Source organism: Nocardiopsis valliformis DSM 45023 (genome assembly GCF_000340985.1).
In the GTDB taxonomy this organism is placed as follows: domain Bacteria; phylum Actinomycetota; class Actinomycetes; order Streptosporangiales; family Streptosporangiaceae; genus Nocardiopsis; species Nocardiopsis exhalans.
This window is the reverse complement of the sequence record NZ_ANAZ01000038.1, coordinates 1-52,233: the sequence shown is the minus strand read 5'-3', so window position 1 is coordinate 52,233 and position 52,233 is coordinate 1. Positions and strand designations below refer to the sequence as shown.

Below are 52,233 nucleotides of genomic sequence, written 5' to 3'. Positions count from 1 at the left end.
GGGGCCCCCCGCCGGTGCGGGTCCGTCCTACGCACCGGCGGGTGCCCTCCTCACAGCTTCGCGTCGCACGAAGCAGCACCGCGCGGCGCATCGATCAGCACCGCGTGTCGAACGACCCCGTGCGACAGCCGAGAAACCAAAAAACACACGGGTCGGTCTCCCCCCGCCATCCCCCGAGCAAGAGAAACGAGAGGATTCGGGCCGTGTCCATGAACGAAACCACTTACGACTACGTCATCGTCGGCGGAGGCACCGCGGGATCGGTGATCGCCAACCGGCTCACCGAGGACCCCGGCACCACCGTCTGCGTCATCGAGGGCGGACCCGACGACCGGGACCACGAGAACGTGCTCCGGCTCCGCGACTGGTTGAGCGTCCTCGACAGCGACCTCGACTACGGGTACACCACCACCGAGCAGCCCAACGGCAACTCGCACATCCTGCACTCGCGCGCCCGGGTGCTGGGCGGCTGTTCCTCGCACAACACCCTCATCAGCTTCCGGCCGTTCGCCGAGGACCTGGACGAGTGGGTCGCCGCGGGCGCCGAGGGCTGGGACAACGCCACCGTGCAGTCCTACGCCGACCGCATCAAGTGCAACATCATCCCCATCGCCGAGAAGGACCGGAACGCGATGGTCAAGGACTGGGTGTCCTCGGCCTCCGAAGCCGCCGGCGTCCCGGTCGTCGAGGACTTCAACGCCCTGACCTCGCACGGCGGCGGGTTCGCCGACGGCACGGGCTTCCTGTCCATCGCCTACGACCCCTACACCGGCTACCGCTCCTCCGCCTCGGTGGCCTACCTGCACCCCATCATGGACGTGCGCAAGAACCTCACCGTGCTGCTGGAGACCTGGGTCGGCCAGGTCCTCTTCGACGGGGACCGCGCCACCGGCGTCAGCGCCACGACCTCCGGCGGTGAACAGATCACGGTCAACGCCCGCCAGGAGGTCATCCTGGCCGCGGGCGCCGTCGACAGCCCCCGCCTGCTGATGCTGTCCGGCGTCGGCAACGCCGAGGAGCTGGCCGCGGTCGGCATCGAGGCCCGCCACGACCTGCCGGGCGTGGGCGAGAACCTCCAGGACCACCCCGAGTCGATCATCATGTGGGAGACCAACGAGCGGGTCCCCGAGGAGACCGTGATGGACTCCGACGCGGCCCTGTTCGTGCGGCGCGACAAGAGCGACCCCCGCCCGGACCTGATGTTCCACATCTACCAGATCCCCTTCGACGACAACACGAAGCGGCTGGGCTACGACTCGCCCGAGGACGGTTACGCGGTCTGCATGACCCCGAACATCCCCCGGTCCCGCGGTCGCGGCAAGCTCTCCCTGACCAGCAGCGACCCCGAGGTGCAGCCCGCCCTGGACTTCCGTTACTTCACCGACCCCGAGGGGTACGACGAGAAGACCATCGTGGACGGGCTGAAGATCGCCCGTGAGGTCGCCGCGACCGAGCCTTTCAAGTCGTGGCTCAAGCGCGAGGTCGCCCCCGGTCCGAAGGTCCAGACGGACGAGGAGCTGTCCGAGTACGGCCGCCGCGCCGCGCACACCGTCTACCACCCGGCCGGTACCTGCAAGATGGGCGCCGCCGACGACGGCACCGCCGTGGTCGACCCCCGCCTGAAGGTGCGCGGTCTGCGCGGCCTGCGGATCGCCGACGCCTCGGTGTTCCCGACCCTGCCCACGCCCAACCCGATGGTCATGGTCCTCGCCCTGGGCGAGCGCGCCGCGGACCTGATCCGCCAGGACCGCGCGGCGGAGAAGAAGGAGACCCGATGAGTACCCAGGCCACCGAGACGGCCCCGGCCGCGGGCCCGTCCGACGTGACCTTCTCCGTCCGCAACCTGTGGAAGATCTTCGGCAAGAACGCCGACAGCGTCATCGGCACCGACCTGGAGCGGGCCGACCGGGACGTCATCAAGGAGCAGACCGGCTGCACCGTCGCGGTGCGCGACGTCTCCTTCGACGTCCGCCCCGGTGAGATCTTCGTGGTCATGGGCCTGTCCGGGTCCGGCAAGTCCACGCTGATCCGGTGCCTGACCCGGCTGATCGAACCGACCTCCGGTTCGGTGCTGCTCGACGGCGAGGACATCGAGGAGGCCAGCGACCAGCGGCTGCGCGAGCTGCGCAGGCACAAGATGGCCATGGTCTTCCAGCACTTCGGGCTGCTGCCCAACCGCAAGATCATCGACAACGTCGCCTACGGCCTGGAGGTGCGCGGGATGCCGCGCGCTGAACGCTACGCGCGGGCCCGCGAGATGATCGACATGGTCGGCCTGACCGGCTATGAGAACGCCCGCCCCGGCGAACTCTCCGGCGGTATGCAGCAGCGCGTGGGCCTGGCCCGCGCGCTGGCGGTGGACCCGCAGGTCCTGCTGTTCGACGAACCGTTCAGCGCCCTGGACCCGCTGATCCGCCGGGACATGCAGAACGAGGTCGTCCGGCTCCAGCGCGAGCTGAACAAGACCTCGGTGTTCATCACCCACGACCTCCAGGAAGCGCTCAAGCTGGGCGATCGCATCGCCATCATGCGCGACGGCGAGCTCGTCCAGGTCGGCACCCCGGAGGAGGTCGTGGGCCGACCGGCCAACGCCTACGTCGCCGACTTCACCTCCGATGTCGCCCGCACCACCGTGCTCACCGCGCGGTGGCTGGTCCGCGACGCCTTCCCCGACGAGCGCACGGACGGCCCGACCACCGAGCCGGGCACCGTCCTGGCCCATATCCTGCCGATGCTCGCCGCGAGCACCGCCCCGGTCCGGGTCGTGGAGGGCGACACCCTTCTCGGCTACGTGGGCCGCGACGACGTGCTGCGCGCCATCGCGGAGGACCAGCTGGAGGGGGCCGAACAGGTCGCCGCGATCGAGGAGGAGACGGTGGAGGAGATCTCCGACGAGGCCACCGACCACGCTGGCCCCGCGCCGACCGGGAACGGTGGGTGACATGGCCGCGATGACCGAACCCGTCAGGGCCACCGGCTCCGGCGCGGGAGGCCCGGGGAACCGGGGCGGCTCCGGCGGCCTGCTGCGCAACACCTGGCTGCAGGCGCTGATCGCGGTCGTGGTGCTGGTCGCGGGCTACTGGGTGACCAGGGCGCTGGGCAACCCGGCCTGGGCCGGAAGCTTCCCGACCGGCGTCGGCGACAGCTTCATGGCCTGGCTGGACGGGGTCTACGCGTGGGTCGTCGCCAACCGCAACGACAGCCCGCTGTTCCTCTACTTCTTCAACTACATCTCGGTGGGTCTGGGATCGGCCGTCGTGCTGATCAACTACTTCCTGGACTTCCTCACCTGGGCCGGGGTGACCGTGCTCGGCGTGTTCGCCGCCTGGCGGATCGCCGGGTGGCGGGTGGCGCTGCTGGTGCTGGCCACCTTCGGCGTGTTCGCGCTGACCGGGCTGTGGAACGAGTCGATGACGACGCTGTCGCTCATCATCACCGCGGTCTTCATGGCGCTGCTGTTCGGCATCCCGCTCGGCATCCTGGCCGGGCGCAGCGACCGGTTCTACCGGGGCCTGCGCCCGGTGCTGGACTTCATGCAGATCATGCCCGCCTTCGCCTACCTGCTGCCGTTCGTGCTGCTGTTCGGCATCGGCAACCCGGCGTCGGCCGTGGTGACCGCGGTCTACGCGCTCCCGCCGGTCGTGCGGATCACCGCGCTGGGCATCCGCGAGGTGAACAAGGGCGCGGTCGAGGCCACCACCTCGCTCGGCTCGACCCCCTGGCAGATCCTCACCAAGGTGCAGCTGCCGCTGGCCAAGCGCACCATCCTGCTGGGCGTCAACCAGACGATCATGCTCGCGGTCTCCATGGTCGTCATCGCGTCGGTGATCGGCGCGGGCGGTCTGGGTGACGCCATCTACCAGGCGTTGGCCAAGATCAACGTGGGCCAGGCCTTCCAGGCCGGTCTGGCGATCGTCATGCTGGCGATCGCGATGGACCGGGTCACGGGCGCGGTCGGCCACGGCGCGCACACCCCGAAGATCCCCGAGCACCAGCGAATGCCGCTGCTGGGCGGCGGGCTCGCGCTGGTCATCCTGGTCACCGCCGTCGGCCGCCTGCTCGACCTGGGCGGCTGGCCGCGCGACCTGTCCATCCGGATCGACACCCCGATCAACGCGGTCAACGACGCCGTCCAGGCGGCCATCGGCCCCGCGGCCGCGGCCTTCGGCGGGTGGACGCAGACCACCGTCCTGGGCCCGCTAAACAACCTGCTCACCGGTTCGCCCTGGTGGCTGGTGGTGCTGGTCGCCGCGGCGCTCGGCTGGATCTTCTCCGGCTGGCGCATCGGCCTGGTCTCCGGCGGCTCCTTCGTCGCGATCGGCCTGCTGGGCGTGTGGTCCAACGCCATGGACACGCTGTCCCAGGTGCTGGTGGCCACCGTGGTCACCATCGCGCTGGGCGTGGTGGTCGGCGTGCTGATGTCGCGCAGCGACGTCTTCGCCGCGATCCTGCGGCCCGTCCTGGACTTCATGCAGACCCTGCCGCCGTTCGTGTACCTGATCCCGGCGGTCGCGCTGCTGGGCCTGGGGCCCGTACCGGCTCTGGCCGCGGCGGTGATCTTCGCGTTGCCCCCGGTGATCAGGCTGGTCAACGACGGTATCCGCGGGGTTCCGGCGGGCACCATCGAGGCCGCCACGTCCCAGGGGTCCACCAAGTGGCAACTGCTCACCAAGGTGGAACTTCCGATGGCCGTGGGATCGCTGCGACTGGCGATCAACCAGGGCATCATCCTCGTGCTGTCCATGGTGGTCATGGGCGCGCTGGTCGGCGCGGGCGCACTCGGCAACGACGTGGTGCTCGGCCTGGCCCAGAACGAGCTGGGCCTGGGTATCGCCTCCGGCCTGGCGATCGTCTTCCTCGGCCTGTTCCTGGACCGTGTGACGCAGGGAAGGAGGGCACCCCGTGCCTAGTTTTCTGAGAAGGGGCACCCTGCTTCGGCTGCTCTCCGTGGGCCTGGCCCTGGTGATGGTGAGCTCCTGCGCGGTGCGCACCGACCAGATCACCCGCGACCCCAACTCCGTGCGGATCGCGGTCAACAACTGGGTGGGCTACGAAGCCAGCGCCGAGGTACTGGCGTACATCCTCCGCGAGGAGATGGACTACGAGGTCCAGCTGGTCCGGGTGGACGAACAGCCCTCGTGGCAGGCCCTGGACCAGGGCGTCATGGACGTGATCCTGGAGAACTGGGGCCACGACGACCTGTTCGAGCTGTACGGGCCCGAGGGCAACGGCACCGCCGTGGACGGCGGCCCGAACGGCAACGAGGGCGTGATCGGCTGGTACGTCCCCGCCTACCTGGCGGAGGAGTACCCGGAGATCACCACCGTGGAAGGGCTGAAGGAGAACACCGATCTCTTCCAGACCGCCCAGACCGGTGACAGCGGCGAGTTCCTCGCGGGCGCGCCCGGCTTCGTCAGCCAGGACCAGGGGATGATCAACGCCTTCGACCTGGACCTGCAGATGGTCTACGCGGGTTCGGAGGCGGCGCAGATCACCGAGGTCCGCCGCAGGGCCGCCAACGAGGAGCCGGTGCTCTTCTACTTCTACGACCCGCAGTGGTTCCAGGAGGAGATCGACCTGGTCAAGGTCGAGTTCCCCGAGTACTACGACGGCTGTGACGCCGACCCGGAGTTCGTGGACTGCGACTACCCGGTCTACGACCTGAACAAGATCTTCCGGGCCGGGTTCGTGGAGCACGACGACCACGCCTACCGGTTCCTCGACAACTGGACGTGGACCAACTCCGACCAGAACGCCGTCGCGCGGATGATCGCCGACCAGGATCTTTCGCCCCCGGAGGCGGCGGAGATCTGGGTGAACGAGAACCGCGACATCTGGGAGGAGTGGCTCCCGGAGGGCTACGAGGATCGCCGCTGACCCGGCGGTCCGGTTGATCCGCTGAGGGCGCGCGGCGAGGTGAGGGGCGGGAGCCGAGGAGGCCCCGCCCCTCACCGCGACCCGGTGCTCCGCCGGTCAGTTCGGCGGGCCTACCTGGAGTTCCGGTGTCGAGAGGGGCACGGTCAGTGGCGCCGCCCAGTCGAACACGACCGGGCAGTCGGGCTGTGGCTCACCGTCGAGGAACCGGTTCACCTCCTCGTAGTAGGCGGGCGTGGTCGGCAGATAGGCGTGTGGTGTTCGCATCGGACAGGTGTTGCGGTCCACGGCCATGCGCCACCCCGAGGGCTTCAGCGGCAGGTCGCTGGACGAGGTCACACTGAGCGCCCGCGTCTCCTCGGGCAGCGGCAGGGAGAAGATCTCGGCCGGTGTGTCCGTGGTCCCCAGGAGTTCGTAGGCGGCGGGGGCGTCGGCGTCGAAGGTGAAGTCCACTTCCCCGGCCAGGGGGACGAGCAGGTGCAGCAGGTCCGAGGCCGGGCGGCCCGGGCCCGGCTCGCCCCGCGGACGGTACCCGCCCGTGCTCTCCGGGAAGGGGCCGACCAGGACCAGGGCGTCGACCTCGGGCGCCTGGCCGGTGGCCACGGCCTTCCACGCGATCCAGGCGCCGTGCGAGTGCCCCGCCACGACCAGCGGTCGCGGCAGGTCCCGCACCTGCTCGGCGAACACCTCCACCTGCTCGCTGACGGGGCGCTGGGTGTGCGCGCTCTGGTAGGGGGCTCCGGTCCGCATCGGACAACGCGCCTGACGCTGGGGCTGGCCGTCTCCGGGCCCCGCGTAGGAGAAGTAGAAGGTCTGGTCGCAGTCGTAACCGAGCATGTCGGTGCGTGAGCTGAACATGTCCCCGACCCCGGATCGCGAGTCGATACCCGACATCAGCATGATCGAGCCCTCGCGCGGTGGGGCCGGCCGGGGCATGTCGGTGCCGCGTGTGGTGATCCACCCGGCGGCGATCAGTGCCAAGACGGCAGCGGTCGCGGTCAGACGCACCAGGGGTCGTGCGGGCGCCGGGCGGGACAGCGCGGTCAGGGCCAAGGCGGTCAGCGCCGCCGACAGCGGCACCAGGGCGATGGTGAGGGCCGGGAACAGGTGGGCGAGGACGCCGACACCCGCCACCGCCGCGGCGTAGGGCAGGGTCACCTCCAGCCGCAGGCCACCGCGCCAGGTGCGGGCGAACGCCGTGCGCAGCCGCGCTCCGCCCTCGTACGCGGCCACGCTCCAGGGCACGGGGGCGAGCAGCAGGAAGAGGAGCACCACCACCACGAGGCCCGCCCAGAACAGCCGGGAGTACATCAGCGTGTTGGAGATGTAGACGACCTGGGCGGCGAGCAGCAGCGGAACGACGAGCGCCACGTAGAACACGGCGGCCAGCGTGATCCGGTCCCGGGTGAGCCCGCCCATCAGCAGGGCCAGGACGAGGGTCCGGGCGACGAGCGCCGCCGCGCCCAGCAGTACGAAGGAAACGGGACCGGAGGTCGCTGTCAGGAGCACTCTGAGGTCGGCGTGGAGATCGAGTGGAGGCAGCGCCACCAGGTGCACCAAGCCGGGCCAGACCGGCAGCACACCCGTCGCCGCGAGCAGCACGACCGCACCGGAGACCGCGCCCAGCACGAGCCACCGCTGCCCCGTGCCCCGAGCCGCCACGGGGGCGGCGCGCCGGATGCTCCTATGGATGTCAGTCCGCACCACCGGCACCTCCCTCAGGAACAGCCGCTGCACTTTCCGGGGCCCGTGCTCCGCGTACTACCCGTCCAAGGCTTTCGGATATCGCCCTGTGGGAAACGTCGGTGGATCGGAAGCCTCGTAGTTGACTTGGGTCCATGCCCACTGAGGTGTCGGCTTTCCTTGAACCCGATACCGTCGCCCGCGCCCGACGCGCGGCGGATCGCCACGGCATCCCGCTCAATGAGTGGTTGGCCAGAGCCATCCGACAGGCGGCAGACCTGAGCGAAGCCAGAGCAGCCTTGGAGGAGCACTTCGCCGGACACGGAGAACCCACGGCCGAGGCTGAGGCCGAGGCCGAACGGATGATCACGGAAGCGGGCGTCGGGCGCCCGGTCTCGCCGGTGAGGACTCAAAAGAACCAGGAGGCGCTCGCTCACCTCGACCGACTCGATGGAGCAGGCGGCGAGTGAGGTTGTGCGATCCGTGAGGTCCGGTGCTGGACGCGGTAGCCCTGCGTGAGGCTGAAAGTACGCACCACCCTTGTTCCTGGGGCTGAAAAAGGTGAGAATCCTTCATATCTCTGACCCCCACAGAGCGGAGCGCCATGCATCAGGGACGTCTGGTCACGATGCTCGGAACGGTCCTCCTACTGGACGTGCTCCGGGTGTTCCTGCCCTCGCTGATCACCCTGTTCGGGCAGGCGGGCTCGACCAGCCCCGAACTCATGGGGGCCTACGCCCTCGCCTGGTTCCTGGTGCCCTTCGTGTTCGTCGGGCTGTCCCGTCGGGTGGCGCCCCTGGCGCTCGCCCTGGGCGCTGGTGCGCTGCTCGCGGTCGGGCGGGTGGGGCTCCAGTTCACCCAGGGCGGTGACCCCCAGATGTACCTGTCCTCCGCGCTGGTGGGCGTGGGTGCCGTGTGGCTGGTGTGCACTGCCGTGGCCACGGCAGCGGACGGGCGCCTGACCGCGCACGGGGTGATGGTCGGGGTGGTCGCCGGGACGGCGGCCTCGGCCGCGATCCACGCGGCGCTCGGCACGGTGGACCTGGTCTGGCGCGAGGGTGTCCTGGCCTGGAGTGCGGCGCTCGTGGTTCCGGTGGCGTTCCTGTTACTGGCGGCCCGGACCTGGCGGACGGCCCCCGGGGACGCGGCCCCGACCCGGGCCCGGGCCTGGCTGGCGTTGGGGCCGCTGCTCTTCCTGGCCGGGCTCTACACCGCCAATCCCGCCGTCGCCGAGACCGTCGGCGGAACCTCTTACGCGGCGGCCGCGCTCAGCGTGGTGGCGGTGCTGTCCGTCGCCCTGGCCGTGTCTCCCCGGCGCTTCACCCCGAACCCCCTGCTGCCGCTGGCCGTGCTGCTCGCCGCCTTCACCACGCTGTGGCTGGCGCCCCAACTGCCGCACGACGTCCCCGGGACCCTGCCCGCGTGGACACTCGCGGCGCTGCTGCTGGGCCAGCTCGCCCTGGCCTCCTGCGCCGGGTGGGCGACCGTGGGCACCCCTGAGTCGGACGCCCCGGACGCCCCGGTCTCCCCGATCCGGACCGGACTGCTCGCCTCAGCGGGGCTGCTGCTGTTCGTGGTGCTGGTGTTCGCCTTCTACGCCGCCTACGACCTGCACATGCCCAACGAGTACGTGCCGTTCGCCGCGCTGGCCCTGCTCACCACCGCGGTCCTTCCCCGAACCCGGGGTGCGGCCGCGGGCCCGAACCAGCGGTGGACACACCAGGTCATCGCCGTGGCAGCCGCCGTCACCCTGGTCGCCACGGTCACCGCCCCGCTGCTGCGCACCGGGGGCCCGCCCCTGGACCCGACTCCGCACCCGGCTCCGACGGGCTCCGGGTGGCCGCCTACAACGTGCGCATGGGGTTCGGGATGGACGGCCGCCTCTCGGTCTCCGAACAGGCCGAGGTCCTGCGCGAACTCGACGCCGACGTCATCGCCCTGAGCGAGGTCGACCGGGGTTGGCTGCTCAACGGCGGCCACGACGGATTGTCACTGCTCGCCGAACACCTGGGCATGAACGCCTACTGGGGACCCGCCGACGGCCCGTTCTGGGGAGACGCCCTGCTCACCAACCTGCCGGTCACCGCGGTCCGCGGTCATCCGCTGCCCGACAGCGGTCCGACCGGAGCCCAGGCGCTGGTGGTCACCATGGAGTGGGCGGAGGCCGAGGTCACCGTGATCTCGACCCACCTCCAGCCCGAGGGCTACGACCTGGGGAACCCGAGCGCGAGGGGACAACTGGACGAACTCCTGCTCCTGGCCGCCCAGGCCCGCGAGCGCACGTCGGCCCCGGTGGTGGTCGCCGGTGACCTCAACTTCGAACCGGACGAGCTTCCCCTGGCGGAGCGGGGCCTCCTTGACGCCTTCGCCGAGGTGCGCCCGTTCCCCACGATGGTCTCAGGCACCCGCTCGGACCAGCAGATCGACCACGTCCTCATCAGCGAGGACCTGGAGCCGAGCGAACCGGCCAACCCGGACGTCCCGCACTCGGACCACCGCCCGATCGCCGTCACCCTCACCCCGGCCGGACAAGGGCACACAGGGGAGGAGTAAACCCCGGGCCGGGGGCAGGACTACCGACCCGGGGCTGATCGACCACCCAGTACTACGGATGATCACTGAGCGTTACCTTAGCCGTGTTCGCGGCGGCAAGGGGCACGTTTCCAGGATTCTCTTCGGTTTCTTCCATCGGAGAGCTCCAGGCGGCCGCCGCCCGACCGAGAGTGCACTGTTCAGTGCCGGGGCCGCTCGTAGTGGAGACGGCGGCTCACCCAGTACACGTTCACGCAGGCGGCCACGAAACCGACCCCCAGGACGATGATCAGCCAGGTCTCGTCGGTCCAGAGCATGGCCGCAGCGGTACCCAACAGGAGTACCAGCGCCCCGAACAGGGCCAGGATCACCCGGAAAGCCAGTGCGCTCGCCGGACGGTCGTGACTCCCGAGCGCGCCCTTCAACCTGCCGCGTCTGGCACGTTCCATGTGCTCACACCTCCCTGACTCCCAGTCCTACCCCAGCTCTCGCCAACCTACGGATCGGGGGGCGAGGAAAGCGCATCCGCTTGCCTCGCACCATCGTTTGGCGGCCCCGGTACCCTGAACCACCGGGCACGCGAGAGGGGACGCCCCCGCCGGGAGCGTCCCCTCTTCGAACAGCTGTCAGGCCTACACGCCTTCCATCAGCGCGGGCAGGGCCGCCTCGTAGGAGGTGCGCAGCTCGTCCAGACCGATCTCCACCACGCCGCTGGGGTGGGTCACGGACAGGCTCTCGCCGCCCACGGTGCCGATCTGGGTGACGGGGACGCCGTGCTGGGCGGCCAGCGCGACGAACGCCTCCTCCTGGCCCGGCTCGACCGCGACGATCGCGCGGGCGCCGGACTCGCTGAACAGCGCCGTGAAGGCGTCGCCGTCCACCTCCACGCGCAGGCCCTTGCCGCCGCGCAGCGCGGACTCGGCCAGGGCCACGCCCAGGCCGCCGTCCGACAGGTCGTGCGCGGCCGCGGCCAGACCCTGCTCGGCGGAACCGGCCAGGACCTCGCCGAGGGCGGCCTCGGCGGTCAGGTCCACCTGCGGCGGCAGCCCGCCCAGGTGACCGTGGATGACGTCGGCCCAGGCGGAGCCGCCGAACTCGGGGCGGGTCTCGCCCAGCAGGAACACGCGCGCGCCGTCGGTGTTGAAGCCGGAGCGCAGACGGGTGTTGACGTCGTCGATCACGCCGAGCACACCGATGACCGGGGTCGGGTTGATCGGCACGTCGCCGGTCTGGTTGTAGAAGCTGACGTTGCCGCCGGTCACCGGGGTGCCGAGCTGCTGGCAGGCGTCGGCCAGGCCGCGGGTGGTCTCCGCGAACTGCCACATGACCCCGGGGTCCTCCGGTGAGCCGAAGTTGAGGCAGTTGGTGACCGCCAGCGGACGCGCGCCGGTGGCCGAGACGTTGCGGAAGGCCTCGGCGAAGGCCAGCTGGGTGCCCGTGTACGGGTCCAGGAGGGTGAAGCGGCCGTTGCCGTCGGTGGACAGGGCCACGCCGCGGTCGGAGTCCTCGGAGATCCGGATCATCCCGGAGTCGTGTGGGGCGGACACGACCGTGTCGCCGCGCACGTAGCTGTCGTACTGCTGGGTGACCCAGGTCGGGTCGCCGATGCCGGGCGCGCCCAGCACCTTCAGGAGCTGTTCGCGCAGTTCGACGTCGTTGTCGGGGCGGGCCAGCTTCGCGGCGTCGTCGGCCTGGAGGGCGTCCTGGGACTCCGGGCGGGCGTAGGGGCGTTCGTAGACCGGGCCCTCGTCGGAGGCGGTCCGCGGCGGCATGTCCACCACGGTCTCGCCGTGCCAGGTCATCACCAGGCGGCCGCCGCGTTCGGCCTCTTCGGGGGTCACCTCGGTGACCTCGCCGATCTCGGCGGCGAGGATTCCCCACTTGTCGCAGACCGCGAGGAAGTCGGCCATCTTGGCGGGCTCGACGATCGCCATCATGCGCTCCTGCGACTCACTCATGAGGATTTCCTCGGGGGTGAGCCGGTGGTCGCGCAGCGGGACCCGGTCCAGCTGGATGTTCATGCCGCCGGTGCCGCCCGCGGCGAGTTCGGTGGTGGCGCAGGAGACGCCCGCCGCACCGAGGTCCTGGATACCGACGACCATGTCCTTGGCGTACAGCTCCAGGCTGCACTCGATGAGCAGCTTCTCCATGAACGGGTCGCCGACCTGGACGCTGGGCCGCTTGGACTCCAACTCCTCGTCGAAGGAGGCGCTGGCCAGGACGGAGGCGCCGCCGATGCCGTCGGGGCCGGTGGTGGAACCGAACAGGACCACCTTGTTGCCCGGGCCGGGGGCCTGGGCGAGCTTGATGTCCTCGTGCTTGAGCACACCGATGCACAGGGCGTTGACCAGCGGGTTGCCGAGGTAGCTCTGGTCGAAGCCGATCTCGCCGCCGATGTTGGGCAGGCCGAGGCAGTTGCCGTAGAAGGAGATGCCGGAGGTCACGCCGGGCAGCATCCGCTTGGTGTCGTCGGCGTCGGCGGGGCCGAAGCGCAGCGCGTCCATCACGGCCACGGGGCGGGCGCCCATGGTGAGGATGTCGCGGACGATGCCGCCCACACCGGTGGCCGCACCCTGGTGGGGCTCGACGAAGGACGGGCTGTTGTGCGACTCGATCTTGAACGTGACCGCGTTCCCGTCGCCCACGTCCACGACGCCCGCGTTCTCGCCCATGCCCACGAGCAGGGCGTCGTTCTCCGGAGCCTTCTCACCGAACTGGCGCAGGTGCACCTTGGAGGACTTGTAGGAGCAGTGCTCGCTCCACATCACCGAGTAGATGGCCAGCTCGGCGGCGGTGGGACGGCGGCCCAGGATCTCACGGACCCGGTCGTACTCGTCCTTGGGCATGCCCAGTTCGGCGTACGGCTGGGGTGTGTCCGGACTGTCGGTCGCGTTGGCGACGGTGTCGAGACCGGGTGCTTCAGACATGCGGTGGTTCCGTTCGGGTGTCGCGGAGTTGCGCGGAGGTGGGTCAGGCCGAGCCTTGGCTGTGTCCGCCGCCCGGCACCGGATCAGTAGGCGGGCATGCCCGCGTTGCCGAGCATCAGCACCGGCAGGGCGCCGGCGGACGGGGCGGTGGAGTCGGCCACCAGGGTCGTGCCGTCGGTGAGGACGGAGTCCACGAGGGCGATCTCGTCCTCGGACTCGGTGCCCGGCGGCAGTTCCTGGCGCCAGCCGTTGTCCAGCAGGTGTTCGTACACCGTCTGGACACTCTCCTCGGCGTCGTCGTCGAGCTCCTGGCCGTCCTCACCCGCGATGACGATCAGCCGGAAGCACAGGCCCTGGGGGTCGCAGTGCGCCTCGTCCTGGTCCACGTACGTGAACCCGGACGGGGGCCGACCCAGTGAGCCGACCTCGGGCGGGGGGTCGGGCTGGGCGCCCTGCTGCCCCTGCCCGGGCTGGCCCGGTTGGCCCTGCTGCCCCTGGCCACCGCCGGGAGCGGCGGTGGTGGGTGCGTTGAACGACTGGAAGAGGCCGACGGCCCCGGAAACCACGAGGCCGACCACGACCAGACCCACCAGTACGTACAACATGCGCCGGGAGCGCAGCAGCGCCATCATCGCGAGGATCGTCCCCCTGTCGGGTGCGTCGGTCCGGTGTCGGCCGAACCGGGGTGCGTCGGGCCGCCGGGTTCGCGGCCGGTGTCGGTCAGGCGGGGGCCGGGGCCCCGGCCGAGAGGTGGCTGAGGATCGAGGTGAAGAAGCCCAGGCCCTCGGTGGAGGGGCCGGTCAGCGCTTCGACGGCGTGCTCGGGGTGCGGCATCAGCCCGACCACGTTGCCGTGCTCGTTGGTGATACCGGCGATGTCGCGACGCGATCCGTTGGGGTTGCCCCCGACGTAGCGGGCGATGACCCGGCCCTCGGACTCCAGCTGGTCCAGGGTCTCCTCGTCGGCGACGTAGCTGCCCTCGCCGCTCTTGAGGACGACCAGGATCTCCTGGCCCTCGGTGTAGTCGGCGGTCCACGCGGTCCGGGTGTTCTCCATCCGCAGCACCTGGTCGCGGTTGACGAACCGCAGTGAGGAGTTGCGGGTGAGGGCACCGGGGAGCAGGTGGCTCTCGCACAGGATCTGGAAGCCGTTGCAGATGCCCAGGACCGGCAGGGCGCCCGAACGCGCCGCCGGGACCAGCTCGGACATCAGCGGGGCGAACCGGGCGATGGCACCGCAACGGAGGTAGTCCCCGTAGGAGAAGCCGCCGGGCAGCACCACGGCGTCGACCCCCTTGAGGTCGGCGTCCGCGTGCCAGAGCGCGACGGGTTCGGCACCGGCGAGGGAGACCGCGCGCGCGGCGTCCTTGTCGTCGAGGGAGCCTGGGAAGGTGACGACGCCCACACGGGCTGTCATGAGCACACTCCGGGATTGTTGTCCTACGGGGAGAAGGCGGTGCCTGACCCCGTCACGGGGACGGCGCTCCGTTACCCGCAGCGTACCCGCTCACCTGTGCTCGGGTACGACGGTCACCCCCTCCCAGGGGTGCCGGACTGTGTGATCCTCCCAGGGAAACCCCGCCGGGAGGGGGTGCGGGTGTGTGACTCGACAGGTCGCGTGGTGTGCGTCACGGGGGCCGCACGGGCCGCGGAGGGGTGTGCCCCGGACGGTGAACGGGGCCGGTGCGGAGCCGTCGCAGAGTCGTCCCAGAGCCGGTGCGTGCCCACGCCACGCCCCGCAGGGACGGTCCACGGGGTGCGGTGGGTCGGGTCTACAGCAGCGCGAACCGCGCCGCCGGGTCACTTCGGGACAGGGCGTCCCCACTGGCGGGATCGCAGGCGGTGAGGCGTTTGCGCAGGATGACGGCGGTTCGGGGTTCACCGCTGAAGTCGACCTCGTCCATGAGGTAGCGCATCAGCAAAATGCCCCTGCCCGATTCTGCTTCCAGGCCCGGGAGGGGCGTGTGTTCCGAGGTGAACCTCTGGACGAGCGCCGCTGTGTCGGGAGCTCGCCCGGTATGGGAGATCTGAAGCTCGCACCAGTCGGGGGCGAGCTCCACCTCGACCTCGTAGTCGGGGGAGGGCCCCCCGTGTTCGACGGCGTTGGCGCAGGCTTCGGACGCGGCCAGAAGGATGTCGTCGACGCACTCCCGGCACAGGCCGGAGCGGCGGAGAAGCGCGCCGAGGATGTCGCGTACGACGGCGACCGTGTACGCCTGTCTGGGGAGGGAGATCGAGAAAACGGTGTCCATCCGTGTACCTCTCGTGCTCCGTATCGGTTACCAGCTCGGCACGTTAGGAACCCTTCCCGAGGCCGCCGCCGGTAAAACGAACAGCCGCGCCCTCAAGGGACGCGGCTGTGGAAGCCGGACACTTCCGGCACTCCGGGCGCCGGAGGTTCGGTTGGCGCCGTCCGTTAACCGGACCGAACACGGTTCCCGCCCGTGACGGCAGGGGCTGCCGGGTTTCGGGCGGGGCTGTGTTTCGAGTACGGCTGTGCAGGGCAGGGCGAGCCGTAGAGGCCGAATCGGTCAGGCTGGGCAGGCCAAGCCTGGCGGGCCGAACCGATCAGGCCGGACGGACCTCGAAGTCCTCGATCACGGTGTTCGCGAGCAGGGTCTCGGCCAGGCGGCGGAGGTCGGCGAGCTTGGCCTCGTCCACCTCGCCCTCGACCTCGACCTCGAAGCGCTTGCCCTGGCGGACCTGGTCGATCCCCTCGAAACCGAGGCGGGAGCAGGCACCGGCGATGGCCTGGCCCTGGGGGTCCAGGATCTCGGGCTTGAGCATGACGTCAACCACGACGCGGGCCACAGGTCCTCCACAGGAAAAAATGGGTATGCCACTGCTCCGCCGTTCGAAGGGCGCCTCGTCGGGACGCGCCTGGCGGGCGTCGCCAGCGTATGACACCCGAGGACGCGGACGTGTCCCGGCCACCTGCCACGCAGGGCTTTTACCGCATCCTTGACGGGACTGGCGATGGTTTCGGTACGTTCGTGACCCGTATCACTGCAATTGATGTCATCATTAGGAGCGTGTTGCTGCGTCTAACAGTGTGGAAGTGATCGTTCGGTCGTCCCTAGGGGGAATCTTGACGACTCTCGAAAAGGATCAGACCTCCACGGCCGGTGTGACCCGTGACGAGGACCAGACACTGGACTTCGCCACCGCGGTGACGCCGTTCGCAGACCAGCTCTACCCGACGGCCCTGCGGATGACCCGCAATCCGGCCGACGCAGAAGACCTCGTTCAGGAGACGTTCGCCAAGGCCTTCGCCAATTTCCACCAGTTCCGGGCCGGTACCAATCTGCGGGCCTGGCTGTACCGGATCTTGACCAACACTTTTATCAACAGTTACCGAAAGAAGCAGCGGGAACCGCGTCAGGAGACCACTGACGAGATCAAGGACTGGCAGCTCGCCGCCGCCGAGACGCACACGTCGTCCGGTATGCGCTCGGCCGAGACCGAGGTCCTGGACCACCTGCCCGACTCCGACATCAAGCAGGCCCTGGCCCGCTTGCCGGAGGAGTTTCAGGAGGTCATCTACCTCGTGGACATCGAGGGCTACGCCTACAAGGAGGTCGCCGCCCGCATGGGTACGCCTCTGGGCACGGTGATGTCCCGACTGCACCGGGCGCGCCGTCAGCTGCGCGAGATGCTCGCCGACTACGGCCGCGAGCGCGGAATGCGCGTGCCTACGCCCAAGGCCCGGGACGCGTCCGAATAACCGGACACGACCGGCGGTAATCGGACGAACGCGGGCCCCGCAGCGGGTTCCCGGAAGTCTTCGGCGAGCGGTTTCACACCGCCCGGAGCGAACTGACCGAAGAACGCCCGAAGAGACGGCGAGAAGTGCGCCACAGGCCTCCCGAAACCTTGGGAGGCGCTCAGGTGGGAAAGCGCACCACACCGCCTGTCCGGGCGGCTCATTGAATTCTCACGGAAAACGCACCGACGGTGACTCAGGGTCGATGTCGGTGCCTTTGCCGTACCCGAAACCAGGCCTGTCTCAGCCCGTTTGTGTTTGTGCGTCCGGGGTCGAACCGGGGGCCTGCGCCGACTCCGGCGCCGGGGTTTGCGGTGCCAGGGTTTCCGGTGCCGGGGTGCGGGGCGGTCCCGTGTGCCGGGTGCGGAACCACACCACGGCCGTGATCACGACGAGGATCACGCAGGGAAGCAGCATGACCGGCGAACCCACACCGGCCGAACGGTCCATCCCCTCGGCGAGGTCGGTGTGCGTGACGGCCACGAGCAGGAAGGCGACCGTGTTGTTCACCGCGTGGATGACCACCGCCAGCTCCAGGCCGCCGGTGCGCCACGAGATGAGCGCCAGGGTGGCGCCGAAGACGAAGTAGTAGAGGTTCAGCCACGGGTCGAACGCCGCGTGCGCCACCATGAACAGCAGGCTCGACACCACGACGCCCAGGATGAGCGCGGAACGCGGCCCTCGGCCCCAGCTCGCGGCCACCCGGAAGGCCAGCCCGCGGAAGCCGTACTCCTCACCGGCCGACTGCAGCGGAGCCAGCAGCATCACCACGGCGAACATGAGCACGAGGTCGGCGTACAGCCAGTCCGTCTGCTCGTAGGGCGCCAGGAAGGTGAAGACGGTCATGTAGACCACCCAGATCGGCAGGATGACCAGGAGCGACCGGCCGAACACCTCCGGGCGGAAGAGCGAGCGGACCGAGTGCAGGGAAGCGCCCTTCACCCCGTAGAGCCACCGCTGGATGAGCATGCTCCACGGCAGCAGCATGGCGAGCCCGAGCAGGCCCGCCGCCTGGTTCACGGGGGTGATCTCGAACTCGCCCTCGAACATGTTGCCCCGGCCGAGCGCCGCGTCGATCGCGAAGCCGATGATCGTGAACCCGAACGCGAAGACGAGCATCCCGCCCATGAGCAGGACGAGCGCGGCGATGCCCCGCCAGATCCGGCGCTTGTCCGTGGTGAGGACCTCGTGGTACTCCCGGCCGGGAGGCACCGGACGCGGGCCGCGACGGCGCTCCTGAGGAGCGGGCGGGACCGGCGGTGGAGCCATCGGCGGGGTCTGCACGTTCGTCGGGGGCGTGGCCGGTGGTCGCTGCTCTTCGTGGTTCATGCCTCGAACCTAACTTCGGTGAAGGCGGGCCCGGGAGTCCCCGGAATCACCGGTTCGCGCTGTGTTTCACCCGGCCCCACCGATGACAGATGTCATCCGCTGGGGATCAGTCCGGGACCGGGAAGCGGTAGTCGAAGACGGCCATGTCGGCGCGGATCAGGAACTGCGCCACATCGAGCGGTCCGTCTTCGGTGTGGTAGGTCCGGATCACCTCGAACACCGGTGTGCCCGGCGGAATGCGCAGCCGACTCGCCTCCGGCCCGGTGGGCATGCGGGCTCCGATCTCCTCCTGGATCTCCCGCATGGGGCTCACCCGATTGATGTCCGCGATGTGCCCTCCGGGTCCCTCTCCGTGCACGATCTCGGGGTTCCGCTCGGCGGTGGCGAGGCTGAAGTAGCTGTCCGCGGACTGGTTGATGGTTCCGTCGAGCTTGGTGACGCGTCTGCGCACGAAGACGAGATCGCCCTCCGCGACGTCCGGAAGCCGCTCCACCACGAAGGACGGCGCGGGGACCTGCTCTGTCTCGGATTCCTGCTCGACCTTCTGGCCCTGCTCGCCACCCTCTGCCCGAAGCACACTCTGCGGTTCCGGGCCGCCCCACACGGATCGGCTGTAGCGCTGGACGCCGTAACGGCGCACCCTCTTGGGCTCGCGGACGTAGGTGCCGCTTCCCTTCCTGCTGGTCAGAAGCCCTTCTTGGCGCAGGAGGTCGATCGAGCGGCGGGCCACCATCACGCTGACGTCGTAGCGCCCGGCGAGCGCGTGGAGCGTAGGGAGCTTGTCCCCGGGGGCGAGGTCACCCCGGCGGATCTGATTGCGCAGGTCATCGGCGATGCGTACCTGCAAGGGGCGCGCGTCGGTCGTCTCGTCGCTCATGGCGCTCACCCTAGTGTCACGCATGTTTGTATACAAACTCCTTGCGGGTGGCGGTCGGCTGTGCTCTGATGTTTGAAAGCAAGTATGCAAACTTTGCCTCCGTGCATGAGAAACCCCGGCGGGTGTTGCACCACCCCCGGGGCCAGGCCGACAACGAACCCTCGAACAGGAGTTGCCGACGTGTCCATTCTCCCTCAGATGCCCACTCCCGCCCACCCGGGGCGGCGCTGGGAAGCGCGCCAGTACCCCGGAACGCCCTCCACCTGCCCCCGCTTCCGGGCGGAACTCCGCTCTGACCTCGAATCCCTCGCCGGGGTTCCCCGCCGCATCCGCGAGGACGTCGAACTCTGCGCGAGCGAGGCGTTTGCCAACGCGGTGACCCATTCCCGGTCCCAGCGCTCAGGCGGCACGGTGATCCGGATGCTCTCCACGCCCATCGTGATGGGCCGCGAGACCACCTTGCGGCTGTCCGTCATCGATGACGGGCCCCTGGACGCCCGTCCGATGTTCCCGCCCGCACGGCGATCGGTGGAGAACTGGGCGCAGGCCGAGTCCGGGCGCGGCCTCCAGCTCATCCACCAGCTCGCGGACGAGTGGGGCACCCAGCGCTGGGCCGACTCGGACTCGCTGAGCGTGCTGGGCACGGTGCTGTGGGCCGAGTTCACCTACCCCACCGCCACCGCAGCGTCCTCTGCCCCGTGTGTCTGTGGAGGCGCCCGATGAGCACCGAGACCGTACCCCTCGACCTGCGCCGAGTCCTGGACGCTCCCCGGGGTCGACGCTTCAGCCGCCCCGCGCTCCGTCCCGGAATCCGCCCGGAAGTGCATTCCTCTGGCGGTCGGGCACCTGAGTCGCTCCCGTCCCTGGTCTCTCTGGGTCGGACCCCGAGGGAGCGCGAGATCCTCGCGCGGATGCCCGACACCCCCGGGCTGCGCCGCCGCTTCGCCCAGGGGGACCCGCCCGATTGGATGCGAAGGGCTGAGTCCGCCGAATCCTGCTGGCGTCAGGACGACGTTCCCGAACGCACCTCCGCCCCGAAACCCGCTCCTACACAGCAACCGGCACGCGAGCCCGCCGAGCCCCCTGAACCCGAACGCCCGGTGTCGATCCCGCGCCCCCGCAGGGAGCAGGTGCCACCTCCGCCGCTCCCGCGTAGGTCGGATCGCCCTCGCCGTCCGGCCAGCCATCGCAAGCCCCGCCGCCGGACCGGCCTTCTCCTGACCGGCTACGCCCTGGCCGTCACGGTCGGGGCGATGGGCCAGCACCTGGTCGCCTTGCTGGGCTGACCACCACAACCCGCACGAACGGCCGCACCGGAACACGGGGCCCGGTGCGGCCATCCTGTACGCCTGCCCACCTCTGAAGCTTTGGTTGCAGTTATTTCGGATAAGCCGATGGAGAGGGCCGTGATGGTGCGAGCGAGTGTCCTGAGGAACGCCCCCAGGATCGAGCCTGGCGCCGAAGACCGCTTCGCCGCTCAGAAACTGCTTCAAGAAACGGCCGGAGAGTCACACCTAGTTCTTAAGCTCGCTGACGGGAGGGAACTCCCGCTGCCCGAAGCGTTGGCCAAGGCACTGCTGGCATTGGCCGGTGAGCTCTCGACCGGACACGCGGTTCGCGTACTGGCCGCCGAGACCACGCTGAGCCCCGCGGAAGCCGCGGAGGGGCTGGACCTGTCCAGGCTCTTCGTCGTGCGCTTGCTGGATGAGGGAGCGATTCCGTCGGAGCACCTGCCCGACAGCCGTCATCGGGCGGTCCGGCTGGAAGACGTCCTGATAAGCGAAGCAACCGCAGCAGAGGATTTCGTTTTTTTCGATTAGGGTAGGATGGCGTTATGGCAACGACACTGCGGGAACGAACAGTCCTTCCACCGGATGACCGATCCGAGCTGGCCAGACTCGCTCGTGACCTGACTGACGACCGCCGACCACGCGCGCGGCTCATCGGCCCGGACGGCTCGAAAATCGATGTCCCTGAGGAGCTCTACGGAGTCCTGCGCGACGTCGTGGCAGCGCTTTCCCAGGGGTTGGCGATCTCCATCGCTCCGCACAACACCATGCTGACCACGCAGGAGGCGGCTGATCTGCTCAGTATTTCCCGTCCCACCCTGGTCAGGCTCCTGAGCGAGGGCGAAATCCCCTTCAGTATGCGAGGACGGCATCGCCGAGTACTGCTCCGCGACGTCCTGGACTACCAGGAGCGCACCCGGCAGGAGCGGGAGCAGGTCCTGGACCAGATGGCGGTCGATGCCGAGGAAACGGGCCTGTACGACGTGACCTCCACCCCTGAAAAAACCAGGTGAGAGTGGCAGGCAGTGGCTTTTCCCGCCTTTCTCGACACCTGTGTGCTCTATCCCGCCTACCTGTGCGACACCCTCCTACGGCTCGCGGCCGCCGGAGCGTACCGGCCCTTGTGGTCTGCCGACGTGCTTGACGAGCTCGGCCGCAACGTCGTCAAGCGAGGTGTCGCAGCGGACAAGGTCGAACGCAGGATCACCCAGATGAACCGCGCTTTTCCCGACGCTACGGTGCACGGCTACGAGACGCTGATCGACGGCATGAAGAACGATCCCAAGGACAGGCACGTCCTCGCTGGTGCTGTCCGGGCAAACGCCGAGGTCATTGTTACCTTCAACACGAAGGACTTCCCAGACGTAGCGCTCAAGCCCTACGACGTCCTGGCCGTGCACCCGGATGATTTTCTTCTTGATCAACTCGACCTCTATCCGGGACTGACGCTCGGTGTTCTGGAGAAGCAGGCTGCCTCCTACCGTCGCGAACCGACTACCGTCCCCGGGGTGCTCGCCTTGCTGGAGCGAACCGGCGTACCCCAGTTCGCCGCTGAAGTTCGTCGACACCTGCGTTGAGCGCTCCGGAACACGGATTCGCAAGGCGGGGCGCCGACTCACACGGGCCGGGCCGTGCACATCCGGGGTTCCGGACAGGGCGCTATCTACCTGTTGTGGACAAGTTGTCACAAAGTAGTTGGAAGTCCTTGTAAATGCTAGGAAGCCCTGGTATCTCAGCTGGTCACGCGTCCGGGAGCATGGGTCGCACAACGTAAAAGGTGCCGCTGGGGTCTTGCGCTCCCCACAGTGAGTTCTGTCACGATGTGGGGAGGGCTGTCCATGACCCTCCCCACACCCTGGGAGCGCATGGACCGTTAAACGGTCGATCAGCGTTCACCCACGCGAAGTCGGCCCCGAGAACCCGAGGAGCGACGTGTCGGACACCGCCGCGCACGAGGAGCCGGAGCTCATCCAGCTCCTGACACCGGAAGGGGAGCTCACCGAGCACCCCGACTACCCCCTGGACATCACCGCGGAGGAGATCCGCGCGCTCTACCGAGACCTGGTGCTGGTCCGCCGGGTCGACAGCGAGGCGATCACCCTCCAGCGCCAGGGCGAACTGGGCCTGTGGGTCTCGCTGCTGGGTCAGGAAGCCGCGCAGATCGGCTCCGGACGCGCACTCCACGACCGCGACATGGCCTTCCCCTCCTACCGCGAGCACGGCGTCGCCTGGTGCCGCGGCATCCAGCCCAAGGAACTGCTCAGCATGTTCCGCGGCGCGAGCAACGGGGGCTGGGACCCGCACGAGCACGGCTTCCACCTGTACACGATCGTCATCGGCAGCCAGGCGCTGCACGCCACCGGCTACGCCATGGGCGTCCAGCGCGACGGCGCCGTCGGTGAGGACGGCACCGCCGTCATCTCCTACTTCGGGGACGGGGCCACGAGCCAGGGCGACACCAACGAGGCGTTCAACTTCGCCTCGGTGAACAACGCCCCCGTGGTCTTCTTCTGCCAGAACAACCAGTGGGCCATCTCCGAGCCGCTGGAGCGCCAGTCCCGCGTGCCGATCTACAAGCGCGCGGCCGGCTTCGGCTTCCCGGGCATGCGCGTGGACGGCAACGACGTCCTCGCCTGCCTCGCGGTCACCCGCGCCGCCCTGGACAACGCGCGCACCGGTAACGGACCCACGCTGATCGAGGCGTTCACCTACCGGATGGGCGCCCACACCACCAACGACGACCCCTCCCGTTACCGGGACAAGGGCGAGCTCGACGAGTGGAAGGCCAAGGACCCGATCCTGCGCGTACGCCGCTACCTGGAGGCCAACGGCCTCGCCGACGAGGCCTTCTTCGCCTCGATCGAGGAGGAGGCCGACAAGGTCGGCGAGACGGTGCGCAGCCAGTGCCGCAACATGCCCGACCCCGAGCCGCTGGACATCTTCCACGAGGTCTACGCCGAACCCAACGTCCACATCGACCAGCAGCGGGCCGAGTTCGCCGACTACCTGTCCTCCTTCGAGGGTGCGGGCGCGGAAGGGGGCCGCTAGGCCATGGGAACCAACCTCACTATCGGCAAGGCCATCAACGCCGGACTGCGCGCCGCGATGGAGCACGACCCCAAGGTCCTGATGATGGGCGAGGACGTCGGCAAGCTCGGCGGCGTCTTCCGGGTCACCGACGGCCTCTACAAGGACTTCGGCGCCGACCGGGTCATCGACACCCCGCTGGCCGAGTCCGGCATCGTCGGCACCGCCATCGGTATGGCCATGCGCGGCTACCGCCCCGTGGTGGAGATCCAGTTCGACGGGTTCTTCTTCCCCGCCGCGAACCAGACCTTCACCCAGCTCGCCAAGATGCGCCGCCGCTCGGCGGGCAAGCTCGCCATGCCCGTCGTCATGCGCATCCCCTACGGCGGCGGCATCGGCGCGGTGGAGCACCACAGCGAGTCGCCGGAGGCCTACTTCCAGCACACCGCAGGTCTGCGCGTGGTCACCGTCGCCAACCCGGAGGACGCCTACTGGATGATCCAGCAGGCCATCCGCTCTGACGACCCGGTCATCTTCCTGGAGCCCAAGCGGCGCTACTACGAGAAGACCGAGGTCGACACCGAGGCCTCCATCGACGAGGTCACCCCGATGGGCGCGGCCCGGATCGCGCGCCCCGGCACCGACTGCACGCTGCTGGCCTACGGGCCGATGGTCAAGACCGCCCTCCAGGCGGCCGAGGCCGACACCGAACACTCCATCGAGGTCGTCGACGTGCGCTCGCTCGCGCCGGTCGACTACCCGACCATCACGGAGTCGGTGAAGCGCACCGGCCGTCTGGTCGTGGCGCACGAGGCCACCCTCACCGGCGGCCCCGGCGCGGAAATCGCCGCCCGGGTCACCGAGGAGTGCTTCTACCACCTGGAATCGCCGGTCATCCGCGTGGCCGCGTTCGACACCCCGTACCCGCAGTCCAGGCTGGAGGAGCACTACCTGCCGGACCTGGACCGGGTCCTGGACGGCGTCGACCGGGCATTCGCGTACTAGATCGGGGAAACCTCAAGACATGGCGATTCACAAGAGCGCGCCCGCCGTTGACGGCGTGCACTCGTTCAAACTGCCCGACGTCGGTGAGGGCCTGGTCGAGGCCGAGCTCCTCACCTGGTACGTCAAACCGGGCGACACCGTCACCGACGGTCAGATGATCTGCGAGATCGAGACCGCCAAGGCCGTCGTCGAGCTCCCCGTCCCGTTCTCCGGGACGGTCAAGGAGCTGTTCGCGGCCGAGGGCGACACGGTCGAGGTCGGCTCGGTCATCATCACCGTGGACGACGGCACCGGGGGTTCCGGGGCCGGTTCCGCAAGTGCTGCTCCGGCCGCTGACACCGCTGCCGCCGCTCCGGCCGAGGAGACCGAGGAGCGAGAGAAGCCCCTCGTGGGCTACGGCGAGAAGGCGTCCGCCACCCAGCGCCGCGCCCGCCGCCGCCCGGGCCCCTCGGGCCCTGTCTCCCCGCCCGCGCCCAAGCCCGCCGAGCCCGTACCCGCGGTCGTGGCGGTGCCCGCCGGGCCCGCGCCCGCCTCCGGGCGGCCGCTGGCCAAGCCGCCGGTGCGCAAGCTCGCCAAGGACCTCGGTGTGGACCTGGCGACGGTCGCCCCGACCGGCAAGGGCGGGGTCGTGACCCGCGAGGACGTCCACGCGGCCGTGGAGGCCGCCGCGTCCCCGCAGGGGACAGCCCCGTCCGCGACGGCCGCCGAGGCCGCGCCCGCGCCGGACCGCACGGCCCGCGAGCGGCGCGTCCCGATCAAGGGCGTGCGCAAGCACACCGCCGCGGCCATGGTGAACAGCGCGTTCACCGCGCCGCACGTCACCGAGTTCCTCCAGGTGGACGTCACCAAGACGATGAAGGCGGTGGCCCGGCTGCGCGAGCGCCGCGACTTCGCCGACGTCAAGGTGTCGCCGCTCCTGCTGGTGGCCAAGGCCCTGCTCATGGCGGTCCGCCGCCACCCGGAGGTCAACGCCTCCTGGGACGAGCAGAACCAGGAGATCGTGGTCAAGAACTACGTGAACCTGGGGATCGCGGCCGCCACCGAGCGCGGCCTGGTGGTGCCCAACATCAAGGACGCCGACGCCCAGACCCTCCCGGAGCTGGCGGCGTCCCTGAAGGCGCTGACCGAGAAGGCGCGGGCGGGCAAGACCAGCCCGGCCGACATGTCCGGCGGCACCATCACCATCACCAACGTCGGTGTGTTCGGAGTGGACGCCGGTACGCCGATCATCAACCCGGGCGAGGCCGCCATCCTCGCCTTCGGGCAAATCCGCGACATGCCGTGGGTCCACAAGGGTGAGCTGAAGATCCGCAAGGTGACCACCCTGTCGCTCTCCTTCGACCACCGGCTGGTCGACGGAGAGCTGGGCTCCAAGGTGCTGCGTGACATCGGTACCGCGCTGGAGGACCCGGAGCTGACCGCTCTGGCCTGGGGTTAGTCCCGGGGCCGAAGAAGAGTGAGGGGCCGGTGCGGCCGGGGAGTGATCCCGGGGCCGCGCCGGCCCTTCGGTGTGTTCCGTGAGCCCGGGTGCTCTGGCCGCGCGGGCCGCCCTGGCTGCTCGGGGCGCCTACACGGGGACGGGCCCGTCCCCCAAGGGGGTGGGGGCGGGCCCTAACAGTAGGTGTTCCCGTTCCAGGAGCGTTACCAACCCTTGACCGAGGATTTTGTTGAGCACTCTGCCCGTGCGCGCGGCCCCGGGCGCCTGTTCTCAGCCCGGCAGCCAGACCAGGCCGTACTGGACGCCGACCGCGATCACGGCGAGGGCGGCCAGGGGCAGCAGCGAGTAGTGCACGCGTCGGACCCGGCCCCACTGGCCCTCACCCCACCAGCCCCGGACCCAGGCGGTGACCGCGAACCCGGCCGTGGTCAGGGCGAGCGGAACAGCCAGTGCCAGGGGCAGGGTGAGGACGACCGAGTCGCCGAAGACCCAGTCCCGGAGCCGGTTCACGTCCGTGACCGCGTAGACGACCAGCCCGACCGCGACCAGGCAGGCCAGCGCGGTGAGGGAGGCGGACACGGCGGCGGTGACCCGCGCCGCGCCACGGGGGCGGCGCAGGTGCGCGGTGCCGGTGAGAAGTACCAGCAGGGCGACGACGACGGTGATCAGATGGAGCCCGGGGCTGGCGAGCGCCGAGGCCCGGTCATAGCCGCTGGTGGGGTTGGCGTCCAGGTACACGGCCGCTGCCCGGCCGTCCTCGACGGTGAAGGCCAGCCGTTCCCCGCTGTCCTGGCCGACGAACACCCCGTCGCCCACCGGGACCCAGCGCTCCCGGGGGATCATGACGCCTCGGACCCGCAGCGTCCCGTCACCCGCGTCGCGCACCGCGAGGTTGTCGAAGAGCGTGATGATCCGGGCGGTCCCCTCCACGGCGCGCCTGGTGGTGACATAGCTCCCGGAGTAGGCGCTCAGGTCGTCTCCGGGGTCGGCCTCGGGGGCGGCTTCGGAACCGGTCCGGGCGTCGGCCGGGCCGAACTCGTCGGCGAAGGCGTGCAGCACGGCGAAACGCAGGTCATGGAGGAGGCTCGCCCCCGCCTCGGGGTCGGTGTCGTCCCCGTTGACGGCCACGAACACCCCCGCGTCGAGTTCGGGCAGGATCAGGTAGCCGGTGTGGATACCGTCCAGGTCACCGCCGTGCCCCACGCCCCGGGGTGGTCCGGTCCGCCACTCGTAGGTCCCGTAGCCCATCGCGGTGGCGTCCGGGTGGTGCTCGAACTGCCGGGCGAGCATCATCGCCACCGACTCGGTGCCGAGCACGCGCTCGCCGTCCAACTCACCATCGTTGAGCAGCGCCGCCATGAACCTGGCCATGTCCCCCGTGGTGGTCACCGCCGCCCCGGCGGGGACCAGCGGGATGTGGACGAGGGCCGCCGGTGCGCGGTCGGGCCCGTGCCCGGTGACGAGGTCGTGCTCGTCGGCGAGTTCGTGGAGCTGGCCGAACTCCGTGCCGTCCATGCCCAGCGGCGCGAACACGTTCCGCTCGACGTACTCCTCGAACGGCACTCCGCTGACCTCCTGGACCACGAACCCGGCCAGGCCGGTCCCGTAGTTGGAGTAGGCGGCGTACCGGCCCGGCGGGAAGATCCGCTCGGGGGTGTTGTCCCGCAGGAACTCCGCCAGGTCCCGTTGACCGGCGGGGTCCTCCGGGTCGTCCATGTCGGTGCGCTCGTCGAACCCCGGGGTGTGGGTGAGCAGGTGGTGGAGGGTGACCGGCTCACCCGGGTGGGTGTCCGGTACGCGCAGCTCCTCGGGCAGGTAGGTGTTGACGTCCTCGTGCAGCTCCACCTCCCCCTGTTCGGCGAGCTGGAGCACGGCCGCGGCGGTGAAGGACTTGGCGATCGAGGCGGTGGGGAAGGCGTGGGACTCCGCGTCCATGGGAGTTCCGTCCGCGAGATCGGCGACCCCGTGCGCGGCGGAGGCCAGGGGGCCGCCGTCGGCGACGATCGACACCGTCAGCCCAGGGGCGCCGTGTTCGGCCAGGAGCTCGGGGACGCGACCGTCAACGAAAGCCTGCGCCGTGTCCGGGGTGAGCTGTGGGGCCGGGCCGATGGCCTGAGCCTGGGCCTGGACCGGTGTCGAGGGTGTGAGTACCAGGGGAGCGGCCAGGGCCAGGACCAGTGGGAGACCGAGCGCGGCGGGCCAGACGGGACGGCTTCGAGTGCGGCCGCTCCGGTGGGGACGGCTTCGGGTGCGGACGGACTGCGCGAGGGGCGAGGACATGAAGGCTCCAGCGGAGGACGGTCGGGGTCACCTCAACGCTAGAAATCCCGCCCGCCGGGGGCATTGGGGCTGGGGGCCGTTCTTCTGGGGTGGCTGGCTGTAGTACCGGGCGCAAAAATTACCGAACCAGGAGGAACCAACACAATGTTGGTCGGGTCCTATCCAGTGTTGGGTAAGCGAGCTAGGGAGTACCCCCATGTCATTACGACAGCCCCTCGCGGCAGGACGCGCGCTGGCCGTGACCGCGGTGGTCACCGCGGCGGCGCTGGCCCTGTCCAGCTGCGGCATCGTCCGTGACCTCCAGGCCGACGACCACCCCGGCCCCGACACCATCGACGTCGACCCCGAAGAGGACCCCCGCCCCCAGGTCGAGGCCGAGTTCCCCTACACCCGTGAGGGGACGATCTTCCAGGACACCGGCCAGGACTCCACCCTGCGCTTCGCCATCAACGGCCTGGAGCGCACCGACGAGTACACCGTCATCCACTACGAAGAGACCTACGTCGACCACTTCCGGGGCATCGTCAGCAACCTCTCGATGCCCAACACCCTGATCGACCCGGTCAGCGGACGCGCCTACGCCGAGCTCACCGACCAGGAGGGCTACTACTACGGTTCCGTTCCCCCCGACGACGGGCTCTTCCCGGTCACCGTGGGCGCCACCAACCAGTACCGGGGCTACTTCCCGCGCCTGCCCGACGAGGTCCTACAGGTCACCTTCGTCGGCAGTGGGCTGGGGGCCATGACCGGCATCCCCGTCGTGGACGTGGACGAGGAACAGCCCGACCCCGTCGACCCCAACGGCGCCGCCATGACCGTCCGCAACGGGCCCGAGTTCGGCGACACGGTCGAGTTCGAGAACCACCGACCCGAGCCCGGCTGGGACGAATGGGTCGGCGAGATGGAGAGCTTCGTCGACTCCGACGTCGCCTCCACCACCCGCGACGGCGACACCGAGACGGTCGCCTGAAGTCCGACGTGATGTTCGACTTCGACTCCGCCGAGCTCACCGACGAGGCCGAGCAGATCGTCCGCGAGGCCGCCGCCTCCCTGGAACGCAACATCGACCCGGCTGACCCCGAGGTCACCGTCATCGGCCACACCGACGGCAAGGGTTCCGACGACTACAACCAGATCCTGTCCGAGGAACGCGCCGAGACCGTCCGGGACATCCTCGAAGAGGAGTCCGACGGCGACCTCACCTTCACCGTGGAGGGCCGCGGAGCCGGCGAACCCGTCGCCGAGGAAGGCGGCCCGGACACCGAGGAGGCCGAGGCGCGCAACCGCCGCGTGGAGTTCTCCTACCGGGTCGACCGCACCGAGAACCGCGACGGGGGCTCCAGCAGCAGCCGTGAGGAGGGCACGCTCGGCTCCAGCGACCGGCACGTGTTCCCGCCCGCGCCGTTCGTCGAGGACGACACCGCCGAGATCGTGGACACTGTCACCGACGGCGACATCCGGCTCGACGTGCACCCGCTGCGCCGCGACGGCGCCTACGTGATCAGTACGGTCACCCTCACCAACACCGGCGATGACCCGGTACTGCCCGACATGGGCGGCGAGGACGCGGTCTCCCCGGGCGGCCCGGCCGAGTTCAGCCAGGGCGCGCTGGGCGGCTTCCAGCTGCTGGAACCCGACACCGACCTGGTCCGCTACGTGACGCTGCTGAACTTCGGCGGCCAGACCTACTCCGGGTTCGCGGAGGAGGTCCACGAGATGCAGCCGGGCAACTCCTACCAGCTCATCGCGGTGTTCGCCGCCCCGCCCGCCGAGGTGGACGCGCTGACCCTGCGAGCCGGTCCCTTCGGCGAGATCGAGAACGTGCCCTTCGCCGACTGACGGAAGAACCCTGGACCCGGTCCCGGTCCGCGCACCGAGCGCGGGCGGGGCCTTTTCCTGTCGGCGACCCCTCGGAGGTCAGCCCAACAGGAAGGTGATGGCGAACAGCGCCGGGACGGTGAGGAAGGTGGACAGCAGGACCACCTCCCGGGTCAGCACCTCGCCGGTCCGGTACTGGGTGGCGTAGTTGAACACGTTCTGCGCGGTCGGCAGCGCGGCCAGCACCACCACCGAGAACAGGGCGGCGCCCTCCAGCCCGAACACCAACGCCCCCAGCGCCCAGGCGGCCAGGGGCTGGCCCGCCGACTTCAGGGCCACCGCCAGCAGCACCGGAACCTGGTCGGGGCCGCCGCGCCCGGGCAGGGTGCCGCCGTGCAGGGAGATCCCGAAGGCCAACAGCATCGCGGGCACGGCCATCCCGCCGACCAGCTCGAACGGCTCCATCAAGGGTCCGGGCGGTGTCCATCCGGAGGCGGACACCAGGACCCCGGCGAGGGAGGCGATCACCACCGGGTTGCGCACGGGCGTGCCCATCGCGCGGCGCAGCACCGGCCAGAAGCCCTTCGCGCTGCCGTTGTTCAGGTCCAACACGGTCAACGAGACCGGCGCCAGCACCAGCAGCTGGAACAGCAGGATCGGCGCGACCAGCGAGGCGTCACCGAGCACGTACACGGAGATCGGGATGCCCAGGTTGCCCGCGTTCACGTACGAGGAGCCCAGGGTCCCCACGGTCGTGCGGCCCACACCCCATCGTCGGATGACCCCTACTACGAGGAAGGTCAACGCCACGACCAGCACACTCAGCACGCTCACCAGTACTGGCCCGGACACCAGAACCGACAGGTCGGTGCCGGAGAGGATCGTGAACAACAGCGCGGGACTGGCCACGTAGAACGCCAGCTTGCTGAGGACCTCCTTGGCCCCCGGCCCCAGCAGCGGGATGCGCCCGAGCATGTAGCCGATGACGACGATGCTGGCGATGACTCCGAACCCGACGATGACCCCGGACAACGGGCGCCCTCCGAACAACCGTGCGGCCAAAGCCCGGCAAACGCTATCCCAGCCGCCCCAAAACCGAAACGGCCCACGTCACACCACGCACCGTGACCAGCGGGCGCCGTGCGCGAGGGAACGGTGTGATTGAGTCGAAAAGCCCTCAGAGGTCGCAGGAGGTGAGCCAGTCTGCGATATGGTGCATACTTCCCTGGGGTGGTGGTCCTTTTGATGCAAAAAATCCTTGCCATCGTTTCTTCCGTGCTTTTCATGGCCCTGCTCTCGAGTGTCGCCGTCGCGGCCGTCATCGGTTACCGGCAAGGGGATTTCGAGACTTCGGGGATCAGTGATCCCGGTCGGCTGAAATTCACCAATGTGGCAGAGGTTGTCGATGTCCTGGAGGGGGATCCCCGGGGGCCGGTGCGCGATCTCGTCACAACGGACAGGGGCGTGCTGGTGGTCTTCGACGACGCGATCGCCCATTTCGACACCGGTTCTGTCCGTGAGATGTGGAGCCGTTTCGATTTCGGCGGATCCATCGCGGCGGGTGTCACCGCGGACGGCGAACGAGTGGTGCTGGCCCACGAGGGGGCGGGACTCTTCTCCGGGCAAACACGCTGGATGGTGCTGGAATCGCGCACTGGGGAGTCTGTCGCAGCACATTGGTCCAAGGAGTCTCCGGCGGATCTGGTGTCCGTGCTGGCCGCCGATTCCAGGATCGAGTTCTCGGATAACGGACGCATGACTGCGTACTCCCTGGACGAGGGAAGGGCACTGTGGACTTATGGCGGCCCCGGCGAGGGGTGCGCCGACTCCGCAGTCGAGGCTGTGGGCATGCGGGTGGCTCTGGTGAGTGTCTGTGGCGACCAGGTGAAACTGGTAGAGCTGTCGGCCGAGTCCGGTCGGCTGTGGGATTCCCGGAGTTGGTCCGGCACGGAGGCCCCGGAGCTGCTGCCCCTCACCCCGCGAACGGTTCCGGGCTCAAACACGGATCCGGTGGAGATCCTGGTGAACGGCGACTGGGCCGACGGTTATGTGCAAAATGCGGAGGGTGCGCACATCGATCGGGACACCAGTTCCCTGGGGTATTTCCCGCCGCAGGCCGAACCGGATCAACTCCCGGCTCATATTCTGCTGGTGGAGGATGCGGAGGATGCCGGGAACAGGTTTGCCCTGGCATCGGCCGAACTGTTTCTGGAGGAGGGAGTGGTCAGCCTAGGTGAGGTAGGAGATACCGTTTCATTGATCGACGGAAAGCTTCCGGGATCGACCCAGGAATGGGATACCGGAGAAATTATTCAGAGCGGTGATCTGCGAGCTCTGCTGAACGATGTTCTGCGGCGGGACCCTGCCGTGTGGGATGACTTCCGGTAGAACCCCCTTCGCTGCTCCGGCCGATCAATAAGTCCCCGCTGCCCTTGTCATCCCTCCGGCCCCTCCTGTCCCCGCTGAGCTTGTTCGGTGGCGAGCTGTTTGCGACGGCGCGCTTCCTTCACCGAGACGGTGACGATGCGGGTGACCGCGACGGCGGTGATGAGTGCCAGAGGGATGGCCAGGGCCGCGGCGGGTTGGCGGATGGGTCGGTAGGTCGCGCAGTCCGGGCTGACCACCAGGAAGCCCGACGGGCGTACGCGGGTGTAGCCGAGGCCGCCGGCTCCGTCGCCGCCGAAGAAGGGGATGTTGCCGGTGCCGCCGCCCATGGTGCTCAGAGTGCTGACCCTCGCCACTGGGACCACGGTGGTCGAACCGGAGGTCACCGGTGAGCCGAAGGCTGTGCTGGAGGTGGACAGGGCACGTGTGTTGTCGAGCAGGGAGGTCAGCGCGGCCATGGCGCCGCGCGGGGCCTTGGTTCTGGGCACGATGCGGGTCCTCTCCGGTGGTGGGTACGTGATGTCACGCTATAGCGGACCTCGCCTCCTGATGGGGAGGGTGGGACCTTGGAGTGTTCGGGTCACTGGATGACGTCGATGATCTCCAGGGTGTTCGGGTCGATGAGGTCGACGTTGCCGTCCTGGTTGACGGCGGCGATCGCCTCGGGGTGGAAAGCCACCGGACGGGGCATGAAACCGTCGTCGTCCGCGAGCAGGTTCTCACCGGTCTCGAGGTCCCACAGGTGTCCGTAGGTCTCGTTCCTCCGGTCGGTCCCCGGGTTCTCAGGATCCGGGTTTCCGGTGCTCATACTCCAGCTGAAGTGAACCAGGCCGAGTTCGGGGTCCACCCCGAGATGGTTGACGTACTCGTCCGGACCGTCGGTGTAGCCGTCGAGCGAAAATGTGGCGGCCACGGTGTTGTCGTCCAGGTCGTGCAGGACGAGCTGATCGTTGCGAACGAACAAGATCTGGTTCTGGCCGGGGACAACGGCGAAGTTGAGCTTGGTGATGTTACGGATGGTCTGGAGTACCTCCCCGCTCTCCACGTCCCAGATCTCGATGGTGCTCCGCGTGTAGAGGGCCAGGCGGGTCTCGTCGAGGAAGGCCAGCTCGGGGATGAAACCTTCGCCCAGGGTCGCTATCGGTTCCCCCGAGTCCAGGTCGATCACCTGGACTGAGGCCGTACTGCTTCCGGCGCCCGTGTGGTTGCTCGAAGCCATCAGACGGCCTTCGGGGCTGAACGCCAGATCCATGACGGACCAGTACTCCTGACTTCCGTCAGGCCGGGGGTCGGGTTGCACGCCCAGGTGGTCCGTGGTCTCGCCCGAAGGGAGGTCGTAGATCGTGGTGAGCCGGTAGCGGTGTTCCTGGTCCTCGTTCTCCTGGAGGGAGGATGCGGCGATCATGCAGCTGTCCGGGATGAACGCCAACGGTCCGATACCGTTCAGCTCTTCCACGGGGCGGGCGAACTCCTCGCCCGCACGCCAGTCCCAGAGGGTGAGGCCGTGGTTGAAGCTGCCGATGGCCAGGAGGTCGCCGTCGGGGGAGAACTCGACCTGCATGGCGTCGAGGTCGGTGATCGGCTCGGACGGCTCGGGAAACGCTGATCCGTCCAGACAGGCTGCGCCGTCGGTCAGACCGGCTTCTTCCTCCGCCGCGGAGCCGTTGTCAGCGGTGTTCCCGCCGGGCGAGGCGAGGAGATCGAGCCCCCAGGCCGCGCCGATGCCCGAGATCAGGGTCAGGGCGAGCGCGCCCGCGGTGAACGCGAGGAACCGTCCCCGGCTACCGGGTGCGGGGGCGGCGGATTCGGCGGGAAGCGCCGAACGCATGGCGGCAGCTGAGGTCTCGATCACCGAAACCAGCTCCGGAGGCCAGGGGGCGGCTGAGGCTGCTCCACCGAGCATGCTCACGAGGTCGACCGCGCTGGGCCGAAGATCGGCGTTCTCGTGCAGGCAGGCGTCGACGACGCCGCGGAGCTGGAGGGGTACCCGCTCCAGGCCGCCGGGTCCTTCCACCCCGCTGGCGGCGAAGCACAGGACCGCCGCCCAGGCGAAGACGTCACCGGCCGGGGCACCACCGCCCTCGGGCGGGTCGAACACGTTCCGTGCCGTGTCGTGGACCTCGACCGGAGGGATCAGCCCGGGGTCGGCCAGGAGTGCGCGGTCGCTGGCCAGCAGGATGTTTTCGGGGGTCAGCGTCCCGTGGGCGTGCTGTGCGGAGTGCAGTGCGGCCAGCCCTTGGGCCGTGGCCAGGGCGAGGCTGTGCAGGGCCGCGATCGGGAGGGGGCCGTGTGCCCGGACCAACCCGGCCAGGTCCGGGCCGAAAGGTCGCTCGGTGGCCGCCCACGGCACGGGGGAGTCCAGGTCGCTACCGACCACGGCGGCCACGTATGGGCCGCCCAGCCCGGAAGCGCTCTCGACGCGTCGGAGGAAGTCGGCCCGGGTGGTGGAGTCCGTGGCGTGTCCGGAACGCAGGATGCGCACGCGGACCGGTGAACGCCCGGGCTCTGCCCCCAGGTAAGCGCGGGTGTACGTGTCCTCGTCAAGGCGGGCCAGGAGCCGGTAGGGGCCCGCAGCGGGTGGATCATAGGGATTCAGGGGACGCATGCTGCCTCGGTAATGCTGCTCGTCAGTGATGTTCTGTGGTGCTGCTTAGTGGCGCGGTGGTGTTCGGGGGCACTGTCGGGCCTAGCCGAACGCGTCGATTTCCTCCAGGGACACGGCGTCCAGGATGCGGATCTCGTCGCCTAGGAGTGCCGGCGTCGCGAGGACGTCGCCGTCCGGGTGGACGTCCAGCACGATGAAGGGGATCAGGTCCTCGCCCTCGGGTGTCACGTCCCTGCCGCTGGGGTGGTGCCACACCCGGTTGTTGGTCAGCGACAGCCCTTCGTCGTTCCGGTCACCGAGGTAGAGCCCGTAGACCAGACCGTGCACCGGGTTCGTCTCGATGTAGGAGAGCTTGCCTTCGGGCTCCTCCTCGGGTGCGTAGAGATAGCCCTCGACCTCGTCGCCGGAGGAGATGACGGAGAGGTCGAAGACAGCGGCGCCGTCCTGGTGGATGCCGACCACGGTGTCCTCGTCCACGAAGGCGATCTCGTTCATACTGTTCGTGGTCAACCAACCGGAGGAGAACACCTCCTCCCGGCTGTCGGTGTCCCACACCTTCAGGCTGAGAGCGGACTTGGCGGCCATCCGCGTCCCCTCGGGGGAGAACCGGACGTTCTGGGCGCTGCTGGAGGAGTACCGGGTCGACACCTCTCCGGTGGCCAGGTCCACCGGGTAGATACCGACGAGGTCGTCATCCCACGCCGAGTCGCTGATGATCGCGCTCGCGCCGTCCGCGGAGAACGCCATGGAGGAGGCGTTCCTGCCTTCGAGGTACACGTGGTGTTCCCCGGTCTCCAGAGAGTAGACATGGGCTCCGTCGTCCGAGCCGAGCCCGATGAGGCAGTCGTCCGGACTGAACACCACGGATCGCGCCGCGGTCTCCGGCACCGGGATATCGGCCAGGGAGACCCCCTCCTGCCAGTCCCACAGGGAGACGATGTGGTCCCGGCGCTGGACGGCCAGGACCGAGCCGTCGTTGGAGAAGTGGACCGACATGGCCTCACCCGTGAGGTCGGTCTCGTCGGTAACGGCTTCGGTGTACTCGGGGGCCAGGTCGGCGGTGGGGTCGCACCGTCCGTTTCTGTCAGAGAAGGCGCCCTCCTCGGTGCTCTCCTCGTCCGAACCATCTGAACCGGCTGCCTCTGCGGCCTCGCCGTTCCCCTCTTCGCGGTCGAGCGGGCCTGTCACCGCCCACACCCCGGCCCCGGCGACCAGGAGGAGGGCGGTCGCGGCGGCGCCGACCACGGCGAGGGTGCGACCCCTGCGGCTCTTCTCGGGTACCGGGGTGGTTTCCAGGAAGGGCCGCAGCACGGCGCGGTGGTCGTGCTCGAAGCCGTCCAGGACGGCAACGGCGATCTGCGGCAGCCACGCGCTCGCGGTCGCGGCGGGCGGCACGGGGCCGCCGAGCGCCTGGAGAACCTGGGCGGCGGTGGGCCTGCGGGCCGGGTCCTTGTCCAGGCAGGCTGTGAGCAGGTCGTGCAGGGACGCGGGAACCCCGTCCAGGTCCGGGTCCTGGTGGCCGATCCGATAGATCACCGCTGAGGGGTGTCCGTCGCCGAACGGCCCCCGGCCGGTGAGGGCGAACACCAAGACGGCGCCGAGGGCGAACACGTCGACGGCCGGGCCGGACTCCTCACCCCTAGTGGTCTCCGGGGCGATGTAGCCGGGGGTACCGGCGAACTCCGCCGACTCCGCGCCGGGGGTCTCGTCCATGGCCCGGGAGATCCCGAGGTCGATCACCTTGGGGCCGGTCGCCGCGAGCAGCACGTTGCCAGGCTTGAGATCGCGATGCACCACCCCGGAGGAGTGCAGGTGGGCAAGGGTCTGGGCGATCGAGCGGCCCAGGTACCGGACGGCGGGCTCCGGCAGGGCACCGATCCGTCGGCTCATCTCCTGGAGGGACGGCCCCAGGACGAACTCGGTGGCGAACCACGGTGAGGAGCCGGTGGTGTCGGCGTCCAGGATCCGGGGTAGGTCGCCGCCGGTCACCTGCCGGGCCCGGTGGACCTCGTGGGCGAAGCGCTCGCGGAACTCGGGTTCGAAGGCGAACTCGGGCCGCACCACCTTGACCGCCACCGGCCGGTTGCCGGGGTCGATTCCCAGGTGGACGTGGCCCATGCCGCCGGAGCCCAGCGGGGAGACGATGCGGTAGGGGCCGATCCGTTCCGGTGGTTCCGGGTGTGGGTGGGGCATGGGAGCTCACGTTCTCGTCAGGCGGGTTTCCGGCGGTTGTCGGTTGGGGGTGGGGCGCGACGGGTCAGGGACAGTGGTTGAGGACTCCCCTCAGCTGATCTCGTTGATCACTTCGAGGGTCTCGGGGTCGAGGAGGAGCAGGGTGTCGCGCTGGAAGGCGGCGAGGGCCTCGCCGCTGGGGTGGACGGCGAGGCGGTCGATGAGCAGGGTGTCCCCGGAGGTCAGTTCCTCGCCGGTGGCCACGTCCCAGGCGCGTCCGCCCGAGTGGCCGGTGGCTGTGCTGCCCATCCCGGCGGAGTAGAGGGTCTGCCCGTCCGCGGAGAAGGCCAGGTTGGAGTAGCTGCGTCCGCCTTCGATCTCCTGGACGACCTCGCCTTCCTCGTAGTCGTAGAGGGCGATGTCCCCCTCGTTCCGGTCCACCGCGAGAATCGGTTCGGTCGGGGAGAAGGCGGACGCGTGCCAGTTGCTGCTGAGGTCTCCGGAGGTCTCCGGTTCCTCCTCGATCACGCTGAGCACCTCCTCGCCGGTGGCCACGTCGTACAGCATCACCCGGGGATAGCCCTCCAGGATGTGGAGCCTCAGGTAGTCGCCGTCGGGGCTGAACTCGGTGTGGCCGATGTCGTTGTCCTGTTCGAGGGCATGCACGATGGCGTCCGCCTCCCGGTCCCACACGTACACGGTGCGCTGGTCGTCACCGTGGGGGACGACCACCGAGACCAGGGACCCGTCGGGGCTGATGGAGGCGGCCCGGTAGTCGATGATGTCGTCCAGTTCTTCGGCCACGTCGAAGAGCTCGACCGTCTCCAGATCGGTGTCGAGGATGACCGCGGTGTCCGCGTAGGTGGCCACCATGGTTCCGTCGTCGGCGAGGTCGAAGGAGGTCGGCGTGGGGTTCAACCGGTGCCGGAACTCGCCGCTCTCCCAGTTCCAGAGGGTCATCGCCGACGTCGCTCTGACATAGATCCCGGAACCGTCCGGGGTGAACACCACGTCGCTGACGAAGCCGTCGAACCCGGTTTCGCCGTCCCAGTCCGCGGCCATGTCGTCCTGGTCACCGAGGGCCTCGGGGTCGGCCTCCCCGTCCGCTTCGTTGGCCCCGTCTGAATCGGGAGCGGGGGCGGCCGTGCCCTCGTCGCCCTCCCCGTTCTCCCAGGGGGCGGCCGCGGCCAGGCCGATGCCCGCGGCCAGGAGCAGCGCTGCCGCCCCTGCCCCGGCGGCGATGAGGCCGGTGCGCCGCCTTCCCCTCTCGGAGCCCGGAGGCTGGTTGAGGGGGGTGGTGGTGTTCTGGAGTGGCCCGCTGGGGGAGGCCTGGACCACCTGGTGGGCCTCGTGTTGATGGGCGTTGATGGACTGGTTGACCTGGGCGGGGAGCCAGCCGTGTTCGGCGGAGGGGAGGGGGTCGGCGGACAGGACCCGGACGATCTCGTCGGAGGTGGGGCGTTCTGTGGGGTCCTTGGCCAGGCAGCGGGCGAGGAGGGGGCGCAGGGGTTCGGGGACGCCGTCCAGGTTCGGTTCCTGGCCGACGACCCGGGGCAGGACCTCGGCTGCCTTGCCGCTGCCGAAGGGCGGTCGGCCGGTGGCGGCGTAGACCACCACCCCGGCCAGGGAGAACACGTCGCTGGCCGTGCTGGTCTCCTGGCCCATGACCTGCTCGGGTGAGGTGTAGGCGGGGGTGCCGAAGGCCTGGCCGGTCTTGGTGAGGACGGTTCCTTCGACGGCGCGGGCGATGCCGAAGTCGATGACCTGGGGGCCGCGCGGGGAGAGCAGGACGTTATCCGGTTTGAGGTCGCGGTGCATGAGCCCGGCGGCGTGGATCGCCTGGAGGGCGCGAGCCAGGCCGATGGTCAGGACGCGGAGCGAGGCCTCCGGGAAGGGGCCGTTCCCCTTGACCGCTTTGGTGAGGGTGGGGCCGGGGACGTACTCGGTGGCCATCCAGGGCAGGTCCGCGTGCGGGTCGGCGTCCACCACGTCTGGGGTGAAGGGGCCCTCGACCATCTGGGCGGTGCGGACCTCGCGGGCGAAGCGGGAACGGAACTCCTGGTCCCGGGCCAGGTCCTCCTTGACCACCTTGAGCGCGGACAGGCGGCCCTGGGGGGTGCGGGCCAGGTAGACCTCGCCCATGCCGCCCGCGCCGAGGCGGGCCAGGAGCCGGTGGGGACCGATGCGGTCGGGGTCGCCGGAGGTCAGCGGATGCACGGGACGGGGTTCCTTCCAGGGGTTCCGTGAGGGTTGGGGAGCCGGGGGCGGTGAGGGGCGAGGGCCCGGGGCCTTGGCAGGTCGAGGGCGGGGCGAGCGGGCTATCCGGGGAACTCGTGGCGGATCTCGAAGGTTTCGCCGTCCAGGACGATGAAGCGGTCGTTGTCGGGCGCGGGTGTGAGGCTCACGATCACCTCGCCGTCCGGGTGGAAGGCCAGCGAGGAGTAGACCTCGACCGGTTCGTCGGTCAGTAGCTCCCCGGTGGCGGTATCCCACACGTGGCCCCCGTGGGGTTCGTACGCCGTCGTCCCGCTGGCGGCCAGCCGTGACCCGTCGTTCGAGAAGTGGATTTCGTACAGGTGCTGTTCGGGCTCCGGGGCCTCCATACGCTGGACCTCGCCGGTCGCGAGGTCGTACAGGACGAGATCGCTGTCGCTGGTCTTGACGGCCAGTACGGAGGGGTCCGTGGGGTGGAACTCCGCGTATCTCATGATGGGCCAGCTCTCGCGTTCCTCGAAGACGTCGGGGACGTCGTCGTTGGGGAACTCCACGACGACCTCTTCGGTGGTCAGGTCCCACACGGTCGCCCGCCGGTCCCACCCGTCCTCGGTCCGCTCGTCCGTGGTCATGTTGGTGTACAGGAGGGTGCCGTCTGCGTTGATGACGGGATCACTGCTGCGGTCGTCGGCCGCGAACTCGAACTCCACCTCCCCCGTCTCCAGGTTCCATACCTGGACCAGGGGGTTGCCCTCGTCGTCGATGGCCGAGACCGACAGTCGGGTGCCGTCGTCGGTCAGACTGGGGTTGTTCCAGCTGTCGCGGTCGGGCAGCTGGAAATCGTGGGTGATCTCCAGGTCGGGCCCCCAGATCGAGAGGGCGTTGAAGTAGGTGGCCACGATGGTGCCGTCGGTTCCCACGGTCAGGTTGTTGGGCTCGGTGGCGATACTGGCCAGCTCCTCGCCGGTTTCCCAGTCCACCTGGACCAGCCGACCGCTTCCGGCGACGTAGACGCTCTCCCCGTCGGGGGCGAACGCGACATCGAAGAGGCCGCTGTTGAAGACCGGCGAGAGGTCGTCCGCGGCCGCTGGGCTCTCGTGTTCCCCAGAGCCCTCGGAGTCCTCGGCCACGGTGCTCGGCGCATCGGTCTCCCCGCCCGCGACGCCCTCTTCCGGCCAGGGGGAGCCCGCCAGGAGACCGACCGTGCCGACCATCGTGGCCACGGCCAGCGCGGCCGCTCCGGCGATGAGCAGGGTGCGGCCCCGGCCGCCCGGTGGCGGGGTGAGCGGTGCCGGATCGCTGCCCTGGGGCCTGGTGCCTCTGGGCCCGGCGGGTCCTTCGGGTCCAGGCCCGGTAGCGGCTGTGGGCGGAGCCGCGTCGACCGCAGCGCGGGTGTCCGAGTGGTGGGCCTCGATGGACTGGTGGACCCGGGGTGGGAGCCAGCCGTGTGCGGCGGAGGGCAGGGGTTCGGCGGAGAGGAGCTGGACGAGTTCGTCGGCGGTGGGTCGTTCGGTGGGGTCCTTGGCCAGGCAGCGCTCCAGGAGCGGGCGCAGGTTCTCGGGCACCTCGTGCAAGTCGGCCCGGCCGCCCACCACCCTGGCCAGGAGTTCGGCCGCCTTGCCGCTGCTGAAGGGGGCCTGGCCGGTGGCGGCGTAGACCACTACACCGGCCAGGGAGAACACGTCGGCGGCCGGTCCGACCGTCTTGCCGATGACCTGCTCTGGCGAGGTGTACGAGGGGGTGCCGAAGCTCTGGCCGGTCTTGGTGAGGACGGTGCCCTCGACGGCGCGGGCGATACCGAAGTCGATCACCTGGGGGCCGCGCGGCGACAGCAGCACGTTGCCGGGTTTGAGGTCGCGGTGCATCAGCCCGGTGGAGTGGATCGCCTGGAGGGCGCGGGCCAGACCCAGGGCGAGGACCCGCAGCGAGTCCTCCGGGAAGGGGCCGTTTTCCCGGACGGCTTCCTTGAGGGTGGGCCCGGGGACGTACTCGGTGGCCATCCACGGCACTGCGGCCCCGGGGTCGGCGCTGAGCACCGCGGGGGTGAAGGGGCCGCGCACGCGCTGGGCGGTGCGGACCTCGCGGGCGAACCGGGCCCGGAACTCGGGGTCGTGCGCGAGTTCGTCGCGGACCACCTTGAGCGCGGCCAGCCCGTCGGCGGGGGTGCGCACGAGCAGGACCTCGCCCATGCCGCCCGCGCCGAGGCGGGCCAGGACCTCGTGGGGGCCGACACGGACGGGGTCGGCGGGGGTCAGGGGGCGCACTGCTGCTCAGCTCCTCAGGGTGCGGGGATCGGGTACCAGTCTGCCCGGTTTGGTGGGCTTTCTGTCCCCCGGGGCCCCGTCTGTGTCACCCTGGGTCCCCCACGGATGTCTCTGAGCTGTCACATCCGCGTCCCGGTCTGAGCCACACCCCTCGAAGGTTCCTCCGTGGCTGAGCCGCCGCCACGGTCGCGGTCAGCTGAGACGTTCGACGATCTCGAAGGTGTCGGGGTCGATCAGGACCAGATCGTCGTCCTGAGTCGTGACGGCCGCCAGGACCTCGCCGTCCGGGTGCGGGACGATCGTCCTGTAGTTCCCGGTCGCCTCGACACCCTCCGCGAGGTCCTCGCCGGTGGACAGTTCCCAGATGTGATGGTGGTAGAACCACCCGCCGCTCGCACCCTTCACCTGCCAGGCCGTGTACACGAGGTCGTTCCCGGCATCCACGAGGAGATTGACGAACAGGGGGGCGTCGTCGGTCTCGAACTCGTCCCGGGTGAAGGAGGCGACCTCCTCCCCGGTGAGGTAGTCGCTGATGAGGACCTGGTCCTCATGGAGGTAGGCCACCTGGGTCTCGCCGGGTACGGCCGCCAACCTGGTGGTGCTGTCCCCCCGGAGTACGTTGACCTCCTCCCCGGTACCGGCGTTCCAGATGTGGACCTCTTTCAGGTCCTTGGTGGCGATGTGCTCGTCATCCACGAACACGGTCCCGTAGTGCAGCCCCTCGGCCATCGGCTCACCCTGCTCACCGGTCGCGGTGTCGATCACCACCGTGCTCATCTCTCCGAAGGAGGCGGTCAGGGTCACGGCCAGCCGGCTGCCGTCAGGGGAGAAGCCCGCGGAGTTCACCTCCACCGGTTTCAGCATCCACCGGTCGTTGTCGTCCGGTCCCTCCTGTGCTCCGAGGTGCTGGGTGGAGGTGCCGGCGGCCAGGTCGTAGGTGTACACGAGGCGCACCGGGTACTCACGGTTCTCGTAGTCGACGGCCTCGGCGGCGGCCACGGTGCAGCCGACCGGGGCGAACACCGGGTCGACGGTGAAGGTCGAGTCCGATGTCGGCCGGGCGATCTCCTCGCCCGCCGCCCAGTCCCAGACGGTGAGCCCTGAGGACGAGGTCGCGACGAGTACGTCCCCGTCCGGGGAGAACACGGGGTCCCAGAAGTGGGTGTCCTCGGGAAGCGGCTCCTCGGGTGCGGGAAACCCCGGGCCGTCCAGGCATCCTGCCTCGGTGATCAGCCCGCCGCCCTCGTCCCCGTCCGCGCCGGTGCTCCGCGGGTCCTGCTCCGGGTCGCCGCCGATCCGGCCGTAGGCGAACACCGTTCCTGCGGTCGCGAGCACCGCCAGGGCCAGGGCGCCCGCGCCCGCCGCCATGAGGCGGCCGCGCCTGCGGGCGGGCGGTCCGTCGCCCCCGGGCGACTCGCGCGGGGTGAGGGCGGCGGTGCTCAGCATCGACCGCTGCGCGTCGGCGACCGCGTCGATCGCGGACTGGACCACGGGCGACCAGGCCGGGGGCACCGCGGGCCCGCCCAGCATCTGGACCAGGTCGTGTGCGCTGGGCCGCAGCCGGGGGTCGCGTTTGAGGCAGGTGTCGATCAGCCCGCGCAACTGGAGGGGGACCTTGGCGAGGCCGTCGGGTCCCTCCACACCGCTGGCGGCGAAACACAGGGTGGAGGCCCACGAGAACACGTCCGTGGCCGGAGTGGCACCGCCCTCGGGCGCGGCGAACGCGGGGTGGGGCGCGCGCTGTTCGGTACCACTGATCGCCCACTCCAGGCCGGGGTCGGCCAGCAGCGCGGTCCGGCTGGACAGGAGGACCCCGTCCGGCCACAGCGAACCGTGTGTGCGGCGGGTGGCGTGCAGGTCGGCCAGCCCCTGGGCGAGGGCCAGGGCGAGCGGGTGCAGGGCCTCGGTCGGCAGGGGGCCGTCGCGGCGGATCAGCTCGGCCAGGCTGGGGCCGAGCGGTCGGGACACCGCGACCCACGGCACGGCCCCGCTCAGGTCGGCGTCACGGACCAGGCACACGTGGGAGCTGCTCAGCCCGTAGGCGGCCTCCACCTCGTGGGTGAAGGAGGACCGGAAGGCCGGGTCGGTGGCGTACTCCGGCCGGACGATCTTCACCGCGACCGGGTCCTCGACCCCGGCGGCTCCCAGGTAGACCCGTGCGTAGGCGTCCTCGCCCAGGCGGGCGTACAGGCGGTGGGGGCCGGCGGAGGGCGGGTCGTGCGGGTGGAGAGGGAACATGGGCCTTCCCGGTTCGGGGAGTGGTGGGGTGGTGCGGCGCAGCGGGGAACCGTGCTGCCGAGGTGCTGGGGAAGCTGAGTGGGAGTCGGGGCTGGGCGAGGGGTGGGCAGGCGGTGCGCGGCGCTCCCCGACCGACGAGGAACGCCGTCTACTCGGTTAGAAGCGGTCGATGATGCGCAGCTCCTGCGCGTCCACGACCCACATGCCGTTGCCGGTGGCGGGGACACCGATGATGACCTCACCCTCCGGGTGGACGGCGATCTCCCACAGGTAGCCCTCGTCGGACTCCGCGGTCAGCTCCTCGCCGGTGGAGTACTCCCAGACCTTCATGAACCCCTCTTCGGGTTCGAGGACCGACGCGAGGTAGGTGGCGTAGACCCGGTCGGCCTCCACGCTGTACCTGTAGTCGTACAGCGACATGCCCTCATCCAGGTCCTCGGCGATGAACGAGGTGCTCCGGCTGGTGTCGGAGATGACGTTCTGGCTGTGCAGGCCGTTGACGTCGGGGTAGACCAGGGTCTCCTCGTCGGCGAAGCTCAGCGCCCGGGGGTTGGTCCTCGGGATGTCCTCCGCCGAGGCGACTTCCTCCCCGGTCTCGGTGTCCCACACCGACACGCGGCTGAGGCCGCCCTGAGCAGCGATGTACCTGCCCTCCGGGGAGACGGCGACCGCGTCGATGCTGCTCCCGACCTCGCTGTAGGCGGCGGCCACCCCGCCGGTCCCCAGGTCGTACACCACCACGCCGGAGTCCAACTGGAAGTCGCGGTTGCCGACGACCAGCTGGGTGTTGTCGGGAGTGAAGGCGACCGCACCCACCTCGTGCCCCTCGGAGAGCACGGTCACCTCCCCGCTCTCCAACGAGTACACGTACGCGCCGTCGTCGGAGGCGTAGGCCAGGAGGCAGTCGTTGGGGCTGAAAACGGGGTGCCCGGCCAGCGGCGCGATCTCGGCCTCGATGAGTGCGAGCTCCTCCTGCTCGCGCCAGTCCCACAGGGCGACCCCGCCGGTCCCGGCCACCGCGAGGACCTCGCCGTCGCTGGAGAACCCGGTGACGAAGACCCCGTCGTCGTTGTTGGGCGGGGTCATCTCCTCGTTGGCGGCCTCGGTGTACTCGGGTGCCAGGTGCTCGGAGGGGTCGCAGACGTCCCGCTCCGGGATCCCCGCCTCCTCTTCGGAGGCAGCGTCGCCGGAGCCGATCAGTCCGGCGTCCCGCGCGGTCCACACACCGATTCCGGCCACCATGACCAGGGCGGCGGCCGCGGCGCCGACGATGATCAGGCGGCGGCCCAGGGTGCCCTTCCCGGTGGGTACGGGCGCTGACCGCACCGCGGTCTCGTACTCCCGGGCGACCCCGTCGATCCGCGCGGCGGCGGCCGGGGGCAGCCATTCGGCCGTGGACGCGGCGGGCGCCGTGGGTCCGCCGAGCGCCTGGAGGACCTGGGCGGCGTTGGGCCGCCGGGTGGGATCCTTCTCCAGGCAGGCGGTGATGACGCCGCGCAGCGACGCCGGGACCCCTGCGAGGTCGGGCTCCAGGTTGCTGATCCGGTAGAGCACCGCCGAGGGGTGGCCGTCGCCGAACGGTCCGCTGCCGGTGAGCGCGTGCACCAGGACCCCGCCGAGCGCGAAGACGTCGGCGGGCGGGCCGGTCTCCTCCCCGTCCACGGCCTCGGGGGCCATGTACCCCGGGGTGCCGATGATCCGCTCCTCCTCGGCGCCCTGGGAGTCCTCCATCGCGCGGGCGATACCGAAGTCGATCACCTGGGGGCCCGCGGCGGAGACCATGACGTTGCCGGGCTTGAGGTCGCGGTGGACCAGGCCGGTGGCGTGCACCCGCTCCAGGGCCTGGGCGATCCCGCGGCCCATGAAGCGCACCGCGTCCTCGGACAGGGCGCCGGTGTCCTGGACCAGGTCCTGGAGGGAGGGGCCCATGACGTACTCGGTGGCCAGCCACGGGGTCTGGCCGGAGGTGTCGGCGGACAGCACCCGGGGCGTGTAGTTGCCGTAGACCCGCTGGGCGAGTTCGAGTTCACGGGCGAAGCGCTCACGGAAACCGGGGTCGTAGGCGTACTCGGCGCGGACGACCTTCACCGCGGCGGGGAAGCCCGAGGGGTCCAGTCCGAGGTAGACGCGGCCCATACCGCCGGAGCCCAGCAGGGCGACGACACGGTAGTGGCCGACCTGCTTCGGGTCGTTGGGGGCGGGTTGCTGCATGGTGCCTTCCGGGAGGTCAGTTCACTTCGGCGACGACGTTGAAGTCGGCGTCCAGGATGCGGATGGTGTAGACGCCGCCCTCGGAGACGGCCGTGGCGATGTGCTCGCCGTCGGGGTGGACGCCGACCGGGACGTTGAGGGTGAGGCCGTCGGTCGGGACGAGGTCGCCGCTCTCGGCGTCCCAGAGCAGCCCCGGCACATCGCTGAACTCCGAGGTGGCGCCGTAGACCAGGGAGCCGTCGGCGGAGAACTCGACCTCGGTGAGCTCGTTGTACGTCAGGCCGGCGGACTCCAGATCGCGGACCTCACCGGTCCCGATGTCCGCGATGTGGGCCTCGGTGCGGTCGGTGACCATGGCCAGGCTCGTGCCGTCCGGGGACAGCGAGACGGAGTAGTACTCGGCGCCGTCGAAGCGCTGGAGCTCCTCGCCGGTCTCGGGGTCCCAGACGACCGCGGCGATGTGGGGGGAGTAGCCGGGTTCGGTGACCACACCTACCAGCGCGGAATCGTCGCGCGTGTAGAAGAGGTCGGTCAGGCGGCCCTCAACGGCGAACTCGCTCTGCAGCTCACGGGTCTCGACGTCCCACACCTGTATGTTCGGTTCGCCGTCGACGGTGCCGTCGTCCGAGCCGATGGTGGCGACCAGGGTGCTGTCGGAGTTCAGCGCGGGCATGTCGAACTGGCCGCGTTCCTCGCCGTCGTCATTGCCGATCACGGCGATCCGGTTGTCGCTGCCGCCTTCCCACACCGCGATGTGGTTGAGGGCGGTGCCCGCGACGAAACCGTTCGGGGTCATCATGGCGCCGGTCGGGGTGGGGGTGTAATGGTCGAGTGAGACCCCCTCCCGCCAGTTCCAGGAGGAGAGGGTGTTGGAACCGAAGACATGGAGTTCCTCCCCGTCCTCGGAAAATCCGAGGCTGTAGAGGAAGCCCTGTAGGGCGCTGTCGTCGAGTTCGCTTCGTTCGCCCGCCGCCTCGCCCCCGTCTCCCTCCGCTTCGCCGTCGCTGCCGTCGCTGCCGTCGCTGCCGTCGCTTTCGGGGCCGTCCCCGGTCTCGTCATCGCCCGCGACATCCCCGGAGGAGTCGCCGGAGCCGAGGGGCAGGGCGTTCAGGGCCAGCGCGCTGCCGCCCAACAGGATGAGGGCGGCGGCAGCGGCGGCCACGATCACCGTGGTCCGGCTCCGCCACCAGGGACGCGCGCTCTGCTCGTTGCCGTGCCCGCCGGGGCCGGGGACGCCAGAACCCGCACCGGGCCTGCCAGGTCCGCTGGGCCCGGTGAACGCCGCATGCGGACCGCTGCCCGCGGCCATGGGAGCGGTGGTGTGCTCGGCCGCCTCCGCCCGCTGGGTCTCACCCGCCTTGACGTTGATCTGCTGGTTGACCTGCGAGGGCAGCCAGCCGTGTTCGGCTGACGGTAGCGGTAGCCCGGAGAGCTCCTGGAGGACGGTGTCGGCGTCCGGACGCTGGCTCGGGTCCTTGGCGAAGCACCGGGCGAGCAGGTCGCGCAGCGGGCCCTCGGGGACGGACTCCAGGAGGGGGTCGCCTTTCATCACCTTGGTCAGGGTGCTGATCGGGGTGCCCTCACCGAAGGGAGGCTTCCCGCTGGCCGCGAAGAGTACGGCTCCTGCCATGGAGAAGACGTCGGCGCGGGGTGTGACGTTCTGCCCGGTGATCTGTTCGGGGGAGGTGTAGGCGGGGGTGCCGAAGGTTTGGCCGGTGCGGGTGAGGACGGTGCCTTCGACGGCGCGGGCGATGCCGAAGTCGATGACCTGGGGTCCGCGTGGGGAGAGCAGGATGTTGCTGGGTTTGAGGTCGCGGTGCATGAGCCCGGCGGTGTGGATGGTGTGGAGGGCGCGGGCCATGCCCAGGGTGAGGACGCGGAGTGATTCCTCGGGGAAGGGGCCGTTGTCTTTGACGGCTTCCTTGAGGGTGGGGCCGGGGACGTACTCGGTGGCCATCCAGGGTGCGGGGGCGTTGGGGTCGGCGTCCACGACGGCGGGGGTGAAGGGGCCGTGTACGCGTTGGGCGGTGCGGACCTCGCGGGCGAAGCGGGTGCGGAACTGGTTGTCGTGGGCCAGGTCCTCCTTGACGACCTTGAGGGCGCACAGGTGTCCGTCGGGGGTGCGGGCGAGGTAGACCTTGCCCATACCGCCCGCACCGAGGCGTGCGAGGAGGCGGTGCGGCCCGATGGCGTGCGGGTCGTCGGAGGAGAGGGGTTGCACGGCGGCGGGGATCCTTACTGCGTGCGGACGCGAGGGGACGCGACTGTGTTCCGGCAGGTCCAGGGGGTAACCGAGGGGAGACGTTCTATCCCGTCAATGTAGCTGGTTGGTGACAAAGCGCCCAGATGTGTGTCCTGATCCGGCCGGTTCCGGAGTGAACCGTCGCGGTGCCGGGACTCGACAGGGGGTGTGAGCGGTGGACCACCGGGTGTGAGCGGTGGACCGGTGGAATCGGTGGATCTAGGGGCGCGCGGGCCCGGCGTCCCAGCGATGGGGGTCGAACATGCCGACGGGGAGGTCGGTGTGTCCGTCGCGTGCCAGCTCCGCCACGGCCCGGCCGACCGCCGACGCGAACTTGAAGCCGTGCCCGGAGAAGCCCCCGGCCAGGACCAGCCCGGGGAGCTCGTCGCGGCGGCCGATGAGGAAGTGCTCGTCGGGGGTCATCGTGTACATGCAGGAGGCCATGCGTTCGGGCAGCGGCGCTACCCCGCGCAGCCCGGCGGTGAGTTCGCCGAGCCGGTGAGCGTCGGCCGCGTCCGGGGGACGGGGACCGGCGTCGGGGTCGACCGGCTCGCCCCACTGCGCGCCGGGCGGGCGAACACCGGCCGATCGGACCTCGGGGGACTCCGCGTGCACGCCGATCTTCACGGTGCGGCCGCCGTCCATACTGGGGAAGCCGTACCAGAGGGTGCCGTCGGGCTCGTTCCGGGCGAAGACGGGTTCGGGGTGAGCGGTACGGGGAGCGGGTTCGGTGATGCGGAACCAGCCGAGCACGCGGCGTTCCACCCGGACCCCGCCGCCCAGGTCGGCGATCCCCGGCAGGAGCCCGGGCAGCCAGGCTCCGGCGGTGACGATGACGCGCCGGGCGCGGATCTCGGTGTCACCGACCCACACTCGGGGGCTGTCGGGGTCGGGTTCGACGCGGGTGACGGCCTGGTGGGTCCACACGCGGGCGCCGGACTGTCGGGCCAGGCGGACGGCGGCCAGGATCGAGGCCTCGGGCAGGACCACACCGGCGGCGTCCTCGAAGACGCCCACCTCGTCGGAGCGCATGACGTGCCGGGGGTGGCGTTCGGCGAGGGCGGTGGGGGAGAGGTGTTCGTGGGCCAGCCCGTGGTGTTCGGCGGCGGCGATGGAACCGCTGATCGTGCCGGAGTCGGGCCTGCCGAGCATGAGCGCGCCGGAGCGGACGACCAGCGGGGAGCCGGCGGCCTCCTCCAGCTCGGCCCAGGCGTGCCAGGCGGCCTGGACGAAGGGCACGTACTCCGCGCCCTCAAGGTAGGCGGTCCGGATGATGCGGGACTCGCCGTGGCTGGATCCGCGGTCGTGCCCGGGGGAGAACTGCTCGACCCCGATGACGTCGACCCCGTCCCGGGCCAGCCGCCACAGTGCCTGGGAACCCATCGCGCCCAGACCGACCACGACGGTGTCGGCGTACGCGGTCACGGTGCGGAGGTCGGGGCGGACACTGGGGCCGGTGCGGGCACTCTTAGGCGGCGACCGGCTGGCGGTGCGTGTAGTAGTGCGGGGGCTCCGGAGCCTGGGCGAACGGGTTCAGCAGAGCGGCGGCACCGGCGGGGTCGTTCGCGGGGTGGGAGACCGTGCTGCCCTGGAAGAGGTCGTTCCAGAAGAAACGGCCGTCGCGGCACCAGACGTTGACGTCGCGCATGACGGAGGCGACGGCCATCTCGGAGGTGCCGGACCAGTACAGGGGGAGGGAGGCGACCGGGGCCAGCTCGCCCAGCAGTGCCGTGATCGCGCGCTCGGCGCAGAAGGCGTGGCGGGGCTTGTGCTTGATTCGTCTGGCGAGAGCCGACTTCGCCCGGGAGGCCCGGGGGTTGTTCAGGCGCCAGTGACTCAAGGTCGTCTCCAGTGTGTGTCGGGATACCGCGGGTGTGCTGACCGTGTGTGCTTGTTGCGGCCACGTCGCCGCGGTGTGAGTTCTGTTCACCGCGCCGTTGCCGGTCGTTGGTGACATTCCTCCGCGAAGTTGGCGAGGAGCGAACTATGCCGTTACCTCGTAGTTATTCTTCGCGTTCCGGATGCTAGCAGTAACTGACCCCCCGTAGTCGAGGCTTCAAAGTGTGACGCATGTCACAACTAACAAATGCGCATCGACCTGTTTGGGGCGAGAACTCGCAGTTCAACTTGCCTTTTTCGAACGCCAGTCTACGTTGTCATTTTGAGATAAAGGGACTGTAGTCCCGTGTTGGCTGTCGGGAGTCTCACCCGGTTTGGCAACCCCTGGCGTATCTGTGCTGACTCATAGTGAGTTTGCGCAGGTTGCCGGGCCTTTACCTATGTGAGGTGGATCTTTGCCGGTTGCGCACCCCCTGCCATCAGGCGCATTCCCGTCCGTTTTGCGTGTCGGGTCACCCCGGTGTAAGGGGCGGTCGAGGGCCTGGAGGACACTGGGGGCGGCGCAGACAAGGGAAGAAGCAGTGAAGTGACACAAACATCCGGTGACAGGACATCTGCGCGTGGTTCCGCGGAGCCCCCGCGGCGCGCGGAGCGGACGCGGACCGGCCCCACGGAGCCGGGCGGCGGCGCTCGCGCCTGGCTGGTGTGGGGCGTCGCGGTGGGCGGCTACTTCCTCGCCATGCTGCACCGCAACGGCCTGGGCGTCGCGGCACTGGAGGCGCAGAGCAGGTTCGACGTCGGTCCCGCCCTCCTGACACTGCTGCCGATGCTCCAGCTCCTGGTGTACGTCCTGCTCCAGGTGCCCGCCGGACTGCTCGCCGACCGCCTCGGTCCCCGGTTCACGCTGGTCATAGGCATGGTCGCGATGACTTTGGGCTCCTGCCTGTTCGCCCTCGCCCCGGGGATCGAGCTCGCGGTGGCCGGACGCTTCCTCATCGGCCTCGGCGACGCGCTGGTCTTCCTCAACGTCATCCGACTCGCCGCCCTGTGGTTCCCCCGCGCACGCTACGCGCTGGTCAGCGGCCTGACCGGGGTAGTCGGCGGCGCCGGCCAGGTGGCCAGTGCCGCGCCCCTGGCCTGGGCCCTCACCAGCGTCGGCTGGGTAGCGGCCTTCCTCGCCACCACGGGGATCACCGTCCTGATGGCGCTCCTCGTCCTCCTGGTGGTCCGAGACCGCCCCTCCGGCGCCGCGGGGCGCTCCACCGTCGCCGACCCCATCCCCCTCTGGTCGGCCCTCAGAGAGGCGGTGAGGGCGGACGGGCCCCGAATCGGCATGGCGCACCACGCAGCCGTCATGGCGCCGTTCACGATGATGATGGTGCTGTGGGGCTACCCGTTCCTCGTGGGCGGTCTGGGGCTGCCTGAGAACACCGCCGCCCTCACCCTCACCGGACTCGCGGCCGGGGCCCTCTGGATGGCCCCCGTCGCCGGCGCCCTGATCGGCCGCTGGCCGGGCATCCGGGTGTACTTCGCGCTCGTCCTGGGCGGTTCCCTGAGCCTGGGATGGCTCCTGCTGGTCGTGTGGCCGGGCGGGGTACCGCTCCCGCTTGGCGTCACGGTGCTGGCGGTGAGCGCGCTCGGCCAGACCATGGCGCCCACCATCTCCTTCGACTTCGCCCGCGACGGCATCCCTGCCAGCCGCACCGGCGTGGCCTCGGGCCTGGTCAACATGACCGGCTTCACCACCGCCGTCGTGTGCACGGTGGCGGCCGGGGCCATTCTCCAGGTCGTTCCCGACTACCAGCTGGCCTTCATCCCGATGGCGGTCACCACGATCCTCTCCACCGCGGTGCTCGCTCTGTTTATCCGGCGACGGGTCTAGGGAAGGTCAGTACTTGAGAAGCTCGGTATAGGGACATCGCGGGACTCTTCCTTGCAACACGAGGAGGGCACGTGTTCGGGTTCGGTCTGTTACTGGCCCTTCTGGGAGCGGGCCTGGTCATCGTGTGGACGCAGAGCCCCAGAACCCCGGAAACGGAGGAGACCCGCTACCTGCTGAAGTCGTGCGCGGTGGCAGCCTTCGCCCTCGCCTGGTTCTTTGTGGTGCTGTCCCTGCTCTTCGGCGCCTGACGCCCCGGGGCCTCAGCCCAGCGGTGGCGGCTCAGCCCCCTGTACCCCCGTGATCTTGCTACCAGAAGCGAAATCGGCGCCCTCGGGTTTCG

40 protein-coding genes and 1 pseudogene are annotated in these 52,233 nt (G+C 69.8%); 20 read left to right on the top strand and 21 right to left on the bottom strand.

What is annotated here, in order from left to right; all coding sequences use genetic code 11:
• Positions 1 to 203 precede the first annotated feature (203 nt).
• Genes D457_RS0126660 through D457_RS0126645 form a run of 4 tightly spaced genes read left to right on the top strand, consistent with a single transcriptional unit; the run spans position 204 to position 5,877 of the window.
• Positions 204 to 1,778 carry a GMC family oxidoreductase gene (locus tag D457_RS0126660; RefSeq protein WP_026117065.1) on the top strand — a complete coding sequence of 525 codons (1,575 nt, stop codon included), beginning with the start codon at positions 204 to 206 and terminating at the stop codon, positions 1,776 to 1,778.
• On the top strand, positions 1,775 to 2,941 hold the full coding sequence (locus D457_RS0126655) for a quaternary amine ABC transporter ATP-binding protein (RefSeq protein WP_017583733.1): 1,167 nt from the start codon (positions 1,775 to 1,777) through the stop codon (positions 2,939 to 2,941). The genes D457_RS0126660 and D457_RS0126655 overlap by 4 nt, the downstream gene beginning before the upstream one ends.
• A gap of 1 nt (position 2,942) precedes the next feature.
• Positions 2,943 to 4,910: an ABC transporter permease gene (locus D457_RS0126650; RefSeq protein ID WP_039831947.1), complete on the top strand. Its 1,968-nt coding sequence runs from the start codon at positions 2,943 to 2,945 to the stop codon at positions 4,908 to 4,910.
• Positions 4,903 to 5,877: a glycine betaine ABC transporter substrate-binding protein gene (locus tag D457_RS0126645; protein ID WP_039831946.1), complete on the top strand. Its 975-nt coding sequence runs from the start codon at positions 4,903 to 4,905 to the stop codon at positions 5,875 to 5,877. Before D457_RS0126650 ends, D457_RS0126645 begins: the two co-directional genes overlap by 8 nt.
• Before the next feature lie 96 nt (positions 5,878 to 5,973).
• On the opposite strand, the gene D457_RS33515 is transcribed toward D457_RS0126645, so the two are convergent.
• On the bottom strand, positions 5,974 to 7,578 hold the full coding sequence (locus tag D457_RS33515; RefSeq protein WP_152514382.1) for a hypothetical protein: 1,605 nt from the start codon (positions 7,576 to 7,578) through the stop codon (positions 5,974 to 5,976).
• 134 nt (positions 7,579 to 7,712) lie between these two features.
• On the opposite strand from D457_RS33515, the gene D457_RS0126635 reads away from it, so the two are divergent.
• The 3 genes from D457_RS0126635 to D457_RS37315 all read left to right on the top strand — a co-directional run bounded on the left by D457_RS0126635 (position 7,713) and on the right by D457_RS37315 (position 10,110).
• Entirely contained in the window at positions 7,713 to 8,027 is a 315-nt protein-coding gene (locus D457_RS0126635) for a hypothetical protein (RefSeq protein ID WP_017583729.1), read from the top strand.
• Between the two features lie 134 nt (positions 8,028 to 8,161).
• On the top strand, positions 8,162 to 9,499 hold the full coding sequence (locus D457_RS33510; protein WP_239646242.1) for a hypothetical protein: 1,338 nt from the start codon (positions 8,162 to 8,164) through the stop codon (positions 9,497 to 9,499).
• Entirely contained in the window at positions 9,415 to 10,110 is a 696-nt protein-coding gene (locus D457_RS37315; RefSeq protein WP_239646241.1) for an endonuclease/exonuclease/phosphatase family protein, read from the top strand. The genes D457_RS33510 and D457_RS37315 overlap by 85 nt, the downstream gene beginning before the upstream one ends.
• Positions 10,111 to 10,289: 179 nt before the next feature.
• On the opposite strand, the gene D457_RS0126625 is transcribed toward D457_RS37315, so the two are convergent.
• From D457_RS0126625 to purS, 6 genes are all read right to left on the bottom strand, one after another.
• Positions 10,290 to 10,538: a hypothetical protein gene (locus tag D457_RS0126625; protein ID WP_017583728.1), complete on the bottom strand. Its 249-nt coding sequence runs from the start codon at positions 10,536 to 10,538 to the stop codon at positions 10,290 to 10,292.
• Positions 10,539 to 10,721: 183 nt separating this feature from the next.
• Complete coding sequence (gene purL / locus D457_RS0126620) at positions 10,722 to 13,016, bottom strand: phosphoribosylformylglycinamidine synthase subunit PurL (RefSeq protein WP_017583727.1); 2,295 nt, start codon at positions 13,014 to 13,016, stop codon at positions 10,722 to 10,724.
• 83 nt (positions 13,017 to 13,099) lie between these two features.
• Positions 13,100 to 13,648 (bottom strand): hypothetical protein, encoded by a 549-nt coding sequence (locus tag D457_RS0126615; RefSeq protein WP_017583726.1) that lies wholly within the window; start codon positions 13,646 to 13,648, stop codon positions 13,100 to 13,102.
• Between the two features lie 88 nt (positions 13,649 to 13,736).
• On the bottom strand, positions 13,737 to 14,432 hold the full coding sequence (gene purQ, locus D457_RS0126610) for a phosphoribosylformylglycinamidine synthase subunit PurQ (RefSeq protein WP_017583725.1): 696 nt from the start codon (positions 14,430 to 14,432) through the stop codon (positions 13,737 to 13,739).
• 355 nt (positions 14,433 to 14,787) lie between these two features.
• A complete protein-coding gene (locus D457_RS0126605) occupies positions 14,788 to 15,267 on the bottom strand; it encodes an ATP-binding protein (protein WP_017583724.1) in 480 nt (159 codons plus the stop codon).
• Positions 15,268 to 15,583: 316 nt separating this feature from the next.
• Entirely contained in the window at positions 15,584 to 15,826 is a 243-nt protein-coding gene (gene purS / locus D457_RS0126600; RefSeq protein WP_017583723.1) for a phosphoribosylformylglycinamidine synthase subunit PurS, read from the bottom strand.
• A 277-nt stretch (positions 15,827 to 16,103) separates the two neighbouring features.
• On the opposite strand from purS, the gene D457_RS0126595 reads away from it, so the two are divergent.
• Positions 16,104 to 16,739: a sigma-70 family RNA polymerase sigma factor gene (locus tag D457_RS0126595; protein ID WP_026117063.1), complete on the top strand. Its 636-nt coding sequence runs from the start codon at positions 16,104 to 16,106 to the stop codon at positions 16,737 to 16,739.
• Between the two features lie 282 nt (positions 16,740 to 17,021).
• On the opposite strand, the gene D457_RS33505 is transcribed toward D457_RS0126595, so the two are convergent.
• Positions 17,022 to 18,107, bottom strand: coding sequence for a CPBP family intramembrane glutamic endopeptidase (locus D457_RS33505; protein ID WP_239646240.1), 1,086 nt, complete (start codon positions 18,105 to 18,107; stop codon positions 17,022 to 17,024).
• 106 nt (positions 18,108 to 18,213) lie between these two features.
• Positions 18,214 to 18,984 (bottom strand): GntR family transcriptional regulator, encoded by a 771-nt coding sequence (locus tag D457_RS0126585; protein WP_017583720.1) that lies wholly within the window; start codon positions 18,982 to 18,984, stop codon positions 18,214 to 18,216.
• Positions 18,985 to 19,164: 180 nt separating this feature from the next.
• On the opposite strand from D457_RS0126585, the gene D457_RS0126580 reads away from it, so the two are divergent.
• From D457_RS0126580 to D457_RS0126550, 8 genes are all read left to right on the top strand, one after another.
• Positions 19,165 to 19,707 carry an ATP-binding protein gene (locus D457_RS0126580; protein ID WP_026117061.1) on the top strand — a complete coding sequence of 181 codons (543 nt, stop codon included), beginning with the start codon at positions 19,165 to 19,167 and terminating at the stop codon, positions 19,705 to 19,707.
• On the top strand, positions 19,704 to 20,270 hold the full coding sequence (locus D457_RS35110) for a hypothetical protein (RefSeq protein ID WP_083926872.1): 567 nt from the start codon (positions 19,704 to 19,706) through the stop codon (positions 20,268 to 20,270). The genes D457_RS0126580 and D457_RS35110 overlap by 4 nt, the downstream gene beginning before the upstream one ends.
• 120 nt (positions 20,271 to 20,390) lie before the next feature.
• Positions 20,391 to 20,804, top strand: a complete 414-nt coding sequence (locus D457_RS33500; RefSeq protein WP_152514381.1) for a DNA-binding protein — start codon at positions 20,391 to 20,393, stop codon at positions 20,802 to 20,804.
• Positions 20,805 to 20,818: 14 nt separating this feature from the next.
• Complete coding sequence (locus D457_RS0126570) at positions 20,819 to 21,286, top strand: helix-turn-helix domain-containing protein (RefSeq protein WP_026117060.1); 468 nt, start codon at positions 20,819 to 20,821, stop codon at positions 21,284 to 21,286.
• Positions 21,287 to 21,298: 12 nt separating this feature from the next.
• On the top strand, positions 21,299 to 21,850 hold the full coding sequence (locus D457_RS0126565; protein WP_017583716.1) for a PIN domain-containing protein: 552 nt from the start codon (positions 21,299 to 21,301) through the stop codon (positions 21,848 to 21,850).
• A 355-nt stretch (positions 21,851 to 22,205) separates the two neighbouring features.
• On the top strand, positions 22,206 to 23,321 hold the full coding sequence (gene pdhA, locus D457_RS0126560; protein ID WP_017583715.1) for a pyruvate dehydrogenase (acetyl-transferring) E1 component subunit alpha: 1,116 nt from the start codon (positions 22,206 to 22,208) through the stop codon (positions 23,319 to 23,321).
• A 3-nt stretch (positions 23,322 to 23,324) separates the two neighbouring features.
• Positions 23,325 to 24,305 carry an alpha-ketoacid dehydrogenase subunit beta gene (locus D457_RS0126555; RefSeq protein WP_017583714.1) on the top strand — a complete coding sequence of 327 codons (981 nt, stop codon included), beginning with the start codon at positions 23,325 to 23,327 and terminating at the stop codon, positions 24,303 to 24,305.
• A 19-nt stretch (positions 24,306 to 24,324) separates the two neighbouring features.
• Positions 24,325 to 25,743 carry a dihydrolipoamide acetyltransferase family protein gene (locus tag D457_RS0126550; RefSeq protein ID WP_017583713.1) on the top strand — a complete coding sequence of 473 codons (1,419 nt, stop codon included), beginning with the start codon at positions 24,325 to 24,327 and terminating at the stop codon, positions 25,741 to 25,743.
• Positions 25,744 to 26,013: 270 nt separating this feature from the next.
• Here D457_RS0126550 and D457_RS0126545 read toward each other — a convergent pair whose 3' ends face one another.
• Positions 26,014 to 28,023, bottom strand: a complete 2,010-nt coding sequence (locus D457_RS0126545) for a serine hydrolase domain-containing protein (RefSeq protein WP_017583712.1) — start codon at positions 28,021 to 28,023, stop codon at positions 26,014 to 26,016.
• Positions 28,024 to 28,219: 196 nt separating this feature from the next.
• Between D457_RS0126545 and D457_RS33495 the strand changes: the two are divergent.
• Positions 28,220 to 29,862 (top strand): annotated as a pseudogene (locus D457_RS33495) (OmpA family protein).
• Between the two features lie 78 nt (positions 29,863 to 29,940).
• Here D457_RS33495 and D457_RS0126535 read toward each other — a convergent pair.
• Positions 29,941 to 30,873: an AEC family transporter gene (locus tag D457_RS0126535; RefSeq protein ID WP_017583709.1), complete on the bottom strand. Its 933-nt coding sequence runs from the start codon at positions 30,871 to 30,873 to the stop codon at positions 29,941 to 29,943.
• Between the two features lie 198 nt (positions 30,874 to 31,071).
• Between D457_RS0126535 and D457_RS0126530 the strand changes: the two genes are divergently transcribed.
• Positions 31,072 to 32,229, top strand: coding sequence for an outer membrane protein assembly factor BamB family protein (locus D457_RS0126530; protein WP_017583708.1), 1,158 nt, complete (start codon positions 31,072 to 31,074; stop codon positions 32,227 to 32,229).
• A gap of 47 nt (positions 32,230 to 32,276) precedes the next feature.
• Here D457_RS0126530 and D457_RS0126525 read toward each other — a convergent pair whose 3' ends face one another.
• The 10 genes from D457_RS0126525 to D457_RS0126480 all read right to left on the bottom strand — a co-directional run bounded on the left by D457_RS0126525 (position 32,277) and on the right by D457_RS0126480 (position 50,012).
• Positions 32,277 to 32,714, bottom strand: coding sequence for a GerW family sporulation protein (locus D457_RS0126525; RefSeq protein WP_017583707.1), 438 nt, complete (start codon positions 32,712 to 32,714; stop codon positions 32,277 to 32,279).
• Between the two features lie 92 nt (positions 32,715 to 32,806).
• Complete coding sequence (locus tag D457_RS0126520) at positions 32,807 to 34,831, bottom strand: WD40 repeat domain-containing protein kinase family protein (protein WP_026117059.1); 2,025 nt, start codon at positions 34,829 to 34,831, stop codon at positions 32,807 to 32,809.
• 81 nt (positions 34,832 to 34,912) lie between these two features.
• A complete protein-coding gene (locus D457_RS0126515) occupies positions 34,913 to 37,024 on the bottom strand; it encodes a serine/threonine-protein kinase (RefSeq protein WP_017583706.1) in 2,112 nt (703 codons plus the stop codon).
• Between the two features lie 90 nt (positions 37,025 to 37,114).
• Positions 37,115 to 39,220: a WD40 repeat domain-containing serine/threonine protein kinase gene (locus D457_RS37605; protein WP_017583705.1), complete on the bottom strand. Its 2,106-nt coding sequence runs from the start codon at positions 39,218 to 39,220 to the stop codon at positions 37,115 to 37,117.
• A gap of 101 nt (positions 39,221 to 39,321) precedes the next feature.
• On the bottom strand, positions 39,322 to 41,481 hold the full coding sequence (locus tag D457_RS0126505) for a serine/threonine-protein kinase (protein WP_017583704.1): 2,160 nt from the start codon (positions 41,479 to 41,481) through the stop codon (positions 39,322 to 39,324).
• A 192-nt stretch (positions 41,482 to 41,673) separates the two neighbouring features.
• Positions 41,674 to 43,719 carry a protein kinase gene (locus D457_RS0126500; protein WP_017583703.1) on the bottom strand — a complete coding sequence of 682 codons (2,046 nt, stop codon included), beginning with the start codon at positions 43,717 to 43,719 and terminating at the stop codon, positions 41,674 to 41,676.
• A gap of 156 nt (positions 43,720 to 43,875) precedes the next feature.
• Complete coding sequence (locus D457_RS0126495; RefSeq protein WP_017583702.1) at positions 43,876 to 45,930, bottom strand: serine/threonine-protein kinase; 2,055 nt, start codon at positions 45,928 to 45,930, stop codon at positions 43,876 to 43,878.
• 16 nt (positions 45,931 to 45,946) lie between these two features.
• Positions 45,947 to 48,151 (bottom strand): WD40 repeat domain-containing serine/threonine protein kinase, encoded by a 2,205-nt coding sequence (locus D457_RS0126490; protein WP_017583701.1) that lies wholly within the window; start codon positions 48,149 to 48,151, stop codon positions 45,947 to 45,949.
• 240 nt (positions 48,152 to 48,391) lie between these two features.
• The gene (gene solA / locus D457_RS0126485; RefSeq protein WP_017583700.1) at positions 48,392 to 49,597 is read right to left on the bottom strand and encodes an N-methyl-L-tryptophan oxidase; all 1,206 of its coding nucleotides are present in this window, start codon (positions 49,595 to 49,597) and stop codon (positions 48,392 to 48,394) included.
• A 43-nt stretch (positions 49,598 to 49,640) separates the two neighbouring features.
• Positions 49,641 to 50,012: a hypothetical protein gene (locus D457_RS0126480; RefSeq protein ID WP_017583699.1), complete on the bottom strand. Its 372-nt coding sequence runs from the start codon at positions 50,010 to 50,012 to the stop codon at positions 49,641 to 49,643.
• Between the two features lie 585 nt (positions 50,013 to 50,597).
• On the opposite strand from D457_RS0126480, the gene D457_RS0126475 reads away from it, so the two are divergent.
• Together D457_RS0126475 and D457_RS36550 are read left to right on the top strand one after the other, a co-directional pair.
• A complete protein-coding gene (locus tag D457_RS0126475; RefSeq protein ID WP_083926871.1) occupies positions 50,598 to 51,893 on the top strand; it encodes an MFS transporter in 1,296 nt (431 codons plus the stop codon).
• A 71-nt stretch (positions 51,894 to 51,964) separates the two neighbouring features.
• Positions 51,965 to 52,141 (top strand): hypothetical protein, encoded by a 177-nt coding sequence (locus D457_RS36550; RefSeq protein WP_017583697.1) that lies wholly within the window; start codon positions 51,965 to 51,967, stop codon positions 52,139 to 52,141.
• Positions 52,142 to 52,233: the final 92 nt, after the last annotated feature.

Bases quoted from the DNA above. Each gene is read 5' to 3' on its own strand.
- D457_RS0126545 (WP_017583712.1), bottom strand. From the start codon at position 28,023: ATGTCCTCGCCCCTCGCGCAGTCCGTCCGCACCCGAAGCCGTCCCCAC.
- purL (WP_017583727.1), bottom strand. From the start codon at position 13,016: ATGTCTGAAGCACCCGGTCTCGACACCGTCGCCAACGCGACCGACAGT.
- D457_RS0126515 (WP_017583706.1), bottom strand. From the start codon at position 37,024: ATGCCCCACCCACACCCGGAACCACCGGAACGGATCGGCCCCTACCGC.
- D457_RS0126625 (WP_017583728.1), bottom strand. From the start codon at position 10,538: ATGGAACGTGCCAGACGCGGCAGGTTGAAGGGCGCGCTCGGGAGTCAC.
- D457_RS0126615 (WP_017583726.1), bottom strand. From the start codon at position 13,648: ATGATGGCGCTGCTGCGCTCCCGGCGCATGTTGTACGTACTGGTGGGT.
- D457_RS37315 (WP_239646241.1), top strand. From the start codon at position 9,415: ATGGGGTTCGGGATGGACGGCCGCCTCTCGGTCTCCGAACAGGCCGAG.
- D457_RS0126570 (WP_026117060.1), top strand. From the start codon at position 20,819: ATGGCAACGACACTGCGGGAACGAACAGTCCTTCCACCGGATGACCGA.
- D457_RS0126555 (WP_017583714.1), top strand. From the start codon at position 23,325: ATGGGAACCAACCTCACTATCGGCAAGGCCATCAACGCCGGACTGCGC.
- D457_RS0126550 (WP_017583713.1), top strand. From the start codon at position 24,325: ATGGCGATTCACAAGAGCGCGCCCGCCGTTGACGGCGTGCACTCGTTC.
- D457_RS33510 (WP_239646242.1), top strand. From the start codon at position 8,162: ATGCATCAGGGACGTCTGGTCACGATGCTCGGAACGGTCCTCCTACTG.
- D457_RS0126605 (WP_017583724.1), bottom strand. From the start codon at position 15,267: ATGGACACCGTTTTCTCGATCTCCCTCCCCAGACAGGCGTACACGGTC.
- purQ (WP_017583725.1), bottom strand. From the start codon at position 14,432: ATGACAGCCCGTGTGGGCGTCGTCACCTTCCCAGGCTCCCTCGACGAC.
- D457_RS0126585 (WP_017583720.1), bottom strand. From the start codon at position 18,984: ATGAGCGACGAGACGACCGACGCGCGCCCCTTGCAGGTACGCATCGCC.
- D457_RS0126635 (WP_017583729.1), top strand. From the start codon at position 7,713: ATGCCCACTGAGGTGTCGGCTTTCCTTGAACCCGATACCGTCGCCCGC.
- D457_RS0126495 (WP_017583702.1), bottom strand. From the start codon at position 45,930: ATGCAGCAACCCGCCCCCAACGACCCGAAGCAGGTCGGCCACTACCGT.
- D457_RS35110 (WP_083926872.1), top strand. From the start codon at position 19,704: ATGAGCACCGAGACCGTACCCCTCGACCTGCGCCGAGTCCTGGACGCT.
- D457_RS0126500 (WP_017583703.1), bottom strand. From the start codon at position 43,719: ATGTTCCCTCTCCACCCGCACGACCCGCCCTCCGCCGGCCCCCACCGC.
- D457_RS0126650 (WP_039831947.1), top strand. From the start codon at position 2,943: ATGGCCGCGATGACCGAACCCGTCAGGGCCACCGGCTCCGGCGCGGGA.
- D457_RS33505 (WP_239646240.1), bottom strand. From the start codon at position 18,107: ATGAACCACGAAGAGCAGCGACCACCGGCCACGCCCCCGACGAACGTG.
- D457_RS0126655 (WP_017583733.1), top strand. From the start codon at position 1,775: ATGAGTACCCAGGCCACCGAGACGGCCCCGGCCGCGGGCCCGTCCGAC.
- D457_RS0126520 (WP_026117059.1), bottom strand. From the start codon at position 34,831: ATGCGTCCCCTGAATCCCTATGATCCACCCGCTGCGGGCCCCTACCGG.